This window comes from Pseudotenacibaculum haliotis, assembly GCF_042684245.1.
GTDB classification, from domain to species: domain Bacteria; phylum Bacteroidota; class Bacteroidia; order Flavobacteriales; family Flavobacteriaceae; genus Polaribacter; species Polaribacter haliotis_A.
Map to the genome: position 1 here is coordinate 1 of NZ_JBHULH010000011.1, position 57,671 is coordinate 57,671.

The window sequence follows — 57,671 nt, forward strand, 5'->3', positions numbered from 1 at the left end:
TATTGCACAAAGCAAAATCTTTTGTCAGTTGTGCCGTAGGAAGATTAGAGAAATAAAAAAGAACCGAGATATTAGCGTAGTTTTTTTATTTTTATTGGAACGCGAGGCATTCGCGCACCAGCTGGGGGAGCACGGATTTGTAATCCGTGCAATGTATAAGGTATAAGTTTAAACAAGCCCAGTACAAAAGTGCTGGGTTTTCTTTTAGATATCTTACCGTAACACATTGTAAGCCTCAATATTCGTTTTTAGAAATTGGTGCTATCATAAATAGATTTCCCGTAAACGGATAAATATATTTACGAAAGCTCTATATAGAATAAGTAAAGTAAAAAAGAGCTTACAAAGAGTTACTAAGTTTTATTTTAACTTTAGAAATAGTAACAAAACAAATATGTCAGCGTCAGATGAATTAACCAACTACAGAAAAATGAAAAAACTAGCCTTCTTATTTGCCTTATTCATAAGCACAAGCATTGTTTATGCACAACAGATCTCCAATGAAATCAAAGACAACATAAAAAAGCGCGTCGACTATGGAGACAATGTAGGAATTGTTGTTGCATTAGTAGATGGAGAGAAAGTAGACTATTTCTACTATGGAAAAACAGCATTGGAAAACGGAACTCCTGTAAATGGAAACTCCGTTTTTGAGATTGGGTCTATTTCCAAAGTTTTTACCACCATCATCTTAGCAGACGAAGTAGAAAAAGGAACTATGAAACTGTCAGACCCTATTTCTAAATACCTGCCAAAAGATGTCAAAGTACCTACAAGAAATGAGAAAGAGATCACATTAAAAGATTTGGCAACACACACTTCTGCATTGCCTAGAATGCCCAGTAACTTTGCTCCCAAGAATCCATTGAACCCTTTTGCAGACTATTCTGTAGAACAACTCTACGCTTTTTTAAATAGCTATACACTCACAAGAGATATTGGGGCACGTTATGAATATTCAAACTTAGCCATGGGACTGTTGGGCCACATTTTAGAACTACATACCGGAAAATCCTATGAAGAGCTTATTATAGAGCGAATAGCAACACCGTATAAAATGTCTGAAACAAAGATGGAGATGACTGACAAAATGAAAGCACAATTGGCCAAAGGGCATTCAGGATCGCTTCATATGCCTACGTGGGATTTTATGACCTTAGGAAGCGCAGGAGGAATAAAATCGACCTTGAATGACATGGTAAAATTTATTCAAGCCAATATGATCAATGATCATAAAAGCATCCACAAGGCAATGGTGGCAAGTCACCAAACAGCTTACAAAGGAGACAACGATTTTTCTATTGGATTGGGTTGGCATTATCTAAAAAGAGGAGATGGTAAAAAGATCATATGGCACAACGGACAAACAGGAGGCTATACCGCTTTTACAGGCTTTGTGGAAGGAACAACAAAAGGAGTTGTTGTTCTAACCAATTCTATAGAAGCTGTGAATGATATAGGATTCAAATTATTAGATGAATCAAGAAAAATCCGAATTCCAACAAAACCCTTTGAGGTAGACAATGCGGTTTTAGAAAGCTATGTTGGAAAATATGAGTTGGTACCAACATTTCAAATCAACATTACTAAAAACAAAGGACAGTTGTTTTTACAAGCAACAGGCCAATCTAAGTTTCAAGTATTTCCATCATCTGAGAATACTTTCTATTTGAAAGTAGTTAAGGCAAGCATTACGTTTAACAAGGATGAAAATGGGAAAATTAAAAGCTTGACACTCCACCAAGGAGGACAAGATAGAGAAGCAAAACGTTTGTAAAACTCACAAGATAATAAAAACAAAACCCGAGGCTAAGCCTCGGGTTTTTCGCATTTAAAACTTTAACGTCAATCCTACTAAGAAATTTGCTGTGGCTTGCGGATAATATCCGGCACCATCAACAGTGGTAGTGGTTCCTGGGTTTGTCCAGGTATCGTCAAAAGTAAAATAGTACCCTCTATCTACGTACTCTGCGTTAAAAATATTATTGATCAATCCTGTGATCACGATCGAATCAAAGATCTTTTCTGTGTCTATTTCGTAAACGAAGTTCAAATCACTTGTAAAGTAGCTATCCAAAACATCCAAACGAGATACTCTGCTATTCAAGTTGCTCATGAACTGCTCTCCTACAAACTTTGATAAGAATGAGATTTGGAAGTTAGGTGTTGGTTGGTAGATGAATGCATTTCCAACAATTACATTTGGAGAAAAAGAAATAGGCGTGTTTCCTAAGTCTTCCAACACTCCATCAATAGTAGCAAAGAAATCTCTGTTCTTGTTAGAGCTAAAAGCTGCATTCGGACGAACAGAGAATTTATCACCCAACTGAATGTCTGCATCAATCTCCAATCCAAAACGGTAACTCTTTCCACTGGTAGCTCTTACCGGAGCACCTACACCATCAAGAGCCCCTGTTAAAACCAATTGGTTCTTATAGTTCATAAAATATAGGTTGGTATTCAAACGAACTCCTTCTGTTTGATAACGCCATCCAAATTCGATGTCGTCCAAAGTTTCGTGAGTCGTTACTCCACCTTCAAAATCGTTTCTGTTAGGCTCTCTGTTAGCTCTTGCATAGGATAAGTATAAGCTGTTCTGATCTGCAATTCTATAGATGAACCCTGCCTTTGGATTAAAGAAGCTAAAGCTGGCATCTACATCAATAGGATCTCTGTCTGAAGTCAACCCTTGTGTTTGATAGTTTACAAATCTTCCTTGTACATCAATATAAGCAGAAACAGTTTCACTTAGATCAAAAGTAGCTTTTGAGAAGATACTAAAATCTGTCTTCTTAGAATCACTAAAATAGTAACGATCTCTGATGTTTGTATTCGCAGCTAAATCGCTTCCCCAAATTACTTCTCCAAAGTGATCTCCGGTATAGTTGCTATAAGAGATTCCGGAAATAATGTTTAGATCATCCTTTTCGTAATTTGCAGTAAAGTTAGCAACATAGAAATTGTTGTCTAACCATCTTCTAACAATTACATTGCTACCATCAACAATTAAATTGTTAAAATCTGCAGCATCTTCACTGTCTTTAAATTGCTCAAAGAACCCTTGTCCTTTAGTATAGTTTAACCCAATGTTTGTAGACCAATTCTCATTCAATTTCTCATTCCAATGCAATTGGTAGTGATTTTGTTGATAATCGTCTACCTCATTGTCATAAGTATAAGGATTTTGTCTTCTGTCTTGTGCCAATTGATCTGGAGTTAATCCAAACCAAGCTTGGTAAGTAACCTCTTCACCTCCAAAAGCAACTGCTTTAATTAAGGTAGTCTCATCTACGTATGCTCCTTGCAAGAAGTAAGATTTCAAATCTGTATAAGCACGATCTACGTACCCATCAGAATAGATGTTTGACAAACGTCCAGAAATTTCAAAATGATCATTGATCTTTCCGGTACTAAACTTTACGGTATGTTTTCTTGTGTCAAAAGAACCAAATGAATTGGAAATCTCTCCATAAGGGTTTTCAGAAACAGCATCTGTTAAGATGTTCAAGCTAGCTCCGAAAGCTCCCGAACCATTGGTAGAAGTTCCAACACCACGTTGCAATTGCAGGTTTTGAGTAGAAGAAGCAAAATCTCCTAAATTCACCCAGAAGGTTCCGTGACTCTCAGCATCGTTGTAAGGAATTCCATTAATGGTAACGTTAATTCGTTCACTGTTAGATCCCCTTACGTTCAAATAAGTATATCCAATACCGGCACCGGCATCAGAAGAAGAAATAACAGAAGGAAGATAGTTTAACAACACCGGAATGTCCTGACCAAGATTACGTTTTGCAATCTCCTTTTTATTCAGATTCGAATAAGTAACCGGAATATTGGAAGTAGCACGTACTGCTTTTACCAATACTTCATCCAGTAGATTCTCATCTGAAGAAAGAACTAAAGTGATGTTTTGATCTCCCTTTAGAGAAATGGTTTTCTCTAAGGTTTTAAAACCAACATAAGAAACCTTTAAGGTGTAGTTCCCTTCTTGCAAGGTGATACTAAATTTACCGTCAAGATCTGTGGATGTTCCTTTGTTGATCTCTTTTACCATTACGGTAGCACCTAATAATGCTTCCTGGTTTTCATCAACAACTTTACCTTGTAAAGTGTAACTCTGAGCGTTTGCAAAACCGATTGCAAACAGACTTAAAAAAGGTACTAAAATCTTCGCTTTTTTAAAAAATGATAAACATTTCATTATAAAAATAAAATGAATAAAAAGAGGCAATTATTCGATCGTTAGAATAATTAAAATTTGTCATTACAATGAGCTTACAAAGTTGTAATCTCTAAGATTGCACCAGAATAAGATTCTTTGCAATGACGGTCATAAGTCCCTAAACAGCATTACCTGTTCTAGGTTCTACGGGTATGATCTCAGCCTGAATTTAATTACGAATTTTGAATTTTTAATGTCGAATTAACTCAATTGAGAATTCATAATTAATCATTCATAATTCCAAAAAGGCACCCCTTTATGAGAACGCCGCAAAGTTAATTGAGTTTTTTGAAATAAAGAATAATAATTACTCTATTTTTCTGAGAAGACTTTTCTGATAATATTTAGAGAACATATACACGTGTTCAGGACCGTTGATCAACTCAGCAGTCTCTATTTCTAAAATTTTTGCAATATCAATAAATTTCCGAAGATTGATTCTGGTGTGTCCTCGCTCCAGTTTATGGTAAGCGTTTTGACTAATATTAAGCATTTCCGCCATATAATCTTGAGAGTATCCCTTTTCTATTCTGATCTTTTTTATTCTCTCTCGGATTTCATCTACTAACTGTTGGGTAGTACTCATCTGTACGAGTTTTTATAGAATTCATAGGCTAATGGGGGAAGTACAGCACAAAATTAGCAAAAACCCAAAGCACCTTGTTTCCCAGTTTTTAGGGATATTTATAGCTTTTTCAACTAACTATAAATGGTTAACTGCTTTAGCTATAATTTATAGCTATACGCTATTTTATTGACAGTTAACTATTTGTAGGTTTGTTGGCAGGTTTTATAACTGTAAAACTCAAAAGGAAAACCTCTGATTTTATCAGAGTTAGGTAATTACTATGGGGGACAGTAATTATTAAAGGAGAGTCGTGTTTACATGACTCTCTTTCCTTTTTAGTCAATGTCAGGTTTTCTGCGAAGATTCTTTTTTGAAGAATGCTTCTGCTTATTTTCTAATCGTTTTTGTTTTTGAGCTCTACTTATTTTTATGGGTTTTCTTTTTTTGGGAACAATCAATCCTTTTTCGATCAATTCAAAAAAACGTTCAATTACTTTTTCTTTATTATTATGCTGACTCCTACTTTCACTTGAAGAAAGTTTTAATACGCCCTCTTTAGAAATCTTATTAGCAAGATTTTTACGCAATAAACTCTTTTCTTCAACCGAGAGAGATGAAGAATTTAAAACATCAAAAAACAATTCAACTTTAGAAGATACTTTATTTACATGTTGACCTCCGGCACCGGAACTTCTTACTGCCTTGAACTGTAATTCTTTGTATAGAGATTCTTTGTTCACAACAGTGTTTGAGAATAGGAGTATAGGTTGTTTCTGTTAGAAAGTATTTTATCAATTGCTTCTACTGCAGTTTGCAAACGTGTTTCTTTATCTCCTTTTAATAACACATATGGGCGATTGTATTTTTTCAAAGCATTTTTAAAAGCATTGAACATCTCCAGTCGTTGATCGGGTCTGTCTCTCAAATCATCTTCAACCCAAGGAGTATCTATGTATGTTAGGAAGTAAAGATCATACGAGTTTTCTACAGCAGCTTCTTCCAACAAAGGATCTACAAAACCACCATAATACTCTTCAGAATATACTTTGGTTTCCAACAGATCTGTATCACAGATCAATATTTTATCGGCTCGTTTTGCCAATCTGTTTTCCAAAGCAATCTGTCCATAAGCAATAGGCAAGATGTCTTTGGTTTCGCAAGTTCTTCTTTCTTGATTCCAAACTTTTTGAAGGTAAGGTCTGGCATATTCCTCTACCCAAACCGTATTGTAATGTTTGGCAAGTTGAATTGACAGTGTTGTTTTTCCCGTACTTTCTGGGCCAAACAAAACTACCTTTACAATGTTGATGTCTTCTTGTCTAAGGTTTTTTTCCATGCTAAATAACCAAATATTGCTATGAATGTAAAAAAGAAATATTGAAGGCTTGTAAATGTAAAGCCTTTATGAAAATACAAAGGAACAGAAATAATATCACCAATGATCCAATAGATCCAGTTTTCTATCTTCCTTCTTGCCATCAACCACATTCCTACAAAGAAGATAGCAGTAGTTACAGTATCTACGTATGCAGTCCAACTAGTCCATTTATCAAAACTAGTATACACAAAATACACAAATACCAATGTGGCAAAGAAAATAGCGATACTAATTTTCTTCTCTTTATTAGTTGTTCTGGAAATAGGCGTAACGTGAGTTTCATCAACTTTTCGAGTCCAGATATACCAACCATAAACACTCATGATAAAGTAATACCCATTGATCATCATATCACCTAAGAGCTCCCATTTTAGTAGTAGATAAACATAGATAGAAGTGCTGATCATTCCCGTTGGAAATACCCAAATTTTATTCTGTTTTGAAAACCAAACGGATAAAAACCCAAAGATTACAGCAGTAATCTCTAAGGTAATATCAATGGCAGAAGAATCAGCGTATTGGCCGAAAAGAAAATCAAAAACTTGGTTCATAATCGCTACGATCAGATTTGACCATTTTTAAGTTTAGTACCACATGCTCCTGTTGCTCAAAAGAAGATTTGATCTCTTCGGTTAAAAAAGGCATCAACTCATCGTAATCTCCATAGATCTGAGTGCTTAGTGGATTTTCTAATACGGTGAATTTTGAGGCGCGCAGTTTTTTAATAAAGTTGATAATAGGTTCTTCAAAATCGTTTTGAAGCGGCATAAGGGTCAACTCAACGGAAATTTTCATTGATGGTTTCTTTTTTCAATTCGTTAAAAAATGTAGGGTCTTTTTCAAAAGCAGTTCCTATAACAACCATATCTGCTCCGGCATTATAGGCATTGTTCAATTGATTGATATTTTTAATACCTCCTCCTACAATAAGCGGGATTTGGATTTCACTTTTCACACAGTTAATAGCCACAACACCTACCGGATTTATAGCGCCAGACCCGGCTTCTAAATAGATCAACTTTTTACCGGAAAATTGTCCGGCTAAAGACGTCTTTAGAATCAATTCGTAATTGTTTTGTGCTAAAGGTTGCGTTCTGCTTATTCTTTCTACAGAGGTTTGCTTTCCTCCATCGATGAGTATATATCCGGTAGGAATAACCTCTAAGCCAGATTTTTGAACTGTTAAGGCAGAAGCAATTTGTTGCTCAATAAGATATTCCGGGTTTCTCCCCGATAGTAAACTCAAAAACAAAATACCATCTGCTTTAGAAGTAACTTGTTGTGCGCTTCCAGGAAATAACAGTACAGGTAAGGTGGTGTATTTTTTAATCTCTATAACTACTTGCTCTGTTTGATTGTGTACATCTGTACTTCCTCCTACAAAAATATGCGTAGCCATAGATTGATTGACTTGCTGTATAAAGGAATGAATACTTTGTATTTCGATCTTTTCAGGATCGATCAATACAGCCAGTAACTTCTTTCCGGATTCTTTAGCCTCTAAAATTTCTTGATAAACCGTCATTCATTAAAAGCATAAACACAGGTAAACCCTTCAAACTCCAGAAAACAAATATCATGATTAGATACATGACCTTCATATCGAATTTCTCCTGTGGTTTTTGCATCAGCAAATCTAAAATCTTCAATATTGATGTGATGTAAAAATAACAACTTTTTCTTTCCGTAAATCTTGTATAAAGACTCCTTAGCGCCCCAAACAATAGTAAGCTTGCTTACCAAGGCATCATGATTGGCAATGGTCTTATACTCTTCAATAGGTGTAAACTTATGAGCAATCTTTACAATCTTATCACGTTGCATTTCAATATCGATTCCTACGGGAGATCTCGAGCAAATAATGATGGCAGAAAAATGAAAAGAATGTGTTATAGAAATAAAGTTCTCATCTTTCAAATGAGGCTTTCCAAACTCATCATAACGGAGATCAGCATCTTCGTATCCTACTTCGTGTAGTAACTTACGAACACTATAAAATCCTTTCTGATGAATTTCAGATCGCATTGAATCTACCCTAGATTGACATTTCTCGGTAAGTTGAATTCCCTGAGAAATCTCATCCAAAGACTCTTCGATCTTCCAAATCAGAACTTTAGTATAATCGTTAACATTGATCCTTTTGTAAAGAGGCATATTTTAAAAAGTTATTCCGTAACTTTGCGGTCTCAAAATTAGAATAAAAAATAATTCAGATGAGTACAAATACATCCACATACGTACCATACAAAGTTAAAGATATTTCTTTAGCTGCATGGGGAAGAAAAGAAATTGAATTGGCAGAGGCTGAAATGCCTGGATTAATGTCGTTAAGAGAAGAGTACAAAGACGAGCAACCTTTAAAAGGAGCAAGAATCGCTGGATGTCTTCACATGACCATTCAAACAGCTGTCTTAATTGAAACATTACAAGCCTTAGGAGCAGAAGTTACTTGGAGTTCTTGTAATATTTTCTCTACACAAGATCAAGCTGCCGCTGCTATTGCTGCTGCCGGAACACCTGTGTATGCATGGAAAGGAATGAACGAAGAAGAGTTTGATTGGTGTATCGAGCAAACATTATTCTTTGGAGAAGACAAAAAACCATTGAATATGATCTTAGATGATGGAGGTGATTTAACAAACATGGTGTTGGATCGTTATCCAGAGTTAGTAGATGGAATTAATGGATTGTCTGAAGAAACAACTACAGGAGTTCACAGATTATATGACAGAATGAAAGCAGGAACATTACCTATGCCTGCAATCAACGTGAATGATTCTGTAACTAAGTCGAAATTTGATAACAAATACGGATGTAAAGAATCTGCTGTAGATGCAATTCGTAGAGCAACAGACGTAATGTTAGCTGGAAAAAGAGTAGTTGTTTGTGGATACGGAGATGTAGGAAAAGGAACTGCAGCTTCATTTAGAGGAGCAGGATCTATTGTTACTGTAACTGAGATCGATCCTATTTGTGCTTTACAAGCTGCAATGGACGGTTTTGAAGTGAAGAAATTAGAAACTGTTGTAGGAAATGCAGATATCGTAATTACTACTACCGGTAATAAAGATATTGTACAAGGTAAGCACTTCGAAGCAATGAAAGACAAGACTATTGTATGTAACATTGGTCACTTTGACAACGAGATAGACATGGCTTGGATGAATGACAATCATGGAGCAACAAAAGTTGAGATCAAACCACAAGTTGATAAATATACCATCAATGGAAACGATATCATTATTCTTGCTGAAGGGCGTTTGGTAAACTTAGGATGTGCTACAGGTCACCCAAGTTTTGTAATGAGTAATTCATTTACAAACCAAACATTGGCTCAAATTGAGTTATGGAACAATATTGATGCTTATAAGAATGAAGTTTACATGTTACCAAAGCACTTAGATGAGAAAGTAGCAAAACTACATTTAGCAAAGATTGGGGTTGAATTGACTGAGTTACGTGAAGATCAAGCAGAATATATTGGTGTTACTGTAGAAGGTCCTTTTAAACCAGAACATTATAGATACTAGGTCATTGAGCGAAGTCGAAATGACAATCTAATATAAAAAGCCTCCCAATTTGGGAGGTTTTTTTATTTTTAGGGACAAATGCAATTCATGACACTTTCTAAAAAGATCGGTTTACTCTTAGCACCTGTTTTATTTTTTATCATAATCAATTTACCATTTCACCTGGTTTCAGAAACCGGAGATATGGTTATTGCTGTAGCTGTTTGGATGGTTATTTGGTGGATTACAGAAGCTGTTCATATTGCTGTTACCGCTTTGTTACCACTTATTTTGTTTCCGCTGCTCAAGATTATGCCGGCAGCAGATGTAGGAGCCAATTACGGGCACCCTATTATCTTTTTATTCTTTGGTGGATTTGTTTTAGCATTGGCTTTAGAGAAAGTAAACTTACACAAACGAATTGCCCTAACCATCATTAGAATGACGGGAACCACACCCAATAAAGTAATCTTAGGATTTATGATTGCAACGGCTTTTATGAGTATGTGGATAAGCAATACAGCCAGTACCGTTGTAATGCTGCCCATTGCCATTTCTGTGATCAAATTGTTGATTGATGATGAAGATGGTTTTACCAAAGGAGACCGGAATTTTGCACTAAGCATTATGCTAGGAATCGCATTTTCTGCCAATGCAGGAGGAATTGCTACAGTTATTGGAACGCCACCAAACTCGGTATTAATAGCCTTGCTGGAAAGTGAGTATAATATTGAGATCTCTTTTGTAAAATGGATGAGTATGGGATTGCCATTTTCTATTTTAATGGTGTGGGTTTGTTATTTGGTATTGGTCAAGTGGATGTTTCCTTGCAATCACATTCAATTTTCCACTTCAGCAAATATCATTTCAGAAGAATTAAAGAAGTTAGGAAAGATCTCCAAAGAAGAACGCAGAGTACTTACTATTTTTTCAATCACAGTATTCCTGTGGATCACAAGAACCATCATCAATAAACTTTTCCCGGGTTTACGACTAACAGATACCATCATTAGTTTAATAGGAGCTGTTTCATTGTTTGCCATCCCGTTAAACTTTAAAAAAGGGTCATTTGTACTGCAATGGAACGATACCAGCAAATTAGCATGGGGTATTTTACTACTCTTTGGTGGAGGTTTGGCTTTGGCAAAAGGAATGGCTTCCAGCGGTTTGGTAGATGTTATTACCGAAGCCATAAAGAATGGAGGTTTTACTCCTCTAGTAGTTGTAAGCTTATTGATTGCTTTGATGTTATTTATGACTGAATTGATGAGCAATGTAGCTCTGGTAGCAGTTTTAGCTCCCGTTGTAGCAGGAATTGCTATTGGATTGAATATTCCAATGCTAAACGTATTAATTCCTGTAACGATGGCATCAAGTTGTGCATTTATGCTACCGATGGCCACACCACCCAATGCTATTGTTTTTGCCAGTGGTTATGTAAAAGTCAATCAAATGGTAAGAGCCGGAGTAATGCTAAATGTTTTAGCTGTAGTCTTTTTGATCTTGTACTACTTATATGTGATTCCAATAGTGTTTTAACACATAGAATTTCCTTTCAAAAAAAAGCAAGAGTATTTAAGGGTTTTAAAAAACAAGTATTTATACCTAAAAATATCCCGTACGCTCAAATTAACTTTATGCATCAACTAACCCAAAACCTAATTAAAAGTCATGGATGCATTAGAATTTGCTGTCGATTACACTACGTTATTCGACGTACTTACCTTAATTGTTGTTCTATCATTTTTTGTAGAAAGAGCACTATCAGTAGTTTTTGAATCATCATTGTTTATTGGATGGTATAATCCGGGAACAAAAAAGAAGCCAGCTCCAGCTACGGAAGCAGAAGGAGAAGGACAAGCGCCTACAACAAAGCCTAAGAAAAAAGGAATAAAAGAACTAATAGCCATTATAGTTTCTATTGTTGTGGTATACAATATAGGTTTTAATGCTTTGGCGATTGTTACTAAAAACCCACATGTATCGCCAGAGTTAGGCTACTTTATAACAGGATTGATCATTGCAGGAGGAAGCAAAGCATCTCTTAAACTTTTTGGTGAAGTTTTAGATTTTAGAAGTGATGCAGAGAGAAGAAGAAAGGAGTACGAAAAGAACAATCCGCAAACATCATGATCAGAATAACAATTGTTCTATTTCTTCTTTTATCAGTAGGATTACATGCACAAGAAAAATATGCAGAAGTAACCAGAGACGCACCTATTCGAAAGGATTCTCTCAGTTCATCCTCTGTTATTGAACGAGTAAAATCCGGAGTAGATCTGCCTCTTTTGGAAGATAGGCTTTTTGGTACAGGTTATTTAAAAGTAAGAACTCCCGAAGATAAAGTAGGTTATATTTATAAGTCGCGTGTAAGAGTAAAAACAAAACCTTCATCAGAAGTTACAAGCAATGTAGATCAAAATGGAAATTTAGAGTTACATATCATCAACATAGGACAAGGAGATGCAATGATCATCAGATGTCCGGATGGAAACCACGAGTTACTTATAGACGCTGCCGAATTGAATGCAGGATTTAGATATTCCGGATCACAAACCGAGTTTAGAAATTACATGACTGATTTTCAATCTAAAGACAATCCAATAGAAGTTGTAGTGGCCACACATCCGCATTCTGATCATATTGCCGGAATGAGTTGGATAATTAATAATTATACAGTTGGCAAATATGTAGACAATGGAATGCCAAATACTTCAGGTACGTATAAATCTTTAGAAAGAGAATTGGATGAACACGCGATTAATAGGCTTCGACTTACAGATTCTTTGGTTCCAAAAATAGATTTTTGCCCGCGAGCAGATGTAAATGCCAGAATACTAAGACCTGAAGGCTTTGATGAACCTAATATAGACCCTAACAATTATTCGGTGATTGTAAGAGTAGATTATGGAAGTTCTTCATTTTTATTTACGGGTGATGCAGAGGTAGAGATGGAAAATAAATTGATAGAAGATCAAAATACTGTTGGATTGTTGGATGTAGATTTCCTTAAAGTAGGACATCACGGATCACATTCCTCTTCCAAAAAACCTTTTTTAGATGTTGTTACTCCGGCAATAGCAGCCATTTCATGTGGAGCAGAAACGGTAGGAACCAACAAAGGACACAAGCACCCTAGAATGATTACTGTAAATGCACTTATTCCTTATTTAAAGAATAGAAATGGTATGGAAACTACTTTAGAAGCTTATGATAAAGCAAATAGAAAGTGGGATCGTGTTTCCACCAAAGCGGCCTTATATATAACCAACAATGATGGAGATCTAATATTTCTGTCTGATGGAAATGAAATATGGAGAAAAGGAGATCAATAATTCGTCTGTTTGACGAACTCTTGACCTCCTTATTTACCTAAACTAAATTTGTAAATGTATCTCTAACCAAAGCTTTCGTTTGGTTAAGGGTCATACTATCTACTTTTTCTACTAACACTATTTTTTTATAAATGTCTTTGTAAAAGAGCTCTAACTCTTTCTCTAGCTTTCTATTGGTATCTGCAGGACCAAAGAGAGCTAAGGCATCAAAATCTTTGAGGTGCTCTATAATTTCACTGAAGTAACGTTTGGTTTGATGCTTTTCACGTTCTAAATATTTACTATCCTGAACTACATCTTGCGGCCCTCCTTTTAATCGAGTTCCTGAACCACCGTGTATACGGAAGTGTTCTATATTGGAAGGAATCGTTGTCATAGATTCCTTTCCATTGTCAATACGAATAATGTACGCCTTGTCTTTGTCTAACCAGATTCCTATATGTTTCATGATTTCCTTGTTTTATACCTCTAAGTTCTTGAAAAAAAGAGATTTTTCACATGATAAATGTCATTTCTCAGGAGCAAATAAGGAAATATCTTAGCAAGGTTGATCTTCGTCAAACAAAAAGTACTATGGATTTGATACGAAATGGTAGTTACAATTTTTACAAGCATATTGCTAAACTGTTTTATGCAGTAGCATTTATTGATGGTAATGTAAGACCGGAGGAAATAGAAGCATTCAAACAAACTTTTCGAGAAGAGTGGTTAAAAAAGTATACAGATAAAGAGGGTATAGGTCAGATATTTAAAGAGTTTACTATTCTACATACTCAAGAAAGAGATGCAGATGAATCCTTTTATGAATTTGTTGGCTATAAAAGAGAATATGAAAATTTGTTTACAAATACCTTACGAAATATCTTATGGAAAGTATCTTGTGTAATTGCAGATAGGGTACACAAGAAGAACAAATCAGAACTTATTCTGTTAGTTCATTTAGGAAAAGAACTGGGAATTGTTAAATAGAGATCATCTCTATGTCTAATTACTTATATACTGTATTGTAGATTGCTATCTACTTCTATTGCTTGTTTTCTAATATTGGAATAAGGTATTTTAATAAAATATCAAAAGGTAATTTTCCTCTCCAGTTTCCGTAATTGCTTCCAGTAAAGACAATTGTTGCATCGTAGTCTTCTAAAACCATCATATATTGCCCTCCATTTCCTGAAGCAAAAAGCACTTCGGTCTCTATTTCTTTGTACTGTAACACCTCTCTATACCAGTAATCTCCATATTTTGCAGAAGTTGTAATAGCATTTTCTATACCCGACCAATATAAAAATGACATTCCTATTTTTATATCACAGTTGGTGGATTCTTGAATCCAATTACTACTAACAATTTGCTGACCTTTCCAAAGTCCTTTATTGGCTACTAATTGAGCTATTTTTAACATATCTCGTGGCTTCATGTATGAAGAACCCGCAGCATAGCCTCTTCCGTCTGGGGTAATTTCCCATTGACATTCCTCTATTCCAAGAGGTTTAAAGAGGTATTCATCTGCAAAATCCATTAGGGTTTTATTGCTGGTTCTAGATATAATCATTCCAACTAGATCTGGCTCCATAGAAGAGTACTCCCATTTTGTGCCAGGTTTATAACGTTGTGGGATATTGAGAAGATAGTTGAGCCAATCATCTGATTCATACATTTCAGATTCACAATCGGGACCCTTATCAAAGAATTGTTCACAAGCTAAACCCGATCGCATTTCCAGTAGGTCTTTAATACGAATTTTACCTCTTGAATCTTTTGACCATTCATTAATAAATTCCCCTATTTCATCGTCTAGATCAAACAAATTTTGGTCTATTGCAATACCTGCCAGTAAACTCGTGATGGACTTAAAAGAGGATCTGGTTTCATGGAGTTTATTTTTGTTAAAACCATTGAAATATTCTTCAATAATGGTTTTACCATTTTTGGCAACAATAATTCCATCGACTTTTGGGTACTTGCCCGAAGTTATAATTTTTCTTAGATCATCTATTCCTCCGTCTGTTGATTCTTGCCCTTTACAACTTACAGATAAAGTCAATATAATGAGAAAGAAATAGGTTAAGCTGGTTAGTTTTTTCATTTTCCGCTGTAGAAATCATCCGTTGATTAATACTTTTATTTTTCAAGTAAAACATAAGCAAATCACTATAGTTCTAAAGTGATTTTAATTACTTACAATAATTAATTTCTTATAAATCCTTTTTTTCGACTTTAGTACAAGTAAATAATTTCCTGAGCTTAGCCCTGAAGTATTTATTTCTGTTAAATTATTATCAAATTCTTTTTCTTTAATCAATCTTCCTTGTAAGTCATATAAAGTAGCAGTTTTAGTGCCAAGGTTTTCTGACTGTAGAAGTTCTATTTGAAAAATACCTGATGTAGAAGGGTTGGGATATACTTTTAGAAATGAGTTAAGATCAATATTATTAACTCCTAAAGCTGTGTCTGTAACGCCATTAACAACTAAAGAGAAATCTTGACTACCATTTACTAAAGAATTTTTATGGGTTATTGAAATAGTATAATTACCTGCTGGAATATTTTTCACATCAATTCGCTCTACATTATCTCTAGAATTATCTCCTTTGGAAGCAGGAACTGAGAAATTATCAAAAGTAGCATTAGGAACTATCACCCAAGGAGCATATGTCTCCGAAGAACCAATTAACCTTACGTCTAAATCATTAATTAATAGACTACTCGGACTGTCTTCTGGACCAAAAAAAGGAGCCCCTTCTGGGTCTGTCCAAGCAATGGTTAATTCTAAATTCCCTGTGCCATCTACTGAGATTTGAGTAGTATAAGTTTCATTGTTATTCAAAGTAAGTTCTTCAATTTTTGACCCAGTACCATTATTTGAAATAACCTCTGCAGCTCTTTCGGCATTTAAAAGTCCCCAACCATTTTGAAAATCTGGCCCATCATGCTCTCCAGCTTCATCTGTGGTATTTAAAAGCAATGCTTTAACTGTTGCAGATTTCATGTATATGTTATTTAAATTGTGGTAGTGCTGTTGTAAAAGTGCTATAGAGCCAGTTACTACAGGTGTAGACATAGAAGTTCCACTACTTACAACATAATTAGAATTTGAGCCGTTGCTTGTTGAATATACCTCTACACCGTTAGCAACTATATCTGGTTTTATTCTCCAATCATCTGTAGGTCCCCAACTACTAAAAGAAGATTGAACTACTGAACTTGGTCCAGAATATACTGCGATATCTTCAACAGCGCCCACAACAATAATATTTTTGGCTGTTGCAATTGTAAATATTGTATCATAACCATTGTCGTCTAAGTTAACCCCTTGATTTCTTGTGTTACCGGCAGATTTGCAGATGGTCAAAAAAGGAGCGTCATGAGTGATTTGGTCAAAACTCCTCGCATTTTCATCATAACGCCCATAACCATGCGTAGTTCCGTCAGGAGCTCCTCTACTGTATGAGTTATTAGATAAAATGCCTCCTAATGTGCCAAAACCCGCTAACTCAACAATGTCATTATTTGAAGAATATGATTCTATCCTAGCATTAGAAGCTATACCTCTTGCATTTGCATCTAATCCGCTTCCAACCATTGTACCGGCAGTATGTGTGGCATGATGACTTGTTACTGGGTTTTCAACGAGTACAATTTTTGGAGATAAGTCTTGATGTGTCGTCAAAGGAGATCCTGTAACTTCCCAATGTCCTATAACTATATTAGAACCATCTAAATTTAATCCACTAGAACCTCCTTGCCATATCTTATTAACGCGTGAGGCTATTGCAGCATCTATATTACTCTCAAAATCATAATAAGGAGTTCCATCTTTATAAAAACCTGCTAAATACCCAATATGTCCTTCTTTATTCTTAGTAGTGAATTTTAAAGAACCACTTTCTTTCGCTTTAGCTAGAAAATAATCGTACTTTTCTTTTGATTCTTTTACTATTTGATTTAATGCTTCAACATTAGTTTGCTTAATGATTAATTTTCTGTCATCATCATTTTGAGCTGATATTTTGGTAGTTAGTACGAATAGGGATAAACCTACTAGGAGTAATTGTTTTTTCATATAATTTTTTTTAGATAAAAATACTTTACAATCTTACTTAACTTTTACGTAAGTATTCTGATTTACTCATTGTTGTTAGAGACAATAGTATTTTACACTAAAATAATGAATTTATATTTATTGGGACCGGAAATAAACCTCTCTCTTTATAACTACGATCTATTTTTTGTTTGTAGATGGTAGTAATTGTATCGTTTTCTTCTAAATTTTGTTTTACAGTCTTTGGTTATAAAAACTTATAAGAACCATCCTTCACGATCTAGACTCCTGTATTGTATAGCTTCGGAAATATGATTAGGAAGTATGTCAATAGAGCCTTCTAAATCTGCAATGGTTCTGGAAACTTTTAAAATCCGGTCATAAGCTCTTGCTGAAAGGTTGAGTTTTTCCATAGCATTTTTGATCAACTGTTTTCCATCATTGGAAAGCTGGCAATACTCACGAATCTGCTTTACATTCATTTGCGCATTGTAATGAATGTTGCCAAACTTTTTGAAGCGTAGTGATTGAATCTCTCTCGCAAGACTTACCCGTTTACGAATATCAACACTAGACTCTCCTTTACGTTCATCGGAAAGTTTTTCGAAAGGAACAGGAGTCACTTCGATGTGAATGTCAATACGATCTAACAAAGGACCAGAAATTTTACTTAAATAGCGTTGCATTTCTTGTGGACTCGAAGCCAACGGATTATTGCTGTCTTGAAAGAATCCGGATGGACTAGGGTTCATACTGGCAACCAACATAAAACTACTGGGGTAAGTTACCGTAAACTTTGCTCTGGAAATAGTTACTTCTCTATCTTCTAAAGGTTGCCTCATAACCTCTAACACAGTTCTTTTAAACTCGGGAAGTTCATCTAAAAACAATACGCCATTATGAGCCAAGGAGATTTCTCCGGGTTGTGGATATTGACCGCCACCTACCAAAGCAACGTCTGAGATTGTATGATGAGGAGAACGAAACGGACGTTCATATAACAATCCATTGTTTTCAGTTTTTCCTACCACAGAATGAATTTTAGTTGTTTCTAAAGCTTCTTGTAAAGTCATAGGAGGAAGAATGGAGGGAAGTCGTTTGGCAAGCATGGTTTTTCCGGCACCGGGAGGACCAATCAGAATGATATTATGACCTCCGGCAGCAGCAATTTCCATACAACGTTTGATTGATTCTTGCCCTTTTACATCTGCAAAATCAAACTCAGGGAAGTCGATATTCTTATAGAACTCCGTTTGAATATTTACAACAGTAGGAGTGATCTCCTGTTCGCCGCTAAAGTGTGCAATCACTTCTAAAATACTTTCTGCGCCTAGAACATTAAGCCCTTCTACAATAGCAGCTTCTTTGGCATTTTCTTTGGGTAGAATAAAATGTTGAAAGCCCTCTTCTTTGGCTTTAATAGCAATAGGCAAAGCTCCTTTGATGGGTTGTAAACTTCCATCTAGAGAAAGTTCTCCCATAATTAAATATTCATCAAAAGGAGCAGAGCAAATCTGCCCAGAAGCAGCTAAAATACCCATAGCCAGTGTTAGATCGTAGGAAGCACCTTCTTTACGTAGATCTGCCGGAGCCATGTTAATCGTGATCTTTTTACCGGGGAGTTTATATCCATTGTTACTTAAAGCAGCAGAAATGCGATACGAACTTTCTCGTACAGCATTGTCCGGCAACCCTACCAAATGATAGCCAATTCCTTTGTCGATATTTACTTCAACTGTAATGGTGGTAGCTTCAATACCAAAGACGGCACTACCGTAAATTTTAGTAAGCATAGCAATTCTTTTTCTTTAGCAAGAGAAAGGTAAGGAAATTATTTGAGCTTTTTTAAGAGCTTTTTTGCGTCTTTACTTTTAAAATAAGAGCTATCGATAATGATTTGCAGTTCTTTTTTAGATTTTTCAACCTGATCAGTTTTTAAGTAAAGCAAACTTTTAAACCAATACGCTTTTTGTGCATCAAGAAGTCGGCTTAGAATGAGCTTATTTAAGGTTTTTTCAGCCTTGTCAAACTCATTCAGCTCTATTTGCGAAATAGCAAGGTAGATGTAAACATTACTGTTTTTAGAAGAATCTACAACTTGAGTTAGTATATCTGCTGCCTTTTGATATTCTTTGTTGTCAAAATAATCCTGTGCTTTAGAAAGTAATGAATCATTACCTACATAACCTCTATCTATCAAAGCAAACAGATCTGTTTTTTGAATGTATTTAGAAAATAACTCCTCGTTGCTCTTAGGCTTTAGCATGAAAACATTTACCACAAAAAAGATCAACACAGCTGTGGCAGCAGTATATAGCCACAAATTTTTCTTTTGCGATGGAGGTTTTTTTAAAGCTATTTCATCACCAGTATCATCTTTGCTAGAACCTTGGTAGTCTGCTTGCGCTTCTGCAATGGATTGTTTGATTTTCTGACTTTCTTTGCTTTTTAAGAGTGCTTCAAATTCTTTGACTTCCGGATTGTCATCTTCTTCTAAAAAACTCCAAGAATTTTCATCCAAAGATTCGTGCAACTGTTTTTCTAGAGTCACCCTCTCTTTGAACTCAACATCGTTTTCCATTCTTTCTAGAAAAGCTTTGTGCTCTTTTTTAGAAAGTTCATCGTTTAAAAAACGCTCTATCAATATGTCGTCTTCTGTACTCATATTTCTACCAAAGAAAGATAACGATGATCTTTTTTAATAAGGTTCATCAATTGTTTTTTGCATTTAAAAACACGTTGACGTACTACAGTTTCAGAATTGTAATCGTGCTCTTTAGCAATCTCAGAATAAGGAATCTTTGCAAAGAATAGGGTTAAGATTTTCTTGCAGTTTTCTGAGATCTGTTGCAGTTTTTCGGTAAACAACTCGTGTCTCTTTTGCTCTACAATGGCAATAGCTTGGTCCTTCTCCTCAGTAACTAGTTCAATAACTCCGTTATTTGTTACCCTGGTTTTTGATTTATTTAACTCTCTTCGCCATAAATTTTTGCAAACCGTATACAAATAGGCGTTAAAGGTATTATTAATCTCAAACTTTTCTCGTTTGTAACGAACGGCAATTTGTAACAAGGCTTTTTGAAAAACATCTTCGGCATCTTGAGGTTTTCCGCTGTTTTGCATTACAAACTTTCTAACCATAGGAAAACAACTTGTATACAAAGTTTTGATAATAGTAGAATTACCATCAATCAAAGCATTTAAAAAGTAAGTGTTTTCCTTCATAAGCAAACGCAATTATGAAACAAAAATAAAATTTTAAAGAACAGTGAAAAATTTCAGGTAACATTTTTCCTTCTCTGTAACTATTGGGTGAACGATACTTAAAATGTAGGTTTCGCTACTTTTTAGAAACATGTATAATTGTTCAATGACGTTTCAAGGGAAAAATGCTATGAAAAACCTAAGCAGAAACGAAAAAGCCCACCATAAAGGCGGGCTTTGTTTTTTATTGGAATCTTAGTTTATTCTAAAATAATCTTTTTGGTAGCAACTTTACCATTAGAGTTGATCTTAAGAATATACAATCCTTTACTTCTTGTTCCTAAGTCTAGAGGATAAGAACCGCTTGTAATTCCTTTCTTTTCAAAGACCTTTTGTCCCATGTAATTGTAAACAGTGATCTTAGTTTTCTCGTTATTTGGCCAGCGAATATTGAATTGACTGCTGGATGGGTTTGGAGAAACAGAAACTGTGTTTGAGAACTCCTCATCGTTTGTAGATAAAGTTCCGTTTACAACCATGTCATCGATCATTACACCTTCTTCATTCGTTCCTGTATCAGCAAAGAATTTAAATCTGAAGATCATGTTAGATTCAGAAGTGAAAGCAGCTAAGTTGTAGCTGTAATCGTGAACAGTTGCATTGGTTCCACCTAAAGAGTTAGAATCTTCTCCTTCACCAGTCCATTGGTTTCCTGGAATTCCGTTAGCAGTACTTGAACTGTTGTACCAGTTTGGATCACTTGCAGACCCTAAAGTTTGCCAGTTGTTACCGCCATCTGTACTGTATTCAACTAGAAGGTAATCCCAGTTTTCTTCAATGTCAAATGCCATTTTAAATGACAAAACAGGATTGGTTATTTGACTTAAATCATAACAGTTAGTATATAAGTAACTAGTAACACCATTAGGATAGTTTCCAGAAACTCCGGTAAGGTACGCTTGAGTTCCGTTACCTGCAGAGTTTAATAAAGTTTTGTTTGGCGTTCCAATCTCCCATAAAGAGTTACTGGTAGACCCAACATTTTCAGTTAATAAAGCATCACTTGCATTCTCAAATGAATTTGCAATTGTTGGATTTACACTTACATCATTTATTTTAAATCCTTCTTCTAAGGTGTTGTTTGTGTCATAAGCATCATTTGTAGCTGTTACTTCTACATTAATTGTATGAACTCCTAGGTCTGTAATAGAAATTTCCGGTAAAGAAATAACTGTTGTTTGTTCAGAATTCAAAGATCCATTCCAATCATAGTTCAATGCAGTTCCACCATCAAAACTATAGTTAATGGTAGCGTTGGTTAAAACATCAACACCTTGATTTTTAATAGTTAATTGTGGTGTAAACGTAGAGTTACAGTTGATTCCTTCTGTTGGATGGTCAATAGAAACTATTTTTACATCTACAGGAGGTAATTGTCTTGGTATATCAGAAACAAAAACTCCTCTTCCGTATGTAGCAGCAAATAGTTTTGCATCTTCTTCGTTAATCTCTAAATCTCTAATAGCAACATTTGGTAAATTGTTATCATAAGTTTGCCATTCTGTATCATCATCATTCATGAAATATACACCTAAAGATGTTCCCATGTAGATAGTGTTGTTTCCACTTCTAGCGTGATGCTTGATAGATAATTTAGACTCAGATGGTGCATTGGTTCCAATAGTTTGCCATGTAAAAGTCCAGCTAGGACCAACAGCGTTAGCCACTTTGTAAGCTCCGTTATTGGTAACAAAATAGAAAGCCTCATCTGTGCTACTAAAGTCAATTGCATTAATTGTTCCGGCTCCTGTAAAGAAACTTTCAAAATTAGCTCCTTTATCTATACTTCTGTAGATAGTACTTCCTCTGGTAGCAATAATAACATTAGGGTTTCTTGGACTTACTTTTACATTTACCAAGTTACCACCAAAAGAGAAGTTAGATACTTGAGACCAAGCTCCACCTTCTAATCTATACAACTGATTGTACCCAGCGTAAAGGTCTCCTTCACTGCTGGCTGCTAGAGGAGTAACCCAGTTTCCACTGATTCCCGAAGGAGATCCAACTCCACCGGTTCTTGTTTTACCTCCATCATATGTAATATGTAATGCACCACCATATTGAACAAATCCAAAGTAGTTGTCTTTGTTTGTTGGGTTTACAGCACAGTCCATTCCGTCGGCACCATGGTAATTATTCCAGTTGTTATCACTAAAAGCATAACCACCGTTATCTTGTAATCCTCCTACAATATTTCCTGAGCTTTGAGCTGCTACAGAAATTCTGTAAAACTGTCCGATTACCATACTTTCAGTTAGGTCGGTAAAATTATTTCCATCATCAGAAGATACGTAAGCTCCACCATCTGTACCTGCGTACAATCTTCCGTTGAAATATCTTAAAAAGTGAATATCAGCATGTGTATAAGAAGGATCATTTGGAGAACTCCAGTTGTTGATCTTAGAGAAGTTATTTCCTCCATTTGTAGATCTCCAAACATTTAAAACTCCTACAAAAAGAGTGTTTTCATCTGTATCAGAAACACCTAAAGCCATATCATACCAAGCTTGTGTACTCTCAAAAATGTCTGAAGTTTCAGTAGTTTTTGTAAAGTTACTACCACTATCTGTAGACCTGAATACACCTCCAAAAGAAGATCCGGATCCAGCTCTTAATAAGTAAACGTAGTTAGCATTTGCTGGAGTTACATCAATCTCTAATCTAGAAGCACCTGGTACACCAGTGATCACAACTTCCTGAAAAGATTCTCCTGAATCTGTAGATTTGAAAAATTGATTTGAAGAAACAGCATACCATGTTGTTTCATCTCCAGGTTTCATCTTTAAACTTCTTGCATTAATATTTGACTTTTGAGTCCATGTACTCCCTCCATTAGTTGATTTAAAAACACCAGCACTGGTAGCTACCATAACTGTGTTTGCATCGTTAGGAAAAAGATAGATTTCATTCATAGAACTTGGAGTAGGAGTTATTGTTCCTGTAGTATTCCAAGTAGCACCACCATCTGTAGATTTCCAAACACCTACAGCATAAGAATCATTTGCATCATCATCTCCAGTGGCAATATAAATAACGTCTGAGTTTGTGTGGTCTACAGCAATTCCAGATACACCAATTTGTGGTAAGTGATCTGTTAAAGGAGCCCAGTTTACTCCGGCATCTGTAGATTTCCAAATACCTCCGGCAGGTGCTCCGGCATACAATACATTACTGTTGTTAGGGTCTTCTGTAATAACATTAACTCTACCTTGACCTGAAGACCAAGAGGCAGTGTTTGTATGTGCGTAAGGCCCCATAGATGTCCAGTTACTTACATCAGATGATCTGTTCTCAGAAGCGTTTCTTTCATTCTTTATCTTCCAAGCATCCCATAAGGCTTGAGGAGATTCAACTCTCCCTTGTTCATCTAAGAAGAAACTCCAATGATATTTCCAACGCTCAAATGGTTTTAAACCACTTCCTTTTGCATTCCTGTCAATAGTCTTAAAATATGCTTCTGCTGCATTAGCAATCTGCTCTAAGGTAGGTTTGTTGTTGTTTTTGCTCATCGCATTGCTCGCCCAAGGGGCATTGTTCTGTATCGTTTGCGCTGACAAAGAGATACAAAACAGCAAAATAATTAGGGATATTAGTTTTTTCATTGAGTTGTAGTTTGTTTATAAAAATTTTGTGAATTTAATGAATCTTCCTTTATCTATGAAATTGAATTCAAGAACTTTAAAAAACATTTTTGGAAAAGCGAAGCTTAGTTTATAAAAGAACTATCAAATAATTAACAAATGATATACTCCAAAACGTTTTTGGTCGTTATAAACAAAGTATATACACCAACCAGTCGTTCTTAGGGGAATTGCTATGAAAAGAACCAACCGACGGTATCAAAGCTCACTGAAAAGTGAGCTTTTTTTAAAATTTATATTCAACTCCAATATTAAAAGACAAAGTATAAGGGACTGCATCAAAATTTTGTGTGTAAGGCTTCAAATGATACTTAAAGAACATTTCGGTATTGATGCTAAAATGTTTGTTAAGGTTTTTATGTAGCCCAGCACCTAGATTGAAAGAGAGAATATTATTGGTGAAATCTCCTTTGTTAGTTGTTATTCCTGTGGTATTAGACAAAGATGCTTTGTCTAGGAATAGATAACTAATACCTCCTGTGACAGAAGGATATAAAGAGTTTTTTGAATCAAGGATATAACGAATCTCTAAAGGAATTTCTAAATAACTTACTTCTTGGGTGTTTGTCAAACCGCCATTTTGAAAATCATGTGATAATGAAAGTTTTTTAAACCCTGTTCTAATCATTGTTTTTGGAGTAGTATAATAACTAAAGTATACTCCATAGTTGATGGAATTCTGATTTTTGGTTTTTAGATTAAAGGCATTGTAATGATCTAGAGAAACATATGGAAAGATACTCCACTCTTCTTCAGGTTTCACGTTCTCTTTTATTTCTTTTACTACAGGTGCTTTTTTCTTTTTCTTCTTTGGAGTTTTCTTTTGTTCAAATGTTTTTTCTGTCAATTCATTTGTAAGTTGAGTAATGTGGTCTTTTATAGCTACATCTTCTAAATGCTCAACTGTTCTTTTTTTCTTTAAGTTGGTTTCTACCTGAGTAGAAAGCTCCTCACGACTCTCTATAGAAGTTTTAGAGGAGCTGTCGCAAGCACAATCATCTTTGCTGTTTTTTAAGTTGATAGGTGAGTTTTTGAGAGCTGGCTTAGAAATACTATCAACCGTTTTGGTTGGTTTTGGTATTACCGGAGTACGATGAGTTTGATCATTATTGATGATTGGTTCTATGAAAATGTCTTCCGGGTTTTCATCTGAAACATTTGAAGAACCGATCAATAAAAGAATCGGAATTAACAACATACCGGCTCCAAGCAACCAATAGAATAATATCCTTCTTCTTCTTTGATCTTTTTGTAAGTCTGTAGCAATACTTTCCCAAACAGAATCATCTGGTGTTGGAGAATAATTCTGTAATGTTTCTTTTACAACAAAACCTATATCTTTTTTAGCTTCCATTGGATACTATTTTTGGCTGTTGTTTCTGTATCTTTTCAATCATTGCTTTCAATGATACTTTAGCCCTGTGTAAATTGGACTTTGATGTTCCTTCACTGATTGATAACATCTTTGCAATTTCTTTGTGCGAATATCCATCCATCTCGTATAGATTAAAAGCAAGTCGATATTGAGAAGGTAACTTCTGTATCGCTTCTAAAATGATATCCAAAGAAATAGGTGTTTGATGATCAATCGTAGTTGATTCTTCTGTAACCCTTTCTTCATTGATAGGATTGTTAAAAACTTCTTTTTTATAGCGATCGATGGCTTTATTGATGACAATTCTTTTCATCCAGCCTTCGAAAGAACCTGCACCTTTGTACTTTTTTATTGTTCTGAAGATCTCCAGAAAAGCATCGTGAAGGTTGTCTTGCGCTTCTTCTTTGTTTTTACAGTATTTTAAAGACAGCACATAGAGATCATTCTTGTATTGTTGATACAAGATTCCTTGTGCCTTTAGGTCTTTCGATCTACATTTTTTTATGAGCTCTTTTAAATGTAAGGTCAACTGTATATATCTGTTTTATTCAACTTTATGTGTTACTATTCCGTGAATTCTAAAGTGAACTTTGTAAATAGTACACCGTTATTGTAGACCTTAAAGGTATTGAAATACGCATAGTTATTATCGTTTACTTCATTTTGTACCGTATAGGTAAATTGATTTCCAAAATTATTACTCATTGATTGCATAGCATTGTATGAAATATTCCTTGGGGTAAAATTATTGATGGCACTGGTTTGAAGATGATATAATAACGAAAAGGTCTCTTTTTTATAGGTATTTTCATTAATAACAGACAGTAAATTAATACTTGTATCATATGTATATGTACTTGAAAAAAGAGAACTCAAAGAATTGTCATTGTTCTTTCTGTAAGAATCATAAGTGATCATATTATGATTGGTATCGTAGGTATTATATACGATTTTCACTTCATTGTTAATGATATCGTGCTCTTCCAAATAAGTTCTGTTTTGATAAACGTCTAACACAATTTTAAATGTGGCAATCAAATCGAAATGAATTCCATCAGTACTTCGTTTCCACTCAGAGAAAATAGTATCTTGAGTATGAGTAAAGCTATGTTTGTTGAAAAGAGAAGAATTGATACTTTCTACGAGGAATTCTGACAGTTTTCCATTAGAATTATACTCGAAATTTCTTTTTCCAACCAATGCACCATTTGTGTAAGACAAAATCTCAGAAATCTTATCATTCTCATAACTGAATAAAGCAGATGCATTTGCTGATGTATATCCCAGTATCTTATTATTGTCTAGATTGTAAACTGTACTCGTTAGAACATCACCTGTTGTTGCATTATGTGTTTCGTATGTGTAGCTACTTAAAATCGGAGTAGAGTTGTCTATTAATCCTGTATCCGGATCATTCTTAGTACAAGAAGCAAACACAATACTAAGTGTTAGGAGGAAATAAAGGTTTTTCATGGCGTTTTCAATTATACTGTTTACACCATAGTCTTTATCTACTGCAAAAGGTTGCGTAAAATTTATAGATTTTTATAAAAAACAAAGCCACCAATAAATTAATTGATGGCCTTGTAGAGTGGTTATATTAGGGGACTCACTTGTTTGCTTGTGCTTGAAATTTTTGATAGCCTTGCTTTAACCATTCGTAATAAGTATCACGATCTGTATATTGCTCGGCTCTGTGCAAGATCTCTAAGTCAGAGGTCATTTGCACATAATAAGGTTGTGAAGCTGTTTGGAAATTAATAGCTTGGAAAGTAGCCCATTTATCACCTACAGTTTCAATATCTTTTGTTTTTCCGTTGTCTTTTAAGAACAAGAATTGTTGTTCTTTTGGAAGCTCCTTTCTATCATCTACATATAAAGAGATTAGAATATAATCTTCTTTTAATATTTCATAGATATCAGATTCACTCCAAACATTTTCTTCTACTTTTCTACAGTTTACACATGCCCATCCTGTAAAATCTAATAAAATAGGCTTGTTTTCTCTTTTTGCTGCTGCCAATCCTTCTTCAAAATCTTTATAACAGTTCAAACCTAAAGGACAATCACTGTCTTGTTCATAAATACTGTAAAATTGAGGAGGAGGGAATCCGCTTAAAAGACTTAGCTCCCATGTTGGTTTTTTCATAACTCCCGGAATCAAGTAGATCACAAAAGAGAATACGAGTATTCCAAAAGAAACTCTGGAAAAACTTAACTTTTTGCTTGGTCCGTCATGAGGGAATTTAATTCGTTTAAAGATGTATAATGCTAGTCCGATAAATAGAACGATCCATATACCCACAAAGATTTCTCTCTTTAAAAGTCCCCAGTGCTCTACTAGATCTGCATTGGATAAGAACTTAAAGGCAAAGGCCAATTCAAGAAATCCTAAAACTACTTTAGTTGTATTTAACCAGCCTCCTGATTTTGGTAATGAATTCAGCCATCCTGGGAATAGTGCAAACAACGCAAAAGGTAAAGCCAATGCCAAACCAAATCCTGTCATACCTGCTGACAATTGCATAGCACCACCGTCTGATGTAAGAGAACCTGCTAGGAGAGATCCTAAAATAGGTCCGGTACAAGAGAAAGATACAATGGCCAATGTAAGTGCCATAAAGAAAATACCTATCAATCCACCTACACTGGAAGCGTTATCCATTTTATTACCCCAAGAGCTAGGTAATGTAATTTCGTAATATCCAAAGAATGAAAAAGCAAAGAATACCAAAATGGCAAAGAAGAAAATGTTTAGCCATACATTGGTAGAGATTGTATTGAGAATCTCAGGATCTAAGCTGTCTAAAAAGTGGAATGGAATACTCAATAGAATATAGATCAATACGATAAAAAGACCGTATAGTATAGCATTACTGATTCCTTTGGCTTTGTTTTGAGATTGTTTAGTAAAGAATGATACGGTTAAAGGAATCATAGGAAACACACAAGGTGTTAATAACGCCAATAGTCCACCAAAAAAACCTAATAAGAAAATACTAGTCAAACTACCACCTTCACTGGCTTCGGCTTCCCCTTTTAATAGGTCTTTATTCTTTAGATCGAGTTTTAATGCACTTGTTAGTTTTTTACTTTTTTCATCTACTGTAATTGGAGTTTCCTTAGCAGTTGTTCCTTTAAAGTAAAAAAAGAAAGTTTCTTCTACTTGAATACAAACCTCTTTGCAGACTTGCCCTTCTATGGTAACTTTGATACGCTTTACGTTAGGATCTAAAATTTTAATACGTTGAGTAAGTGTTCCGTTATTCTTAAAGAAGATCTCTTCTTTTTCCCAGGTTTCACTATACTCTTTATATGTTTTACTTTCTTTGGCTTTTCCAACCAATTCAAATTTAGGGTTGTCTCCAGCTGCAGAGATAACCAGAGGTAAGGAAGCATCTTCCGGATTGTATTGAGAGTATAAATGCCAATCTTTTAAGATGGTTGCTTTAAAGACAAGATCATATTCTGTATCGGATATTTTCTCCATAGTTGTATCCCAAACAACCGGCTCGGTTTCTGTTTGCGCAAAAACAGAGAATGAGAAAAATAATAAGATATATAAGAGGAATTTTTTCATGAATTGTACTTATTGAACAGTGAAATTACTAATACTATTTTACTAAAAATTGAGGGTAAAACATTTTAAGAGTTTTTTGAGGGATTTCTCTTTTGCTCTTAGACGAAAAAAGTGAGGGAACCTTAGTAAGATAAAACCCTTTTGAGTTTCTTTCAAAAGGGTTTTATATGTTTGAATGGTTTAAATTATATCTTCAGTTCATCAAATAGCGCAATCAATTTGCTGTCTGATGGTCTTGGAGCATTTGAGTTTACAATATTTCCAGAAGGATCGATTAAGATAAAACGCGGAATACCTTTGATCATGTAGTCTTGTACAAACTTAGAATCCCAGTTGTTGTCAGCAAACAATTGGATACCTCCTAATTCTTTGTCTACAATCATTTTTTTCCAAGCACCGTGATCTTTCTTATCATCAATAGAAATACTAACGAATTCAATATTTTTTCCGTGGTATTGCTTTTCAACTTTCTTTAAAGAAGGAATTTCTGCTTTACAAGGTCCACACCAAGTAGCCCAAACGTCAATGTATACATACTTCCCTTTTAAGTCATCTAAAGAAGTGGTACCACCAGCATAGTTTTCATAATCTTTAAACTTAGGAGAAGAATTTCCTTTTCCTAATAATTTTAAAGCATTGTATGATTTTTCAATAGTTTCGTTATTCTTTTTATCAGTAGAACCTTCAGAGAAAGCCTTATAAAAAGCTTCAAGGTCTTCTGTATATGTAATTCCAAACTGAGCAGATCCGTATAATAACTTGTTTCTAATCAATTCATTTTCAATCTTTCCAAACGCCTTTAACATAGCAATGTCTTGAGCAATAGTAGAATCTTTTTTAGCAGCTTCAGAAGCTTCTTTTCTATAATGTCCTTCTACTAGGTTTCTGTATTCAGATGAAAATTTGAAATCTGCTTCATTGTCATAAGCCATAGCTTTTAACTCGTCATCAAAATTCTCAGAAGTTTTAAAGTCTTTTTTCTTAGCAAAGTATCCGTGATACGTTTCATAACGACTTAAAGAAGATAAATATTCGTAGTTGATATTTTTTGTCTCTAAAGCTTTGAACTCATCCGATAATCCAGGAGTTTCTTCCAACACTTTTAGCTTAGCTTCTTTTGACTTTGCGATAGATTCTTTAAACGCAGCTTCATCTTTTCCATAAAGAACAGGCATTTGCTCTGTATGTTCTTTGCTCTTTTTAGCTTGAGTTACATAATAGTTGGTTATCTCATTTCCATTTCCTGTAATGGCCAATGTAGAATCTTGTTTTTTAGAATCGTAATCAATAGTAATTTGATCTCCTTTTGATAAATATAAATTGATTCCGTTTCTACCTTCTCTTAACATATATCTGTGATTCCAATCTAAAGAAATGGTATCTGTAAATGTTCCATCTTCACTAATAGTGATATCTTTTTTGTCACTAAAATCATACATATTATACAATGTCAATTTATCTGTATTTGCGTTAGAAACACTTCCAGAAATAATTGCATAATCAATAGGGGCTTCTTTCTTACAAGATACAATTGCAACGGTTGCTACCAAGAGCCATAATTTTTTCATAATGTTTGTTTGAAAATTTGAGCACTAAAGCTACAAAAGCAAAACCGAAATGCAGCTTTGATGCTAGATTTAGAGTAGGAATTTTAACAATTTTAACAAAATTTTAAGAAAAACTTCAAACTTTTTAAACCTATATAAATCCCACTAAACTAGTAGGTTAAAGAGAGTTTAACTTTTGTCAAAGTTTGTGAATTTGTTAAAAAACGCCTGTCTTGTCGTAAGCCAACAACCCAAATAATTTCATTCTCATAAGAAGTTAATATCCAGCAGTTTTCTTTTTCTAATAAGGACAGTTTTTTGTCTTTGAAAAGCTGACTTATTTTTTTTGATCCAGACATACCGGTTGGGTACATAATATCTCCATGTTTCCACTTCCTTAATATTAATGGAAAAGAGATAAGGTCAGAATCAACAATAATTTCATCAGAATTTTCTGCTTTATCCTGTAAGGTAGATTCTATTTTCATTGGAATAGGGGTAGAAATGTAAGGCACTCCTTCTTTAATAAGATAAGAGCTCTTTTCAGTTCCTTTTGTGTCTATCTCAACCAAAAGGAGATAATCTCTGTCTTTTACCAAACGATGTGTAGCAGAAAACAATTGCTTTCCGGATTGTGCTGATACTAAATCCAAAACATCATTCCACTCACTAAATCCATACGTGTGCAAGATTTGATATAGATAAGCCTTCTTATGAGAAGACTTGTTTAGTTTTTTAAGATTGATTCTCGTAATGTTTCCTTCTGTAGTAATAAGATCTTTTGAAACTTCCTGAACTCTATCATTGATAATCTGTTGACTTTCGTTAAGATGCTCCAAAGACTTTTTAAAAGTTTCAAGAATGTGTGGGTTGATATCTTGTAAAACCGGAAGTATTTGATGACGTACTTTGTTTCGAACATATTTTACAGAAGCATTGGAACGATCTTCTCTCCATTCAATTTCATTCTTGATGGCATACATCTTAATCTCATCTCTAGAAAATGCCAACAAAGGTCTTACTGTTTGATCATTCACAGGGGGAATCCCTGTCAATCCTTCCAAACCTGTACCACGCGTAAGGTTGATAAGGAACGTTTCTAAATTATCATTGGTGTTATGTCCGGTAAGAACATATTGATAACCTTGTTCTTTAAGTAATTGATAAAACCATTCATATCTCAAATTGCGCGCAGCTACTTGAATGGATAATTTGTGTTCTTGCGCATATGTTTCCGTAGCAAACTTAGTAGTGTAAACTTGCACACCCAATTTTTGTGCTAGCTCTTTTACAAAAAGTTCATCTCCATCACTTTCTTCTTCTCGTAATTGAAAATTACAATGCCCTAAAGCAAAATCTAAATTGGTTTGATGCGCTAAATGAGCTAATACTACACTATCAATCCCACCGGAAACTGCAATCAATAGTTTTTGGGACTTTAAGAAAGAGAAATGAGTGTCAATATGTTTCTGAAAATTCAGTAGCATTTTCTAAAGATACAGTTAATTAGAATGCAACAGTACATATTTCATCGCCTTGGCTTTTAACAGGCATTCTTCATACTCTCTTTCGGGAGTTGACTTTGCTGTAATAGCACTTCCTACAGAAAAGGAGATGTATTTCTTGATCTCATTGTAAAGAATACTTCGAATTACCACATTAAAATCGAAATCACCTTCAGGAGTAAAATAACCAACAGCTCCCGAATACAACCCACGTTTTGTTTCTTCTAGATCTTCAATAATTTTCATAGCAGAGATCTTAGGAGCTCCTGTCATACTGCCCATTGGAAAAGTATCTTTAATTACATCAACAGGATGTGTGTCTCTTTCAATTTCTGAAACAACAGTAGAAATTAGCTGATGCACTTGCTTAAAAGAATACACTTTACAAAGTTCCTCTACATGCACGCTCCCTTTTTTAGCAGTCCTAGATAGATCGTTTCTTACAAGATCAACGATCATAATATTTTCAGATCGCTCTTTTTGATCTCTGGCCAAATCAGAGGCGATCTTTTCATCATCAATAGGACTCAGCAATCGTTTTGCGGTTCCTTTTATGGGTTGTGAAATAATCTTTTCTCCTTCTTTTTTTAAGTAGCGTTCCGGAGAAGCAGAAAGTAAATAATGCTCATCCATTTTTAAGAAAGTAGCAAAAGGAGGTTCCGAGATCATGTTTAGATCTTTGTACACCTGAAGAGGTTGAATTTCTGCATTCTCTGCATAAAATTCCTGACAGAAATTAGCTTCGTAGATATCGCCTCTATGAATGTGCTCTAAAACTTTACTGACTTTTTGATGATACTCGTCTTTGTGAATTCGTAGTTTGACTCTGATATCTTGAGGTCGAACCGGAGAAGAGATCACATGATCTTTGATAGCATTGTAATCTGAATCGATTTCATCTTCTACCATAGATAGATAATGAAATTCAAGCTCGTTCTCTTTTACAAAAATGATCTTTTGAGGTTGAAAGAAAAACAGATCAGGAAACTCTAAACCGTCAAAGTTATCAGAGCTTAAACTTTCTGTGGCATTTTTTACATCATAACTGATATAGCCAAAAAGATAATCTTGAGTAATGGATTGATATTCCTTTAACTTGTCAAAAGCATTATCGTAATCTGTCTTTATAGATGTAAACTCATCAATAGCCAAGATACTCTCATAAGATGAATAGTTCTGATCGTAGTTGTTGGAATCTAACCATACGATGGTTTCATATTGCTGAGCCCAACCCAACAAGCGGTCTTTGGCGTGAGGGATGTCTTTTAATGAAAATTTACGAATCGTTCTTTGCATGTTGGAGGCAAAAATACAAACAGTCTTAGATTGAATCCTTATTTTTTGAGAGGTATTTTTATACTTATTCCGGTTTGTAGGTCTGGAGCATTGTTTACTTTCAAGTCTTCTTTCAAATATAAAGAGATACCAAAATTCTTACGCTGATAGGAGTAGAAGAATGTATAAATAGTTAGTGTTTCATACAAAGTAGAAAACCCGTTGTGCCAACCGGCATTAATACCTTGCCAATCAATACTTCGTAATTGATAAAAGTCTGCTTCCTTTCTTTTATTATAAGGAGTTTGAAACTGATAGTTAACAGAAAAAGAATGAGAGTTTCCTTTTTGGGTGTATTTGGTAAACTCAAGGTTGGTTTCGCCACTTCCCATCCAAAGGTTATTTCCAAAATCAAAAGGGCTTCCATACTCGATTGCTCGTTTTCTCATTCCGGAAAAACCAACACCTAGTCGAAGTTCATTCTTACTTTTTAGTTTCCACTTTTTAACGAAGTTTGCTGAGATTCCTAAATCTATAGATGGATTATATTTTGTTGTATTGATTCCGATGTGAGATCCAAAATTTACGGCAATATTTTTTTGTGGATCAAACAATTGAGGGTAATAAAAATGATTCAGCTCAACTCCACTAAAAATGATTTGATTCTTTTTAAGGTTTAGTGTTTTTCCATTTCTATCCGAATAGGAAACATTTACTTTATTTAAACCAAAAAAACGCCGGCCAAAAGCATCTTCGCCTCCGGCAATATTGCTGTGAAACCATTCAATACTTTCATCACTGGTAAATAAAGAAAACGGATAATGACCTTCTGTAGGAACAAAGGTTCGTAAGGTAAAACCTAATTCATTTCTTTTGTTAATCTGTGTTTTTATATCGAAGCGGAATATCTTAAATACAGCATCTACCTCAATAGTCATATAATCTCCGGGAGTAGTTTGAGGGTCAACATAAGAAAACCCGCGCCGGTACCAAATTAGTTGACTCAATTGTTCTCGTTGAACAGGGTCATCGGTAAGAAAAGTCTCTACAAATGGATGAAAGCTATTGGCACTTTCATGAACAATTTGAAAGGTAGTTCTATCTACAGGTCTTTCTTGAAAATTTTGATTGATTCTAAGATGAAATAAACCGAAGTGATGTGATGAAATACTATTGGGTTTTTCGATACCATTTTTTATTGGTATCGAATCCAAATTTTGACCATAGCAAATTCCTATGCTAAAAAGCAATATACATAGACCCCCCCGAATCATGTGCTAAAGTTAGCTGAAAAAAGAGAAATAAAAAAAGCAGCTTTTAAAGCTGCTTTTTACTATGATAATATGATTGTTTATGCATTTAAAGGCATACCATCCCAAGCTGATTTTGCTGCTTCTTTTACAGCTTCAGAATAGGTTGGGTGTCCGTGACAAATTCTTGCCAAGTCTTCTGCAGAAGCTCTGTACTCCATAGCTACGGCAGCTTCCATAATTAGATCTGCTGCTCTAGCACCTACAATGTGTACACCTAATACTTCATCGGTATTTTTATCTGCCAATACTTTTACAAATCCGTCAATATCTCCACTGGCACGAGATCTTCCTAGTGCTCTCATAGAGAATTTTCCTGCTTTGTACTCTACTCCGGCATCTTTCAAATCTTGCTCTGTTTTTCCAACAGCAGCAACTTCTGGCCAAGTGTATACAATTCCAGGAATCAAGTTGTAGTCGATGTGTGGTTTTTGTCCGGCAATAATTTCTGCAGCAACTACACCTTCTTCTTCTGCTTTGTGTGCTAACATAGCTCCTTTTACAACATCACCAATAGCGTAGATGTTAGAAACATTGGTTTGTAAATGATCGTTGATCTCTACTTGACCTCTTTCGTTTACCTTAATTCCAACATTTTCCAATCCTAAACCATCAGTATAAGCTCTTCTTCCTACAGATACCAAGCAGTAATCTCCTTTAAACTCTACTTCAACACCTTTTTTGTTGGTTGCTTTTACAGTAACCTCATCTCCTTTTCTTTCAACAGAACTTACTCCGTGACTGGTAAAGAATTTCACACCTTGTTTCTTTAATACTTTTTGCAATTCTTTAGAAACATCGGTATCCATTCCTGGAACGATCTTGTCCATATACTCAATTACGCTTACATCAGCACCTAATCTCTTGTATACAGAACCTAATTCAAGTCCGATAACACCACCTCCGATTACCAAAAGATGCTTTGGAATCTCAGGAAGTTTTAAGGCTTCAGTAGACGTAATAATTCTCTCTTTGTCTAAGGTAATAAATGGTAAGGTTGATGGTTTTGATCCGGTTGCGATAATAATGTCAGTTCCTTCAATAGTTTCATCAGTACCGTCATTCTTGGTAACTTTTACATGAGTTGCATCTACAAAAGATCCTAATCCTTCATATACATCAATCTTGTTTTTGTCCATCAAGTACTTGATACCTCCGGTAGTTTGCTCAACTACTTTTGCTTTACGCTCTACCATCTTAGGAAAGTCGATCTTAGGTTTGTCAACCAAGATTCCGTGCTCTTCAAAATGCTTTACAGCATCGTAGTAATGATGAGAAGAATCTAACAATGCTTTTGAAGGAATACATCCTACATTTAAACAAGTTCCTCCAAGAGTTGCATACTTTTCAATAATAGCAGCTTTTTTACCTAATTGTGAAGCTCTTACTGCAGCAATGTAGCCTCCAGGACCAGAGCCGATAACGATTACATCGTATTTCATGAGTAGTTTTATTTATTTAAATCTCATGGAACCTTACGGTTTCATTTATTACTAAAAAATTTAGAAGTACAAAAGTACGTATAAATGTGGATAAAAATTAAAAATTGACTAGATTTACTCTCCTATATAAACTCTAAAGGTCGACTTATGAAAATCGTTAAGAAAATACTGCTTTTTCTTCTGGTAGTTTTTGTTATTGCTCAATTCTTTGGGCCGGAAAAAAACGAAGGAGATATCACAACTATCAATACATTTTTAGCTGAATCTAATCCACCGGAAAATGTGAAAATAATTCTAAAAGAAACCTGCTATGATTGTCATAGTGATGTAACTCGTTATCCTTGGTATTTTAGTATTACACCGGTAAATTACTGGATGGCAGAACATGTAGAACATGGGAAAGAGGAGTTGAATTTTTCTAAGTGGGCAGAATATTCTTTGAAAAGAAAAGAACACAAAATGGAAGAAGTGTGGGAAGAGGTAGAAAAGAAGAAGATGCCTTTAGACTCTTACACATGGACTCATAGTGATGCGAAGCTTACGCAAGAGCAAATTCAAGCTTTGGTAACTTGGGCTAAAAAAGTTCAAGCAGATTACAAAGCGCAAATGGGTACTCAATAATTGAAACAAAGCACGAATAAGCATCACGTTTTTATTATTGGTTCTGTTTGGGTAGAACCTAAATCTTCGGCTGCAGGGAGCAGAATGCTCCAGTTTATTCAGTTGTTTTTAGAACAAGACTGGCAAGTAACTTTTGGAACTACCGCACAAAAGAATCCCAATTCAATTGACCTAACTCAACTAGGAATTCATGAGATTCCATTAGAATTGAATGATTCTAATTTTGATTCACTTGTTAAAGAGTTAAATCCTAGTATTGTGATGTTTGATCGGTTTATGACTGAAGAGCAATTTGGATGGAGAGTTGCAGAACACTGTCCTGATGCTCTCAGAATTCTAGATACAGAAGATCTTCATTGTTTGCGAAAAACTCGAGAAGAAGCACTAAAAAAAGAGATGGATTTCTCTTTTGATCTTTTAAGAAATTCCGATGTTGCCAAACGAGAGATTGCCTCAATCTATCGATGTGATCTTACTTTGATCATATCTACATACGAGTTGGCATTGCTTCAGGATGTCTTTGGAATCCGAAAGGAATTGTTGTGCTATGTACCGTTTTTATTAAAAGCTATTGATAACAAACAAGAAGAAAGTTGGAAGAGCTATGAGAACAGAGCAAATTTTATTTCTATAGGAAACTTTTTACATGCTCCTAATCTGGATGCAACTCTTCAATTAAAAAAACATATTTGGAAGCTTATCCGAAAAGAAATACCAAAAGCTCAACTGCACATCTATGGTGCTTATCCAACACAACAAGTGCTCCAGTTTCATAATGAAAAGGAAGGGTTTAACGTACATGGTTTTGTAGAAGATGCAGATGAGGTATTTGAAAACTCACGAGTTTTATTAGCTCCATTACGTTTTGGTGCGGGAATTAAAGGAAAATTGGTAGATGCGATGCTAAACGGAACTCCTTCCGTAACAACTTCTATAGGGGTAGAAGGAATGTGTGAAGGCTTGCCATGGAACGGATTTGTAGAAGATGAGATAGCAGCTTTTGTTAGCAAGGCAGTAGAACTGTATTCCAATAAAGAAATTTGGAATCAAGCACAGAAGAACGGAATAGAGATCATCAACCAACGATATGATAAAAAAGAATTGTCTTCAGATTTTCTACATAGAATCAATCAGGTATATCAAGGCTTAGATTTGCACAGAAATCAGAATTTTATTGGTAGTATGCTACATCATCATTTGCTAAAGAGTACCAAATACCTGAGCAAATGGATAGAAGAAAAGAACAAATAAGTTACTTCGTCGGCTGGTAATCTAAAGGAAGGGCATCTGCAAGCTTTTCATACCCCCAATATCCGGTTAAAAAAAGATCTAAGGGTCTCATAAGTACACCTAACTTATCAAACGGACTGTTTCTTACAAATAGAGTTACCATAGATACTTGGTAGTCTAGTTTTCCTGATCCGGGACGATAGTTGTCTTCTTCTTCTTCATTCATGTATTTGACCTTTAAATAATCGGTAAAACTTATATAGTTTACACTGTTTTGAATGAAAGTAAATTCTTTTGCAGTTAGGTTTTTCTTGATGTCAATATCGATGGTTCTGCTTAATCTGCTTTTGTTTAAAATGTCTTGTAAAGAGTCTCTTTTCGTACGAGTAGATAGATTGCTGTCTCCAAGATTAATGGTAACTGTTCTATTATTAGAGGCAATGATTCCTAATTCTCTTCGCGCTTTTTTAATAATAGAATCGTGAGGTCTGGCTGGGTTTGGGATTTTCTTAAAATGATCTACTACAAAACCTTCCTCTTTCATCTTCCCATTTACGATAGATCTAAAGAAGTGCATAGTAGAACCTTGATAAGCAACTTGTCTTTTTTTAGCCCATTTTCTTTGTTTTCGTTTAGATCCTTTTAATTTTTGATAACGAGTATATCCTAAGTATTCAATATTTCTTGGAGTTTGTTTAAAGTGAACTAAATCATAAGTAATCAAATACCCTAATCCTTTATGTCTAATTTGAATAGGTTTGGAAACGGAGGCTTCTAATGTTCTAGAAAATCTGTCAAAGTCAAAGTCAATCACATCTTCGTTTAAGATTTCGCATTCACTGGCAAGATTTGTTTTTCCTAAGAAGTTTCTCTTAAACTGTCTCATAAAATAGGCTCTGTCTTCTTTAGACATTTTCTTCTTTTTAGAAATAACAACTTCATCTAACATATTGGTCTTTGCAACCATTGTAAAAACCAATCGTTTGTTGGGGGCATCTTTTTTAAGAGGATGTTGAATTGTTTCAAATCCTAAGAAACTTATGATCAAATCGTAATTTCCGTTTCCAACAGGTAGTTCAAACTCTCCATTCTCATCAGTAGTTGTTCCTATAGAAGTATTATTCAAATACACCGCAGCTCCTTCTAAAGCTACCTCCTTTGAAGTAAGTACTTTACCTCTAACCGTTCTTTGAGATAGAAGAGTAAAAGAATGAAAAACTAAAACGACAAACAGTAAAAATATTCTTTGTTTCATTAGCCTACTAAAATTTTAGTAGCTAAGATACTAATAAAAAACATCTCTACTAATTTTTTAGTAGTTTTAACATTTAAAGGATAGTATGAGAAAATAGAAGTGCCTTCTCTTACAAGAGTCCGGCTCTTTTTAACAAAGCATCAGGTTTAGGCTCTTTTCCTCTAAAGCGCTTGTATAAGGTCATTGGTTTTTCAGTGCCTCCTTTACTCAAAACATGATCTTTAAATTTATTGGCAGTTTCTTTATCAAAGATCCCTTTCTCTTGAAATAGTTCAAAAGCATCTGCATCCAATACTTCAGCCCATTTGTAAGAATAATAACCTGCAGAATATCCACCTTGGAAAATATGTGAAAAAGCAGTACTCATACAATTCTCAGCTACATCAGGATACAGTTTTGTAGGAGCAAAAGCATTCATTTCAAATTCTTTTACCGATGGAATTTCTTCTGACGATTCTTTGGCATGCCAAGACATATCTAACAAACCAAAACTCAATTGTCTTAGTGTTTGCATTCCTTCATGGAAGCTTGCAGATTCTTTGATCTTTTCTACATACTCCATCGGAATCATCTCTCCGGTTTCATAATGCTTTGCAAACAACTCCAAGGCCTCTTTTTCGTAACACCAGTTTTCTAAAACCTGACTTGGAAGTTCTACAAAATCCCAAGAAACAGATGTTCCGGATAAACTATTGTATGTTGTGTCTGCCAAGATTCCGTGTAGTGCATGACCAAACTCATGGAACAAGGTAGTAACCTCATTAAAAGTTAGTAGAGAAGGTTGAGAATCTGTAGGCTTGGTAAAATTACAAACGATGGAAATATGAGGTCTGTCATTAATACCATTTAAGATCTGTTGCGATTTGTAAGAAGTCATCCAAGCTCCATTTCTCTTTCCGGATCTCGGATGGAAATCTGCATAGAAAACAGCTACAAAATCACCTTGTGTATTTTTTACATGATAGGTTTTTACATCTTCATGATACTTATCAATATCAAAGACCTCTTCAAACGTAAGATCGTATAACTTATGAGCAATGGTAAAAGCTCCTTCTATTACATTTTCTAGTTGGAAGTAAGGTTTTAGTAATTCTTGATCTAAATTGAAGAGTTCTTTTTTAAGCTTTTCAGAATAATAAGCGCTATCCCATTTTTGCAACTGATCAATATTATCCAGCTTTTTTGCATAATTCTCTAGATTGCTGAATTCTCTTTGTGCTGCGGGTTTTGCTTTTTCCAATAAATCATTCAGAAAAGAAAGAACTTTCTCCGGTGCTTCCGCCATTCTTTCTTCTAAAACAAAATGAGCATGTGTTTTATACCCTAAAAGATTAGCTCTTTGATGACGAAGGGTAACAATATCCAATACAATCTGTTCATTATTGTTTTCATTCTGCTGAAACCCTTTTTTACCACTGGCAATTGCTAGTTCTTTTCTCAATTCACGATTATCAGCATAGGTCATAAAAGGGATATAACTAGGGTAGTCCAGCGTAAAGATCCATCCGTCTTTTTCTTTTTGAGAAGCGGTTATTTTAGCTGCCTCTTTCACTCCATCAGGTAAACCTGCAAGATCTTTTTCATCAGTAATATGCAATTCATAAGCATTGTTGTCTGCAAGAACATGCTCTCCAAATTGCAATGACAACTTTGCCAATTCTGCATCAATCTTTCTTAGAGAATCTTTATCAGCCTCATTTAAATTCGCTCCATTTCTAGCAAAGCCTTTGTATTGCTTTTCTAACAAAGTATTTTGCTCCGGTGTTAGATCTAATGAATCCTTTTGATCGTAAACAGCTTTTACACGTTGAAACAATTGAGTATTTAAGATCATATCATTTTTGAACTCGCTCAACCAAGGAGAAATGTCTTTTGCGATCTCTTGGATCTCTTTTGAAGTTTCGGCAGAATTCAAATTAAAGAAAATGCTACTTATGCGATCTAACTTCTGACCTGTATAGTCCAATGCCTCGGTAGTATTTTCAAATGAAGGAGCATCAGAATTGTTAACAATCTCGGTAATCTCATCTTTCGTCATCTGAATTGCTTGCTGAAAAGCAGGCTTGTAATCACTAACGCTAATTTCTGAAAATGGTGCTGTATTAAAATCTTGTAAAAGTGGATTCATAGTCAAAATTAATGAGCTGTAAAGATACATCATTATAGAATGTAAGATGAGGACTTTTTCTTCAAAAAAGCGGTTCAGCTTTAACGAGGTAAAACGACACTTAAACGATGAAAACCTACTCTTCAACTAAAAGGCTAGTATCTTTTGAAAGGATAAAAATAGTTTGGTGACTTTTTAGGGAAACATGTGTCTACTTAAATAGAACACAATAAGATTTATGGGGAATAAAAAATTACTTTTTTGGGGAATTATCTTGTTGGGGACTATCAATAGTTTTGCTCAGACACCTTGTTCATCGGGGTTTCAGGGGAATGGTGTTGATGATTACATTACGATTCCCAACACAGATGCAATTAATTTGCAAAACACAAGAAACAGAACAATCGAGTTCTGGTTCAACACATCGGATATTACAACCAGACAGGTGCTGTATGAAGAAGGTGCACAAGTAAATGCTTTGTATATTTTTTTAGAAGGCGGTAGAATTTACTTAGGAGGTTATAGAGATAATGCTTCTTCTGCGGCAAACAGACGTTTGTTTCGTTCAGGTGATGGAGATATAGAAGCCAATACATGGTATCACGTGGCATTGACTTTAGAAGATACAACTTCACCAGATCTTACGTTTAAATGGTTTTTAAATGGGGAAGAGCAAGACTCTCAAGATGGATTGCAGATCAATACGCACTCTGGAGACGTCAGTTTTGCTAGAAACGGAGGAGAACTTAGATTTCCTTCAAGTTTGGTGTCTAACTGGACAGCAAGCTCTGTAGGAGGATCTACTTCGGAAACCTATAATAATACTTTTACGGGGTCTGATGGAAACGATTACAATTACGCCGGAAACATTGCCTTATTCAGAATTTGGAATGTGGCGAGAACGCAAGCAGAAATTGATACCAATAAATCTGTCTTTTTAACTTCAGGAACCGATTTGGTGGCGTATCTTGATCAAGATCAGATCATTTATCAACCGGATGGAGGAACTTCTGTTTCTGCCTCAGCTCAGATTAGCGGAACAGAACAATTTACTGTGATTCCTAACACAGATGCAATCAACTTGCAGAATACAAGAAACAGAACGGTTGAATTGAGATTTAACCCTACCGATATTACAACAAGACAAGTGCTATATGAAGAAGGAGGAGGTGTAAATGCCATTACTGCTTGGATTGAAGACGGAAGAGTGTACTTAGGTGCTTATAGAAATAATGCAGGAGCAGCAGCTGATCGTAGATTTTTTAGATCTGCCGCAGGAACAATTACAACCGATACTTGGTATCATATAGCAATCACTTTAGAAGATACAGCTTCTCCCGATCTTACTTTGAAATGGTTTTTGGACGGAGTAGAGCAAGACTCTCAAGATGGATTGCAAGTGAACACACACAGTGGAGACGTAAATGTAGGAAGAGGAGATGGAGCTATTCGTTTTCCAGATAATTTAGTGTCGGGTTGGACAGCTAGTTCTGTAGGAGGGTCCACTTCAGAAACTTATGATGACTCGGCATCATCAGATGGAAATACAAATAACTTTACAGGAAGTATAGATCTGTTTAGAATCTGGAATGTGGCGAGAACGCAATCAGAGATAGACACCAATCAAAATACACTGCTAACTTCAGGAACTAGTTTGGTAGCCTATCAAGAAGGAACACAGATCAATTACCAACCTAATGGCGGATCATCTATCACTGAGATGGTAAATGCTAATGGGGTGTTTACTTGGGATGGAAGTTCTTCTAACGTATGGACAACCACAACAAACTGGACAGGAGATAATGCACCTGATGCTACACGAAGACAAACGGTGACCATAGCTGACGGGACAAATGATCCGATATTAACTACAGAAGTTAGTGTAGGAAAGTTAATTGTTAACTCAGGAGTAGAGATTGTTATTCAAAACAACGCTACGTTGCACATATATTACGAGTTAGAGAACAACGGAACGATTACAGTAGAAGACGGTGGAGCATTGATCTACCATAGTTGTGAAGCTCCCATCAGTGGGTTAGGAACTTTCAATGTGAATAGAAACTCTCCATCATACACAGGAGAGAAGTTTTTCTCTTATTGGAGTTCTCCGATAATAGAAGCTGATGCAGATCCAACAGCAATCTTTCCTGCCAGTCCTATTATTTATTCATTCAATTCTAGTGTTCCGGATGCTACTTGGGCATTCAATGGAACAACTAATTTAAAACCTGCTGTTGGTTATGCGGTTCGTTCGGAAACTTCAGGGAGTTTTAGTACAACATTTATCGGAAAAGTGAATGAGGGAACAATAGCTGTCGAAACATTTTTCAACACCAATGAAGAAAGTACCGATCCGGGAAATGTGTGGTCTACAGAAGGAGATAATTTGATTGGAAATCCATATCCTTCTGCAATTAACTGGGATTTGGTAATTCAAGATCCGGATAACAGTCACTTAGAGGGAACCATTTATTTTTGGGATCAAAACACAGCAGAAGTTGGCGATAACAATGTAGCAGATTATAGACAGTATAATTTAACAGGAGGAGCTTCTAATACGGCAACAGGGTTTATAGGGTCTGGCCAAGGGTTCTTTGTACGATCACTCTCTTCAGGAACCGTTAGATTTAAACCTACCCACCAAGTAGCTGCAAATAATAATCAGTTCTTTAGAAATGGAAATCAAGAGAAAAAAGAAGGACGTTCGTGGTTCTCTTTAAGAAAAGAAGAAAAATTTAGTTCTATGCTGGTTGGGTTTGTAAAAGGAGCTTCCAGATCATACGATAGATTGTATGATGCTCCTTTTGATGTAAACAATACCACCTTAGGATTATTTTCTTTGGTTGAAGGAGACAAACGAACTTCTATTCAAGGATTGCCACCTTTGAAAAAGAAGAAAAAAGTAGTAAAATTAGGATATGTTGTAGATGAAGTTGGAGAATACACGATCCAGTTAGATGAAGAACATATTGATGATGAATATTACATCTATTTAAGAGATAGACAAACCAAAACCTCGATAGATATGAGAAGTACTTCTTATACATTTCAAGTAGATAGCATAGGAGAAAATCTAACAAGATTCAGATTGATCTATACCAAGAAAAAAAGAAAGAAAGCACAAACAAGCAGAGAGGAAATTGTAAATGAGGAATTATTGGATATTACTGATCTGACAACTTATGTGAATAGAGACAAGCACTTGATTGTTGAGTTGAATAGTATTGATGATGAAATTGAAAAGGTAACAATGTTCAACATTCGAGGATCGAGAGTCGCATCTTTCTTACATTCACAAACAAAGAATGTAGCTGCGTTAAGAAGAGGTATTTATATTCTAGCAGTTGAACTGGAGTCTGGAAGAACAATGACAAAAAAAATAGCGATTGTTGATTAATCGCTATTTTTTTACTCTTTCTGAGGCTTTATTAACTTTCATCTTTAAGCCTTCTTTGTAAGCTATGATCTTATCAAGTACACATTTGTCTGAAGCTCCGATAATTTGAGCAGCTAAGATTCCTGCATTCTTTGCTCCGTCCAAAGCAACCGTAGCTACCGGTACACCTCCTGGCATTTGTAGAATAGACAGAACTGAGTCCCAACCATCAATAGAATTTCTGCTTTTTACGGGAACACCAATTACAGGAAGTGGACTCATAGAGGCTACCATTCCCGGTAAGTGTGCAGCTCCACCGGCACCAGCTATAATTGCTTTGATACCACGAGTGTGTGCTTTGGTAGCATAATCGAATAATTTTTCAGGAGTTCTATGCGCCGAAACGATGTCTACTTCAATTGAAATATCGAAGCTTTCCAAAATATCAATTGCTTCTTGCATGATTGGAAGATCTGAATCGCTTCCCATGATAATTCCTACCATAACTTATTTACTTATTACTTTGATTGTTTCTTTTACTTGTTGAGCTATTTCTCTTGCCTTAGCAACATCTTTATGTACAATGGTTACGTGTCCCATTTTTCTGAAAGGCTTGGTCATTTTCTTTCCGTAGATATGAGGAGTAACACCATCGATCTTTAAAATATCTTCAATATGCTCATACACAACATCTCCGGTATGACCTTCAGCTCCTACCAAATTTACCATAATTCCTGCAAGTTTACTATCTGTATTTCCTAAAGGTAGGTTTAAGATACTTCTCAAGTGTTGTTCAAACTGACTGGTGTAACTTGCTTCAATACTATAGTGTCCGGAGTTATGTGTTCTTGGAGCTACTTCGTTAACTAAGATCTGATCATCTTCGGTTTGAAACATTTCTACTGCTAACAAACCAATAAAATCAAAAGAATCTGCAACTTTTAAAGCTACATTTCTTGCTTTGTCGGCAATAGCATCTTCAATTCTTGCCGGACAGATCACATATTCAACCTGATTAGCTTCCGGATGAAATTCCATCTCTACCACAGGATATGTTTTGGTTTCTCCATCCTTATTTCTAGCAACAATTACCGCCAATTCGTTTTTAAACGGAATCAACTTTTCAGAGATACACTCTACATTGGGTAACTGTTCCAAATCTTCTAAAGACCTAACAATCTTAACACCATTTCCGTCATAACCAAATCGAGCACTTTTCCATACGAAAGGGAGTGTGATCGCTTCGTTAGAAACAGAATGTTTCAATTCTTCCAAAGAAGTATATCTTGAAAAATCTGCTGTTGGAATCTGATTGTCGGTATAAAATAACTTTTGAGAGGCTTTACTCTGTATAATTCGAAGATCTTTAGGCTTAGGATAAATTTCCAATCCTTCACTTTCCAATTTATCTAGCGCATCAATGTTTACATTTTCGATCTCAATGGTTAACAAATCCACTTTCTTGCCAAAATTGTAAACCGTTTCAAAATCCAACAGGTCACCCTGATGAAATTCATTACAGATCTGAGCACAAGGTGCTTCTGCAGACGCATCTAAAATTACAGTGTAAATATCGAGTTTTTGAGTTTCAGAGAGGAGCATTCTACCTAGTTGGCCTCCACCTAGGACTCCCAATTTAAAATCTGAAGAGAAGTAACTTTTCAAATCTAGTTGTGTTGAAATGAGCTACAAAAGTACAAATTCTATTTACTAGAAAGCGATTAAAAATTAGTGATTCTCAGAATTGATCCATTTAGGTTTTCAACTAGATATTCTTTGGCAAAACAAGTAACACCTTCTGTTAATGGAGCACCATTTAAAATGTTGAACTCAGAATCGTCACATTGACATAAGATTCTTAAGTTAGAATCAACAATCATTTGCGAACAAGAAGATATATTTTGCCCAGGACATAACCTGTCGAAAGCTTTGAATTGTACTCCGTTTATGTTGTAGACAATCAACCCTTGATGCCCTCCATTTACATAGGCCCAGCCTCCCGGAACCTGAAGATCAATAAACTGCGGTAAATCTAAGTTTACAGATGTGTTTACACTAATAAAAGGTAAGCAATCATTATTATTGGTATTAGATGTACAACCTAAAAATATAATTGTAAGGAGTAAAAATGCCGCTTTCTTCATGAGGTCTTCTTTAGGGATTTCTAGTAAAACGAAGGCAATTTACAAATATTTTGTACATTTGTCTTGTAAATCTCATTCTGTAAAAAGGCAATGAGATTTTTTGTTTATAGGACGAAGTTGCTTTGAGTGACTAAGAAAAATGGAAGATTATGAGTAATGTATCATATTATACACCGGAAGGATTAAAGAAATTAAAGGATGAGTTAGCTCATCTAGAACAAGTAGAAAGACCTAGAGTTTCTCAGGAGATTGCAGATGCCAGAGACAAAGGCGATTTGAGTGAGAACGCAGAATATCATGCAGCAAAAGAAGAGCAATCGTTATTAGAAACCAAGATTGCAAAACTTAAAAATGTGGTAGCTAATGCGAGAATTATTGATGAATCTCAATTAGATACTTCAAAGATATTGATTCACTCTATAGTAAAAATCAAGAATTCGGCTAATGGAATGGAGTTTAGCTACACCTTGGTAGCAGATTCTGAATCAGATGTAAGAAACGGTAAACTGTCTGTAAACTCGCCAATTGGAAAAGGGCTTTTAGGAAAAGAAGTTGGTGATGTTGCAGAAATTCAGGTTCCTAATGGAATGATGACATTTGAGATTTTAGAGATCACAAGATAACAAGCAGATAAAATTGTAAGAAAACGCTTTCCAATCGGAAAGCGTTTTTTATTTTTATCAAAACTCATTGTCTTTTCGAGCAAAATCAAGAAATAACATTTTAGAGATTTCTCTATAAAATCGAAATGACATTAATTAAGAAACAAACATATCATGGCTACCATATTTACCAAAATAGTTCAAGGAGACATTCCTTCCTACAAGATTGCAGAAGACGAAAATTTTTATGCTTTTTTAGATATCAACCCTAATGCAAAAGGGCATACATTGGTAATTCCTAAGCAAGAAGTAAATAAGATTTTTGATCTGGATAAAGATGCTTACTCAGGGCTTATGGATTTCTCATACAGAGTAGCAAAAGCTATTGAAAAGGCTATTCCTTGCGAACGTGTAGGAATGAGTGTAATCGGGCTGGAAGTGCCACATGTGCATGTACATTTGATTCCTATCAATTTTATGGATGACATGCGATTTATCAAAAAAGAAAAGCTTTCTCAGAGTGAGTTTGAAGCTACTGCAAAAGCAATCTCAGACAGCTTTGTCTAAGAGAATTTGAAAGCTTGTTCCTTTTCCAATCTCAGATTTCTTTACAAAGATTTTCCCTTTGTGATAGTCTTCAATAATTCGTTTAGAAAGAGATAATCCCAATCCCCAACCACGTTTTTTGGTGGTAAACCCGGGTTTGAAGATCTGTTTAAATTGAGATTTCGGAATTCCTTTTCCGGTGTCACTTACTAGAATTTTAATTCGTTTGGCATCAGATTCGATATGAATAGAAACACTTCCTTTGCCTTGCATGGCATCAATGGCATTCTTAATGAGGTTTTCTATCACCCAACCAAAAAGTTCTTCATTTAATTGAGCATTGAGTGTTTCTTCTGATGAAGAAAAACTAAACTGAATTTGTTTAGAACTTCTAGATTGTAAATAATCGTAGGCTTTTTTTGTAAGAGATACCGCATTTTTTTTCTTCAGTTCCGGTAACGAACCTATTTTAGAAAAACGATTGGCAATGGTATTCAACCTATGTACATCATTCTCAATTTCTCCTACGTATTTGTCGCTTATATTTTCTGTTTTTAGAATAGCAATCCACCCTAATAAAGAAGATAAAGGAGTTCCTATTTGATGCGCCGTTTCTTTAGCCATTCCGGTCCATAACTTATTTTGCTCGGCAACCTTATTGGAAGTAAACATCATATAAATGACTGCTAAAAATAAGGTTAGGATTAATATGAGAGCTAATGGATAGTAGGTGAGTTTTCCTAGTAGATCGGAGTTTCTGTAATAAACGTATTGTTTCTGATTTCCCAAAAAGACAATTTCAATAGGTTCATTCTGCTCCTTCATAGTTTTTAACTGTCGTTCCAGATATTTTGTATCAAGAGCCTTTATAGAATCTAAATTTTGATAGTCTAAGATGCTCCCATTTTCATCAGTAAGAATCAAAGGGATGTTCTTAATCTTTTCAAAAACCAATGTTTCTATGTTTAACTCTCCACCGGAATTTTTGCTAACTTCTTCAATTGCTTGGGCATAAATTTCCATTTTACTCTTTTCATCACTCTTAAAAAGTTTGAAAAAACTATAGGTGTTCCAAAGGATCATAGAAACGATAACAATGGAAATAAAGATGGCAATTCGCTTAAGAATAAGTGTGTTTTGAAAAAAACTCATCAAACAAATATAAAGGATTCAAATCTATAACTGATTTGTAAAATTGATAGTATCTTTATGCATCAAATTTTTTTACATGCCATCTATTGATCCAAAGGAAATTTCAACAGGAAAATTACATGCGTACTTACTTGGAGCAGTAGCACCAAGACCAATTGCTTTTGCCAGTACTATAGACGAAGAAGGAAACCCAAACCTGTCGCCTTTTAGCTTTTTTAATGTATTCGGATCCAATCCGCCTATTATGATCTTTTCTCCTGCAAGAAGAGTAAGAGATAATACAACCAAACATACATTGCAAAATGCAGAAGCAATCAAAGAGGTTGTGGTAAATGTGGTGAGTTATGATATTGTGCATCAAATGTCTTTGAGTAGTACAGAATATCCTGATGGAGTGAATGAATTTATCAAGGCAGGATTTACGATGTTACCTTCAGATAAGGTAAAGCCATTTAGAGTAGCAGAATCTCCGGTGCAATTCGAGTGTAAGGTAAAAGACATTATTTATACCGGAAGTGAAGGAGGAGCGGGAAATCTAATTATGTGTGAAGTTGTGAAAATCCATATTCACGATGATGTTTTGGATGAGAACGGGCATATAGATCAATACAAGATCGATCTGGTAGCCAGAGCAGGAGGAAGTTATTACTCAAGAGCACGAGAAGGCTTTTTTGAAATTCCGAAACCCATTGCTACACTTGGAATTGGAGTAGATGCCATTCCTGATAACATACGAAATAGCAATGTGTTAACAGGAAACAATTTAGGGATGTTAGGAAATGTAGAATCATTGCCTTCTCAAGCGGATGTTGATAACTTTGCAAAAGATCACCCAAATTTTGTGGGGATTGACGAGGGAAAAAAACATACATTTGCTCAAGAATATTTAGATAAAAATGATGTAGAAAGTGCTTGGAAAGTACTTTTATTAAAATAGAAATTATGGAAGTAATAGGAAAGATTAAATTGATTGGAGAAACCCAAACTTTTGGATCAAACGGATTTAGAAAGAGAGAAATGGTTGTGACAACTGACGAGCAATATCCTCAGATGATTATGATCGAGTTTGTACAGGACAAAGTAGATTTATTAAATAGCTATTCTGTAGGACAAGATGTAAAAGTATCTATCAATTTAAGAGGTAGAGAATGGATCAACCCACAAGGAGAAGCTAAATATTTTAATTCTATCCAAGGATGGAGAATTGAGAACTTAGCTCAAGCAGCTCCTCAAGATTTACCACCAGTAGATCAGTTTCAGCCGGCTCCGGATTTAAGTAGTGACGAACCGGACGATCTACCATTCTAAAAAAACAACAGATAAAAAATAAAAGCCTCGCATTTGCGAGGCTTTTTCATTGGTAAACTATCTAAATTACTTTGGATCCAATGCTTTGTCAATTCTAGCAATAGCATCCTGTAAGTGATATCTTGTAGTAGTATTTGGTGCTTTAGAGATGTTAGCTCTAATGTCACGCTTCAACCTGTTCAATTCACCTCTTACCATTGCTCTAATATCAGATTGGTCAATGTTTACAGTACTTTGCTTGAAGTATCCTGCATTTGCTCCTCTTTGATTTTGAGCTCTGTTTAATAAGAAATCTAAACGGCTAATGTGCGCTCTTTGTAAATTTCTTCTGTAAGTGTCAATTGTTCTTCCGTTGTATAACTCACCCCAAACTCCTTGACGTAAATCGTAGAACATTGTTGTAAGCTTGTATGCTTTGTTTCCGTTCAATGTTTCGTTTTCGATCATACGAGCCATTCTTCCGGCATTCAAGATGTTGTTCAAAGCTCTAGCTTGCATTCCTCCAATTCTCTCGATAGCTCCAGAGAACTGAGTTTTGCTAAAGATGTTTTTATCTAACATCCATTTTGGAGTAGCAAACAATTCTTTGTTGATGAAACGTAAAGCTTTTCTTTGGTGATCTTTGTCAACGTGAGTATATACAGCTCCTTCTTGATCAGCAGTTTTGTAGTGCTCATACACACCACCAACGTTAGCCGCAACGTGCCCCATATAACGGTTGAACTGACCCAATACTTGTCCGTACATAGTAGCTAACTCATCATAGGTCTCACCTTTTTTGGTAGTCCATCTTTCTAAGTTAGGTAAAATACGCTTTAAGTTTTTGATTCCATAAGCACTAGCTTTCATAGCGTCGTCTCCTAAATCTTCAGTTTGTGAACTAGGATCGATAACTCCTCCAGCTTGTTGGTGTCCGAATCTGTATAAAGGATCTCCTGCTTTTTCAAGAATCCACTGATCTAAGATTGGCTTTTCACCTTTAGCAGACTTGTCTAAAATAGGACGGTATCCCCAGCTAATTGCATACTTATCGTATGGTCCGATGTTTGGCATTAAAGCAACACCTTTATCTTCTGGTTGCGCTACGTAGTTAAAACGAGCGTAATCCATAATAGATGGAGCTGTGCTGTATACTTTAGTAAAGCTAGCAGAACGTAAAGAATCTACAGGATAAGCAGAACTAGATCCCATGTTGTGTGGTAATCCTAATGTGTGTCCTACTTCGTGAGAAGATACAAAACGAATCAAACGACCCATTACTTCATCTTTAAACTCATTAGATCTTGCTTCTGGGTTAATAGCAGCAGTTTGTACAAAGAACCAGTTGTGTAATAAAGTCATTACGTTGTGGTACCAGTTGATGTCAGATTCTAAGATCTCTCCTGAACGTGGATCACTTACGTGAGGTCCGTTTGCATTAGGAATTGGAGAAGCTAAGTAACGTACTACAGAATAACGTACATCTTCTGGAGACCAATCTGGATCTTCCTCTTTACTTGGAGGGTCTTTTGCAATGATTGCATTTTTGAAACCAGCAGCTTCAAAAGCAACTTGCCAGTCCTCGATTCCTTGCTTGATATACTTTCTCCATACTTCAGGAGTAGCTCTATCAATATAGTATACGATAGGCTTCTTAGGCTCTACTAATTCACCTCTCTTAAATTTCTCAATATCTTCGTCTTTTACTTCTAATCTCCAACGATCTAAGTAAGTAACTGTTTTACTCTTTTGAGCATCTAAACCGTAATCTGTTTGACCTCTTGCAAACCATCCTACTCTTTCATCAAAATAACGACGCTTCATAGGTACTTTTGGTAATAAGATCATAGAGTTACTCATCTCTACAGAAATAGACCCTACACTTGGGTTAGAAGGAGGTCTGTTAGCTACGTATGTTTTTACGTGACGTAATTCTACGTTTTGTGGGTAGCTGCTTACTCTTTCTATATAAGAACGAGATTTATCCATTCTACTAACTCTATACTGAGTTCTTCTGAACTGAGGTAATCCCATTGCTTTGATATCAGAAGTAATCATAGGAGAAGCATCAATAACAACTCCGGTAGTATCTTTGTTAAAAGCTTTGATTGGGAATGAATATAGTACTGGCTCAAAGTTAGAGTTAACAACAGCTTCGTGTACAGGAAGTACAGAGTCTGCAACTACAGTATGAGAAACAACTCTTAAAAGGATTTGCTTTCCTTTGCGTTGCCAACGCAATACTTGTGTGTTGGTTTTTCCTCCACCAAACCCAATTCCGCTTGCAGTTTTAGCAATTCTGGTAACCATTAACATCTCTCTTCCTAATAAAGAATCAGGAATTTCAAAAAGATATTTTTGATCTTTTGAGTGAACCTTGAATAAACCGTCATCGGTTTTCATATCCTTGGTTACAACCTTTCCATAAGGCTGGATACCACCCTTTTTCGGAGCAGGTCTTTTTGGTTTTGGTTTCGCAACTTGCTCGGTTTTACCCTTTTTATTTTTCTTTCTTTTCTTGCGTTGTGCTTCCGCATCTATTGCAAGTCCAAAGACAAATAAAACAACAAGTATTCTTGAGATTGTTTTACGTATCATAATAAACTATTTGTTTGTGATTAATTTTAAAGTTTTCGAAATTACGTATTCTAGTACCAGTACTTTCTTAAATAAATGTTAAAGGGAATCTATAAAACTTAGATATTCAACCAATAAGTGAACTTCAAGTTGATAGATCTGAATCTGGGGCTAAAAATATCTGTGGCATAATTGTCATTATATACCAGAAATAAGTCTGACAATGGTGCCACTCTCCATTGTAGTCTGGTATTAACGCTAAAGTTCTCTCGTTGTGTGCTGTACTGTAAAAAGGTTGCCCAAAAGATGTTCTTTGTAAAAGTAACGTCAAATCTGGGGCCTATCAACCAAATAGAAGCATCCGGATATGGATCGGGCAAATCAATTTTGTCGTAATTCAAACGGATAGACCCTGAAAAATAAGGTTGAAGTCTAACCGTCATGTTGGCTTCCAGTGAATATCTGTTTCCGTTAAAGAACCCTCCAAAGGAAGGGTTAATCCTGTAAGACACGGTTTTTCTTTGGTCAGATCTAAAAGATATTCCAAAGTTGGTGTAGTAATAATTTTGATCGGCAGGTAAAGGAATTGCTCCATCTGTCCCTGTGGGATCGAATTCGCTAAACAAACGAACAAATCGATTGAACATCTGTACACTCAATTCAGCATTATTCTTAAAACTTGCTCTCCATCTAGAGATGACATTGTAATCAGAATTCAAATAATCTAACTCAGGTCTCCATATATAAATAGGAGTAACAGAAAAACTATGACGTTGGATGTTTCCTTTTTCAGGCCAAAATTTTAATTCAAATTCAGGGTTGATTTTAAAAATGTCTGTTCTTCTGATGAATCCCAGGTCAGAACGAAAATCATCAGCAACATACACACCGCTTAAACGAACACCCAATCGCCTGTTGTTAAACTCAGTTCGAAAACCTGCGGTAAAATCTTTGGATGTAACTCCCGGAGAAAAGGATTTATGGAAAAAGTATTTACCACTCCAAGTATTATCTTTTGAAGCTAGTGTATAATCCACCCCTAAAACTCTGTTGTACTTATCTTCTTCAGCTAGGAAATCATAGTCCTTTGTCGTTTGCTTGTTGATGAACAAAAGGCTGATATTTGAACGGCTGAACACTTTTTGTTGCAAAGAGATCACAGCATTGTTGACTGAAGGAATCTCATTAGCTACATCTTCATCGGTTTGCATATTTAAGAACCCTAAACGTAGATTGTTGTTTAGCTTTCCACTTAAACGAGCTCCAGCAATGATCTTATTTTCTATACTATTTCCATCGGCATCACTTGCTATTCCTATTCTTCTTGAAAAGAAGGGGTTGGCATCACGACTATCGCCAAAATCTCCAAAGAGATCACTGTTTTCTATAAAAAATTGTCTCCTTTCAGGAAGCCCAACCTCAAAACGAGTTAAATTGGTTACTTGTCTGTCTACTTCTACTTGAGAGAAATCCGGGTTGATGGTCAAATCCAGATTCAAACTGTTGGCAATTGTCATTTTTGCATCTGCTCCAAATTTAAAGTCACTGATGGTTTCTCCGGTTTCGTAATCCTTTCCTGCTATTCCATTAATATATGGTATGACAGATATAGGTGATTTAGATTTTCCTAAAGGCTTTTCAAAGATTATATCTCCCATATAAGCCAAGTTGAAAATAAATTGGTTTTGTGGGATGTTAACCCATGTATTTCGCTCGTTGTCTTGCGTGTCGAAATGATAACTGTTAAAACGCCAACGAGTTTCTCCTTCATTGTACTTAAAAGCGTACAGTGGAATTTTCCATTCTAGTACATAATAGTTATCATGAATCTTAGATTCGCCATACCACTTTGTGTCCCAAGCGCCATTAAAACCTCTTAAATCGTTTCCTCCTCCCGAGAGCAAAATCTCTCTTCGAACACCATAAGGATTAGATCCAAACAAAAATGCGTTGGTTCCATCATTAAAAGTGTCAAACATTAATGTGATATTATCGCTACCTCCGGCTCTGAAATCTCTACGTAATGAAGGAACAATAAAGTCTTTCCCTTTGGCGTGCACTTTGATTCCGACATAAAGGTTTTCGTCGTCGAATAAGAATTGAATTTCTGCTTGTCTTTTGGCTCTAGCTGTATCGCTAGGGAAGTATTGAAAGAAATCAGTTGCCGGTCGTACTAAAGACCATGAATTTTCATCCAGAACTCCATCTATTTTAATTTCTTCGTCAATGTACTTGACATGAACAGTTTTTTTGTTGATTTGAGAATATCCGCAAAAAGCAGTTAAAAGAAATAGAAAAATTAAATTTTTCATTAAGAACGGTTGGTATTTCTGCCAAAAGTACAATAAATAAAAAAGGAGCTATAAATTTTATAGCCCCTTTTAACAATATTATAGAATGCGTTAAAATTTGGATTTCCTTAACATTAACGCCTGTAGTTCTTATTCTCCTAAGAACGGATATCTGTAATCAGTTGGAGAAACAAACGTTTCTTTGATCAATCTAGGAGATACCCATCTTAATAAGTTTTGTGCAGAACCTGCTTTGTCATTGGTTCCTGAAGCTCTCGCTCCTCCAAAAGGTTGTTGTCCTACAACAGCACCTGTTGGTTTGTCATTGATGTAGAAGTTTCCGGCACAATTTTCTAAAGCTTTGGTTGCTTCAGTAACCGCATATCTATCTGTAGAGAATACAGCTCCAGTTAATGCATATTCAGAAGTTCCGTCTACTAATTTTAAAGTTTCACTCCAGTCAGCATCTTCGTAGATGTAGATCGTAACAACAGGTCCAAATAATTCAGTACACATTGTCGTGTATTTAGGATCTTTTGCTAAAATCACTGTAGGCTCAACAAAGTAACCTTTAGATTTATCGTAATTACCTCCGGCAAAGATCTCTGCATCTGCATCGTTCTTAGCGCCATCAATAAAAGAAGCTAACTTATCAAAAGACCCTTCGTGAATTACAGCAGTAATGAAGTTGCCCATATCTTCAGGAGATCCCATTTTGAATGAAGCGATATCTTCTTTTACATAGTTTAATGTTTCTTCTGCGATAGATTTTGGTAAGTATACTCTAGAAGCTGCAGAACATTTTTGCCCTTGGAACTCAAATGCACCACGAGAAATTCCTGTAGCTACTTGTTTTGGATTTGCAGATGGGTGAGCAATGATAAAATCTTTTCCTCCTGTTTCTCCAACAATCTTTGGATATGTTTTGTAGTTGTGAATGTTCTCACCGATCTTTTTCCAGATCTCTTTGAAAACAAACGTAGAACCTGTAAAGTGGATTCCTGCAAAATCAGGACTAGCCAATACAGTATCGGTAATCATTACAGGATCTCCATATACCATGTTAATTACACCATCTGGTAATCCGGCTTCTTTGAAAATATCCATCAATACTTTAGCTGAGAAAATTTGGTGATCAGAAGGTTTCCAAACAACAGTATTTCCCATCATAGCTGCACTTGCAGGTAAGTTTCCGGCAATAGCAGTAAAGTTAAATGGAGTAATTGCGTATACAAATCCTTCTAAAGGTCTGTACTCTACACGGTTCCAAATTCCTTCAGCAGAATCAGGTTGCTCATCATAAATCTGAGACATGAACTCTACGTTAAAACGTAAAAAGTCGATGTACTCACAAGCAGCATCGATCTCTGCTTGGTGAATGGTTTTAGATTGAGCGATCATGGTTGCAGCATTGATCTTAGCTCTGTAAGGTCCTGCTACTAACTCTGCTGCTCTTAAGAAGATAGCAGCTCTTTGTTCCCAAGGCATTTGAGACCATTCTTTTCTAGCTTCTAAAGCTGTAGAAATAGCATCTTCAACATGAGACTGCTCTCCCAAGTGATACTGTCCTACTACGTGTTGGTGATCATGAGGAGGAGTCATGTTTCTTGTATTTCCAGTTCTGATCTCCTCAGAACCAATATACATTGGAACATCTGCACTTCCGTTAAAATACTCTTTGTATTGCTTTAGAACAGCTTCTCTTTCAGGTGTTCCTGGAGCGTATGATTTTACAGGCTCGTTAATGGCTGTGGGTACATGAAAAAAACCTTTTCCCATTTTGTATGTTTTTAATTTGTAATCGACTAATTTTGGTGTCGCGAAGTTACAATATTTCATACAATAAAGTGAGATGTAACCAACAAAGACATAACGAATTAAAAGATTCAACAAATTTTTCCTTTTCTAAGGAAAATCAAAAAGCCTAAAAGCAGTCTATTTCATGTGTACAGTAACCTATTTGCCTCTCGAAAATGAAGGATTTATTTTAACCTCAAACAGAGATGAGAGCCCAATGCGTAAAACCATTCCTCCCCAAAAATATCTCGAAAATGAAGTTGAAATTGTATATCCAAAAGATGAATTGGCCGGAGGTACATGGATTGGTTTAAGTAATAAGGATCGACTGGTTTGCTTGTTGAATGGCGGATTTGAAAAGCATCAAAGAAACTCTCATTACAGAATGAGTAGAGGTGTGGTTGTTAAAAAAATATTGAGTGTTGATGATCCTGTGAGTTATATCGAAGAATTTGATTTTGATAATATCGAACCTTTTACCATTGTTTTGGTCGATTGGAAATTAGAATTAAAAACATATGAACTTGTGTGGGATGGAAGTCAAAAACACTTTCAAGAACTACCACAAGAGCCTAAAATTTGGTCTTCTTCTACTCTATATGATGCTCAAATGAAATCTGAAAGAATAGAATGGTTTCAGGAATGGCTAGAAGGTCATTCAGAATACAAACAAGAAGAAATTACCACATTTCA

General features: G+C 35.4%; 47 protein-coding genes (1 of these 47 running past the window's edge). 14 read left to right on the forward strand and 33 right to left on the reverse strand.

All coding sequences use genetic code 11. The annotated features are described in order from the left end of the window. Positions 1-430 precede the first annotated feature (430 nt). Positions 431-1,777 (forward strand): serine hydrolase, encoded by a 1,347-nt coding sequence (locus ACFSRZ_RS13680; RefSeq protein WP_379667130.1) that lies wholly within the window; start codon positions 431-433, stop codon positions 1,775-1,777. A gap of 54 nt (positions 1,778-1,831) precedes the next feature. On the opposite strand, the gene ACFSRZ_RS13685 is transcribed toward ACFSRZ_RS13680, so the two are convergent. The 8 genes from ACFSRZ_RS13685 to ACFSRZ_RS13720 all read right to left on the reverse strand — a co-directional run bounded on the left by ACFSRZ_RS13685 (position 1,832) and on the right by ACFSRZ_RS13720 (position 8,322). Next, on the reverse strand, positions 1,832-4,201 hold the full coding sequence (locus ACFSRZ_RS13685) for a TonB-dependent receptor (RefSeq protein WP_379667131.1): 2,370 nt from the start codon (positions 4,199-4,201) through the stop codon (positions 1,832-1,834). Between the two features lie 328 nt (positions 4,202-4,529). Then, positions 4,530-4,808: a helix-turn-helix domain-containing protein gene (locus ACFSRZ_RS13690; RefSeq protein WP_379667132.1), complete on the reverse strand. Its 279-nt coding sequence runs from the start codon at positions 4,806-4,808 to the stop codon at positions 4,530-4,532. 317 nt (positions 4,809-5,125) lie between these two features. Next, entirely contained in the window at positions 5,126-5,530 is a 405-nt protein-coding gene (gene arfB, locus ACFSRZ_RS13695; RefSeq protein WP_379667133.1) for an alternative ribosome rescue aminoacyl-tRNA hydrolase ArfB, read from the reverse strand. After that, positions 5,527-6,126 (reverse strand): AAA family ATPase, encoded by a 600-nt coding sequence (locus ACFSRZ_RS13700; protein WP_379667134.1) that lies wholly within the window; start codon positions 6,124-6,126, stop codon positions 5,527-5,529. Before ACFSRZ_RS13700 ends, arfB begins: the two co-directional genes overlap by 4 nt. After that, positions 6,087-6,719, reverse strand: a complete 633-nt coding sequence (gene pnuC, locus ACFSRZ_RS13705; protein WP_379667135.1) for a nicotinamide riboside transporter PnuC — start codon at positions 6,717-6,719, stop codon at positions 6,087-6,089. Before pnuC ends, ACFSRZ_RS13700 begins: the two co-directional genes overlap by 40 nt. Next, entirely contained in the window at positions 6,703-6,963 is a 261-nt protein-coding gene (locus tag ACFSRZ_RS13710) for a YkoF family thiamine/hydroxymethylpyrimidine-binding protein (RefSeq protein ID WP_379667136.1), read from the reverse strand. Before ACFSRZ_RS13710 ends, pnuC begins: the two co-directional genes overlap by 17 nt. Beyond that, entirely contained in the window at positions 6,947-7,693 is a 747-nt protein-coding gene (locus ACFSRZ_RS13715) for a geranylgeranylglyceryl/heptaprenylglyceryl phosphate synthase (protein ID WP_379667137.1), read from the reverse strand. Before ACFSRZ_RS13715 ends, ACFSRZ_RS13710 begins: the two co-directional genes overlap by 17 nt. Then, positions 7,690-8,322, reverse strand: coding sequence for a 4'-phosphopantetheinyl transferase family protein (locus ACFSRZ_RS13720; RefSeq protein WP_379667138.1), 633 nt, complete (start codon positions 8,320-8,322; stop codon positions 7,690-7,692). Before ACFSRZ_RS13720 ends, ACFSRZ_RS13715 begins: the two co-directional genes overlap by 4 nt. A gap of 59 nt (positions 8,323-8,381) precedes the next feature. Here ACFSRZ_RS13720 and ahcY point away from each other — a divergent pair, with 59 nt between their 5' ends. The 4 genes from ahcY to ACFSRZ_RS13740 all read left to right on the forward strand — a co-directional run bounded on the left by ahcY (position 8,382) and on the right by ACFSRZ_RS13740 (position 13,012). Beyond that, complete coding sequence (ahcY, locus tag ACFSRZ_RS13725; protein WP_379667139.1) at positions 8,382-9,698, forward strand: adenosylhomocysteinase; 1,317 nt, start codon at positions 8,382-8,384, stop codon at positions 9,696-9,698. Positions 9,699-9,785: 87 nt separating this feature from the next. Next, complete coding sequence (locus tag ACFSRZ_RS13730; protein WP_379667140.1) at positions 9,786-11,216, forward strand: SLC13 family permease; 1,431 nt, start codon at positions 9,786-9,788, stop codon at positions 11,214-11,216. Between the two features lie 132 nt (positions 11,217-11,348). After that, positions 11,349-11,810, forward strand: a complete 462-nt coding sequence (locus ACFSRZ_RS13735; RefSeq protein ID WP_379667141.1) for a hypothetical protein — start codon at positions 11,349-11,351, stop codon at positions 11,808-11,810. Then, positions 11,807-13,012 (forward strand): MBL fold metallo-hydrolase, encoded by a 1,206-nt coding sequence (locus tag ACFSRZ_RS13740; RefSeq protein WP_379667142.1) that lies wholly within the window; start codon positions 11,807-11,809, stop codon positions 13,010-13,012. Before ACFSRZ_RS13735 ends, ACFSRZ_RS13740 begins: the two co-directional genes overlap by 4 nt. Positions 13,013-13,049: 37 nt before the next feature. On the opposite strand, the gene ACFSRZ_RS13745 is transcribed toward ACFSRZ_RS13740, so the two are convergent. Beyond that, the gene (locus ACFSRZ_RS13745) at positions 13,050-13,460 is read right to left on the reverse strand and encodes a hypothetical protein (protein WP_379667143.1); all 411 of its coding nucleotides are present in this window, start codon (positions 13,458-13,460) and stop codon (positions 13,050-13,052) included. A gap of 125 nt (positions 13,461-13,585) precedes the next feature. On the opposite strand from ACFSRZ_RS13745, the gene ACFSRZ_RS13750 reads away from it, so the two are divergent. Then, positions 13,586-13,981 carry a tellurite resistance TerB family protein gene (locus ACFSRZ_RS13750; protein ID WP_379667144.1) on the forward strand — a complete coding sequence of 132 codons (396 nt, stop codon included), beginning with the start codon at positions 13,586-13,588 and terminating at the stop codon, positions 13,979-13,981. Positions 13,982-14,036: 55 nt separating this feature from the next. Here the strand turns inward: ACFSRZ_RS13750 and ACFSRZ_RS13755 are convergent, their stop codons facing one another. From ACFSRZ_RS13755 to lpdA, 15 genes are all read right to left on the reverse strand, one after another. After that, entirely contained in the window at positions 14,037-15,098 is a 1,062-nt protein-coding gene (locus ACFSRZ_RS13755; RefSeq protein ID WP_379667145.1) for a serine hydrolase domain-containing protein, read from the reverse strand. Positions 15,099-15,182: 84 nt separating this feature from the next. After that, a complete protein-coding gene (locus tag ACFSRZ_RS13760; protein ID WP_379667146.1) occupies positions 15,183-17,075 on the reverse strand; it encodes a S8 family serine peptidase in 1,893 nt (630 codons plus the stop codon). A 236-nt stretch (positions 17,076-17,311) separates the two neighbouring features. Beyond that, a complete protein-coding gene (locus ACFSRZ_RS13765) occupies positions 17,312-18,847 on the reverse strand; it encodes a YifB family Mg chelatase-like AAA ATPase (protein WP_379667147.1) in 1,536 nt (511 codons plus the stop codon). Between the two features lie 38 nt (positions 18,848-18,885). Next, positions 18,886-19,719, reverse strand: coding sequence for a tetratricopeptide repeat protein (locus ACFSRZ_RS13770; RefSeq protein WP_379667148.1), 834 nt, complete (start codon positions 19,717-19,719; stop codon positions 18,886-18,888). Then, positions 19,716-20,279 (reverse strand): RNA polymerase sigma factor, encoded by a 564-nt coding sequence (locus ACFSRZ_RS13775; protein WP_379667149.1) that lies wholly within the window; start codon positions 20,277-20,279, stop codon positions 19,716-19,718. The genes ACFSRZ_RS13770 and ACFSRZ_RS13775 overlap by 4 nt, the downstream gene beginning before the upstream one ends. A gap of 239 nt (positions 20,280-20,518) precedes the next feature. Beyond that, on the reverse strand, positions 20,519-23,920 hold the full coding sequence (locus ACFSRZ_RS13780; RefSeq protein WP_379667150.1) for a T9SS type A sorting domain-containing protein: 3,402 nt from the start codon (positions 23,918-23,920) through the stop codon (positions 20,519-20,521). A gap of 265 nt (positions 23,921-24,185) precedes the next feature. Continuing rightward, positions 24,186-25,313: an outer membrane beta-barrel protein gene (locus tag ACFSRZ_RS13785; protein WP_379667151.1), complete on the reverse strand. Its 1,128-nt coding sequence runs from the start codon at positions 25,311-25,313 to the stop codon at positions 24,186-24,188. After that, positions 25,303-25,863: an RNA polymerase sigma factor gene (locus tag ACFSRZ_RS13790; RefSeq protein ID WP_379667152.1), complete on the reverse strand. Its 561-nt coding sequence runs from the start codon at positions 25,861-25,863 to the stop codon at positions 25,303-25,305. The genes ACFSRZ_RS13785 and ACFSRZ_RS13790 overlap by 11 nt, the downstream gene beginning before the upstream one ends. 35 nt (positions 25,864-25,898) lie before the next feature. Beyond that, positions 25,899-26,807 (reverse strand): hypothetical protein, encoded by a 909-nt coding sequence (locus ACFSRZ_RS13795; protein WP_379667153.1) that lies wholly within the window; start codon positions 26,805-26,807, stop codon positions 25,899-25,901. A gap of 136 nt (positions 26,808-26,943) precedes the next feature. Then, positions 26,944-28,914: a protein-disulfide reductase DsbD family protein gene (locus tag ACFSRZ_RS13800; protein WP_379667154.1), complete on the reverse strand. Its 1,971-nt coding sequence runs from the start codon at positions 28,912-28,914 to the stop codon at positions 26,944-26,946. 185 nt (positions 28,915-29,099) lie between these two features. Beyond that, the gene (locus ACFSRZ_RS13805; RefSeq protein ID WP_379667155.1) at positions 29,100-30,482 is read right to left on the reverse strand and encodes a TlpA family protein disulfide reductase; all 1,383 of its coding nucleotides are present in this window, start codon (positions 30,480-30,482) and stop codon (positions 29,100-29,102) included. A 149-nt stretch (positions 30,483-30,631) separates the two neighbouring features. After that, complete coding sequence (gene tilS, locus ACFSRZ_RS13810; RefSeq protein WP_379667156.1) at positions 30,632-31,948, reverse strand: tRNA lysidine(34) synthetase TilS; 1,317 nt, start codon at positions 31,946-31,948, stop codon at positions 30,632-30,634. 15 nt (positions 31,949-31,963) lie between these two features. After that, the gene (pabB, locus tag ACFSRZ_RS13815; protein ID WP_379667157.1) at positions 31,964-33,262 is read right to left on the reverse strand and encodes an aminodeoxychorismate synthase component I; all 1,299 of its coding nucleotides are present in this window, start codon (positions 33,260-33,262) and stop codon (positions 31,964-31,966) included. A 38-nt stretch (positions 33,263-33,300) separates the two neighbouring features. Beyond that, entirely contained in the window at positions 33,301-34,455 is a 1,155-nt protein-coding gene (locus ACFSRZ_RS13820; RefSeq protein ID WP_379667158.1) for a hypothetical protein, read from the reverse strand. A 137-nt stretch (positions 34,456-34,592) separates the two neighbouring features. Beyond that, the gene (gene lpdA, locus ACFSRZ_RS13825) at positions 34,593-35,993 is read right to left on the reverse strand and encodes a dihydrolipoyl dehydrogenase (RefSeq protein ID WP_379667159.1); all 1,401 of its coding nucleotides are present in this window, start codon (positions 35,991-35,993) and stop codon (positions 34,593-34,595) included. Between the two features lie 147 nt (positions 35,994-36,140). Between lpdA and ACFSRZ_RS13830 the strand changes: the two genes are divergently transcribed. Together ACFSRZ_RS13830 and ACFSRZ_RS13835 are read left to right on the forward strand one after the other, a co-directional pair. Next, complete coding sequence (locus ACFSRZ_RS13830; RefSeq protein WP_379667160.1) at positions 36,141-36,614, forward strand: heme-binding domain-containing protein; 474 nt, start codon at positions 36,141-36,143, stop codon at positions 36,612-36,614. Then, positions 36,615-37,865: a glycosyltransferase gene (locus ACFSRZ_RS13835; protein ID WP_379667161.1), complete on the forward strand. Its 1,251-nt coding sequence runs from the start codon at positions 36,615-36,617 to the stop codon at positions 37,863-37,865. Between the two features lies 1 nt (position 37,866). Here ACFSRZ_RS13835 and ACFSRZ_RS13840 read toward each other — a convergent pair whose 3' ends face one another. Continuing rightward, entirely contained in the window at positions 37,867-39,099 is a 1,233-nt protein-coding gene (locus ACFSRZ_RS13840) for a carboxypeptidase-like regulatory domain-containing protein (protein ID WP_379667162.1), read from the reverse strand. Positions 39,100-39,208: 109 nt separating this feature from the next. Next, positions 39,209-41,227, reverse strand: a complete 2,019-nt coding sequence (locus tag ACFSRZ_RS13845; RefSeq protein ID WP_379667163.1) for a M3 family metallopeptidase — start codon at positions 41,225-41,227, stop codon at positions 39,209-39,211. Positions 41,228-41,444: 217 nt separating this feature from the next. Here ACFSRZ_RS13845 and ACFSRZ_RS13850 point away from each other — a divergent pair, with 217 nt between their 5' ends. Then, on the forward strand, positions 41,445-44,603 hold the full coding sequence (locus ACFSRZ_RS13850; RefSeq protein ID WP_379667164.1) for a LamG-like jellyroll fold domain-containing protein: 3,159 nt from the start codon (positions 41,445-41,447) through the stop codon (positions 44,601-44,603). 3 nt (positions 44,604-44,606) lie between these two features. On the opposite strand, the gene purE is transcribed toward ACFSRZ_RS13850, so the two are convergent. From purE to ACFSRZ_RS13865, 3 genes are read right to left on the reverse strand one after another with little or no spacing between them, the layout of a single operon-like run. Then, on the reverse strand, positions 44,607-45,086 hold the full coding sequence (gene purE / locus ACFSRZ_RS13855; RefSeq protein ID WP_379667165.1) for a 5-(carboxyamino)imidazole ribonucleotide mutase: 480 nt from the start codon (positions 45,084-45,086) through the stop codon (positions 44,607-44,609). Between the two features lie 3 nt (positions 45,087-45,089). Further along, the gene (locus tag ACFSRZ_RS13860) at positions 45,090-46,247 is read right to left on the reverse strand and encodes a 5-(carboxyamino)imidazole ribonucleotide synthase (RefSeq protein ID WP_379667166.1); all 1,158 of its coding nucleotides are present in this window, start codon (positions 46,245-46,247) and stop codon (positions 45,090-45,092) included. 56 nt (positions 46,248-46,303) lie between these two features. Then, complete coding sequence (locus ACFSRZ_RS13865; protein WP_379667167.1) at positions 46,304-46,726, reverse strand: hypothetical protein; 423 nt, start codon at positions 46,724-46,726, stop codon at positions 46,304-46,306. 149 nt (positions 46,727-46,875) lie between these two features. On the opposite strand from ACFSRZ_RS13865, the gene greA reads away from it, so the two are divergent. Continuing rightward, on the forward strand, positions 46,876-47,349 hold the full coding sequence (gene greA / locus ACFSRZ_RS13870; RefSeq protein WP_379667168.1) for a transcription elongation factor GreA: 474 nt from the start codon (positions 46,876-46,878) through the stop codon (positions 47,347-47,349). 153 nt (positions 47,350-47,502) lie between these two features. Then, positions 47,503-47,895 (forward strand): HIT family protein, encoded by a 393-nt coding sequence (locus ACFSRZ_RS13875; protein WP_379667169.1) that lies wholly within the window; start codon positions 47,503-47,505, stop codon positions 47,893-47,895. Here ACFSRZ_RS13875 and ACFSRZ_RS13880 read toward each other — a convergent pair. Next, on the reverse strand, positions 47,878-49,026 hold the full coding sequence (locus tag ACFSRZ_RS13880) for a sensor histidine kinase (protein ID WP_379667170.1): 1,149 nt from the start codon (positions 49,024-49,026) through the stop codon (positions 47,878-47,880). The two genes, ACFSRZ_RS13875 and ACFSRZ_RS13880, sit on opposite strands and share 18 nt — an antisense overlap. Positions 49,027-49,102: 76 nt before the next feature. Between ACFSRZ_RS13880 and ACFSRZ_RS13885 the strand changes: the two genes are divergently transcribed. Further along, positions 49,103-49,963 (forward strand): flavin reductase family protein, encoded by an 861-nt coding sequence (locus ACFSRZ_RS13885; protein ID WP_379667171.1) that lies wholly within the window; start codon positions 49,103-49,105, stop codon positions 49,961-49,963. 5 nt (positions 49,964-49,968) lie between these two features. Beyond that, positions 49,969-50,334, forward strand: coding sequence for a DUF3127 domain-containing protein (locus ACFSRZ_RS13890; protein ID WP_379667172.1), 366 nt, complete (start codon positions 49,969-49,971; stop codon positions 50,332-50,334). A 66-nt stretch (positions 50,335-50,400) separates the two neighbouring features. Here ACFSRZ_RS13890 and ACFSRZ_RS13895 read toward each other — a convergent pair whose 3' ends face one another. From ACFSRZ_RS13895 to pruA, 3 genes are all read right to left on the reverse strand, one after another. Then, a complete protein-coding gene (locus ACFSRZ_RS13895) occupies positions 50,401-52,911 on the reverse strand; it encodes a zinc-dependent metalloprotease (protein ID WP_379667173.1) in 2,511 nt (836 codons plus the stop codon). 98 nt (positions 52,912-53,009) lie between these two features. Continuing rightward, positions 53,010-55,202 (reverse strand): DUF5916 domain-containing protein, encoded by a 2,193-nt coding sequence (locus ACFSRZ_RS13900; protein ID WP_379667174.1) that lies wholly within the window; start codon positions 55,200-55,202, stop codon positions 53,010-53,012. 129 nt (positions 55,203-55,331) lie between these two features. Continuing rightward, positions 55,332-56,960 (reverse strand): L-glutamate gamma-semialdehyde dehydrogenase, encoded by a 1,629-nt coding sequence (pruA, locus tag ACFSRZ_RS13905; RefSeq protein WP_379667175.1) that lies wholly within the window; start codon positions 56,958-56,960, stop codon positions 55,332-55,334. A gap of 163 nt (positions 56,961-57,123) precedes the next feature. Between pruA and ACFSRZ_RS13910 the strand changes: the two genes are divergently transcribed. Further along, a protein-coding gene (locus ACFSRZ_RS13910) for an NRDE family protein (RefSeq protein ID WP_379667176.1) crosses the window boundary here: on the forward strand, positions 57,124-57,671 show its 5' portion. Its footprint extends 163 nt past the window's final position; 548 of the gene's 711 nt are visible here — the first part of the coding sequence; its start codon is at positions 57,124-57,126; its stop codon lies off the right edge, out of view.

Excerpts from the sequence above, each read along its gene's own strand:
- ACFSRZ_RS13720 (WP_379667138.1), bottom strand. The coding sequence starts at position 8,322 with ATGCCTCTTTACAAAAGGATCAATGTTAACGATTATACTAAAGTTCTG.
- ACFSRZ_RS13740 (WP_379667142.1), top strand. The coding sequence starts at position 11,807 with ATGATCAGAATAACAATTGTTCTATTTCTTCTTTTATCAGTAGGATTA.
- ACFSRZ_RS13880 (WP_379667170.1), bottom strand. The coding sequence starts at position 49,026 with ATGAGTTTTTTTCAAAACACACTTATTCTTAAGCGAATTGCCATCTTT.
- ACFSRZ_RS13765 (WP_379667147.1), bottom strand. The coding sequence starts at position 18,847 with ATGCTTACTAAAATTTACGGTAGTGCCGTCTTTGGTATTGAAGCTACC.
- ACFSRZ_RS13700 (WP_379667134.1), bottom strand. The coding sequence starts at position 6,126 with ATGGAAAAAAACCTTAGACAAGAAGACATCAACATTGTAAAGGTAGTT.
- greA (WP_379667168.1), top strand. The coding sequence starts at position 46,876 with ATGAGTAATGTATCATATTATACACCGGAAGGATTAAAGAAATTAAAG.
- ACFSRZ_RS13850 (WP_379667164.1), top strand. The coding sequence starts at position 41,445 with ATGGGGAATAAAAAATTACTTTTTTGGGGAATTATCTTGTTGGGGACT.
- ACFSRZ_RS13800 (WP_379667154.1), bottom strand. The coding sequence starts at position 28,914 with ATGAAAAAATTCCTCTTATATATCTTATTATTTTTCTCATTCTCTGTT.
- lpdA (WP_379667159.1), bottom strand. The coding sequence starts at position 35,993 with ATGAAATACGATGTAATCGTTATCGGCTCTGGTCCTGGAGGCTACATT.
- ACFSRZ_RS13755 (WP_379667145.1), bottom strand. The coding sequence starts at position 15,098 with ATGAAAAAACTAACCAGCTTAACCTATTTCTTTCTCATTATATTGACT.
- ACFSRZ_RS13885 (WP_379667171.1), top strand. The coding sequence starts at position 49,103 with ATGCCATCTATTGATCCAAAGGAAATTTCAACAGGAAAATTACATGCG.
- ACFSRZ_RS13770 (WP_379667148.1), bottom strand. The coding sequence starts at position 19,719 with ATGAGTACAGAAGACGACATATTGATAGAGCGTTTTTTAAACGATGAA.
- ACFSRZ_RS13750 (WP_379667144.1), top strand. The coding sequence starts at position 13,586 with ATGGATTTGATACGAAATGGTAGTTACAATTTTTACAAGCATATTGCT.
- pabB (WP_379667157.1), bottom strand. The coding sequence starts at position 33,262 with ATGCAAAGAACGATTCGTAAATTTTCATTAAAAGACATCCCTCACGCC.
- ACFSRZ_RS13900 (WP_379667174.1), bottom strand. The coding sequence starts at position 55,202 with ATGAAAAATTTAATTTTTCTATTTCTTTTAACTGCTTTTTGCGGATAT.
- ACFSRZ_RS13840 (WP_379667162.1), bottom strand. The coding sequence starts at position 39,099 with ATGAAACAAAGAATATTTTTACTGTTTGTCGTTTTAGTTTTTCATTCT.
- ACFSRZ_RS13795 (WP_379667153.1), bottom strand. The coding sequence starts at position 26,807 with ATGAAAAACCTTTATTTCCTCCTAACACTTAGTATTGTGTTTGCTTCT.
- pnuC (WP_379667135.1), bottom strand. The coding sequence starts at position 6,719 with ATGAACCAAGTTTTTGATTTTCTTTTCGGCCAATACGCTGATTCTTCT.
- ACFSRZ_RS13775 (WP_379667149.1), bottom strand. The coding sequence starts at position 20,279 with ATGAAGGAAAACACTTACTTTTTAAATGCTTTGATTGATGGTAATTCT.
- ACFSRZ_RS13680 (WP_379667130.1), top strand. The coding sequence starts at position 431 with ATGAAAAAACTAGCCTTCTTATTTGCCTTATTCATAAGCACAAGCATT.
- tilS (WP_379667156.1), bottom strand. The coding sequence starts at position 31,948 with ATGCTACTGAATTTTCAGAAACATATTGACACTCATTTCTCTTTCTTA.
- ACFSRZ_RS13780 (WP_379667150.1), bottom strand. The coding sequence starts at position 23,920 with ATGAAAAAACTAATATCCCTAATTATTTTGCTGTTTTGTATCTCTTTG.
- ACFSRZ_RS13865 (WP_379667167.1), bottom strand. The coding sequence starts at position 46,726 with ATGAAGAAAGCGGCATTTTTACTCCTTACAATTATATTTTTAGGTTGT.
- ACFSRZ_RS13735 (WP_379667141.1), top strand. The coding sequence starts at position 11,349 with ATGGATGCATTAGAATTTGCTGTCGATTACACTACGTTATTCGACGTA.
- ACFSRZ_RS13690 (WP_379667132.1), bottom strand. The coding sequence starts at position 4,808 with ATGAGTACTACCCAACAGTTAGTAGATGAAATCCGAGAGAGAATAAAA.
- ACFSRZ_RS13710 (WP_379667136.1), bottom strand. The coding sequence starts at position 6,963 with ATGAAAATTTCCGTTGAGTTGACCCTTATGCCGCTTCAAAACGATTTT.
- ACFSRZ_RS13890 (WP_379667172.1), top strand. The coding sequence starts at position 49,969 with ATGGAAGTAATAGGAAAGATTAAATTGATTGGAGAAACCCAAACTTTT.
- purE (WP_379667165.1), bottom strand. The coding sequence starts at position 45,086 with ATGGTAGGAATTATCATGGGAAGCGATTCAGATCTTCCAATCATGCAA.
- ACFSRZ_RS13745 (WP_379667143.1), bottom strand. The coding sequence starts at position 13,460 with ATGAAACATATAGGAATCTGGTTAGACAAAGACAAGGCGTACATTATT.
- pruA (WP_379667175.1), bottom strand. The coding sequence starts at position 56,960 with ATGGGAAAAGGTTTTTTTCATGTACCCACAGCCATTAACGAGCCTGTA.
- ahcY (WP_379667139.1), top strand. The coding sequence starts at position 8,382 with ATGAGTACAAATACATCCACATACGTACCATACAAAGTTAAAGATATT.
- ACFSRZ_RS13685 (WP_379667131.1), bottom strand. The coding sequence starts at position 4,201 with ATGAAATGTTTATCATTTTTTAAAAAAGCGAAGATTTTAGTACCTTTT.
- ACFSRZ_RS13715 (WP_379667137.1), bottom strand. The coding sequence starts at position 7,693 with ATGACGGTTTATCAAGAAATTTTAGAGGCTAAAGAATCCGGAAAGAAG.
- ACFSRZ_RS13730 (WP_379667140.1), top strand. The coding sequence starts at position 9,786 with ATGACACTTTCTAAAAAGATCGGTTTACTCTTAGCACCTGTTTTATTT.
- ACFSRZ_RS13830 (WP_379667160.1), top strand. The coding sequence starts at position 36,141 with ATGAAAATCGTTAAGAAAATACTGCTTTTTCTTCTGGTAGTTTTTGTT.
- ACFSRZ_RS13760 (WP_379667146.1), bottom strand. The coding sequence starts at position 17,075 with ATGAAAAAACAATTACTCCTAGTAGGTTTATCCCTATTCGTACTAACT.
- ACFSRZ_RS13875 (WP_379667169.1), top strand. The coding sequence starts at position 47,503 with ATGGCTACCATATTTACCAAAATAGTTCAAGGAGACATTCCTTCCTAC.
- ACFSRZ_RS13785 (WP_379667151.1), bottom strand. The coding sequence starts at position 25,313 with ATGGAAGCTAAAAAAGATATAGGTTTTGTTGTAAAAGAAACATTACAG.
- ACFSRZ_RS13895 (WP_379667173.1), bottom strand. The coding sequence starts at position 52,911 with ATGATACGTAAAACAATCTCAAGAATACTTGTTGTTTTATTTGTCTTT.
- ACFSRZ_RS13805 (WP_379667155.1), bottom strand. The coding sequence starts at position 30,482 with ATGAAAAAATTATGGCTCTTGGTAGCAACCGTTGCAATTGTATCTTGT.
- ACFSRZ_RS13845 (WP_379667163.1), bottom strand. The coding sequence starts at position 41,227 with ATGAATCCACTTTTACAAGATTTTAATACAGCACCATTTTCAGAAATT.